At 70.3% G+C, this 57191-nt stretch carries 48 protein-coding genes (1 of these 48 running past the window's edge); 38 read left to right on the top strand and 10 right to left on the bottom strand.

What is annotated here, in order from left to right; all coding sequences use genetic code 11:
- The 3 genes from AC0N04_RS04665 to AC0N04_RS04655 form a co-directional block, all read left to right on the top strand.
- On the top strand, positions 1–213 hold the final stretch of the coding sequence (locus tag AC0N04_RS04665; protein WP_474279158.1) for an ECF-type sigma factor. It extends 417 nt beyond the left edge of the window; 213 of the gene's 630 nt are visible here — the last part of the coding sequence; its start codon lies off the left edge, out of view; its stop codon occupies positions 211–213.
- Positions 210–3272 (top strand): serine/threonine-protein kinase, encoded by a 3063-nt coding sequence (locus AC0N04_RS04660; protein ID WP_474279156.1) that lies wholly within the window; start codon positions 210–212, stop codon positions 3270–3272. Before AC0N04_RS04665 ends, AC0N04_RS04660 begins: the two co-directional genes overlap by 4 nt.
- A 105-nt stretch (positions 3273–3377) precedes the next feature.
- Positions 3378–3671: a hypothetical protein gene (locus AC0N04_RS04655; protein ID WP_474279154.1), complete on the top strand. Its 294-nt coding sequence runs from the start codon at positions 3378–3380 to the stop codon at positions 3669–3671.
- Between the two features lie 4 nt (positions 3672–3675).
- Here AC0N04_RS04655 and purB read toward each other — a convergent pair whose 3' ends face one another.
- The gene (purB, locus tag AC0N04_RS04650) at positions 3676–5046 is read right to left on the bottom strand and encodes an adenylosuccinate lyase (protein ID WP_474279152.1); all 1371 of its coding nucleotides are present in this window, start codon (positions 5044–5046) and stop codon (positions 3676–3678) included.
- Between the two features lie 185 nt (positions 5047–5231).
- Here purB and AC0N04_RS04645 point away from each other — a divergent pair, with 185 nt between their 5' ends.
- Positions 5232–5846 (top strand): glutathione S-transferase family protein, encoded by a 615-nt coding sequence (locus tag AC0N04_RS04645; protein ID WP_474279150.1) that lies wholly within the window; start codon positions 5232–5234, stop codon positions 5844–5846.
- A 175-nt stretch (positions 5847–6021) separates the two neighbouring features.
- Positions 6022–8712, top strand: a complete 2691-nt coding sequence (locus tag AC0N04_RS04640) for a PAS domain S-box protein (protein WP_474279148.1) — start codon at positions 6022–6024, stop codon at positions 8710–8712.
- 6 nt (positions 8713–8718) lie between these two features.
- Here the strand turns inward: AC0N04_RS04640 and AC0N04_RS04635 are convergent, their stop codons facing one another.
- Positions 8719–10383 (bottom strand): FMN-binding glutamate synthase family protein, encoded by a 1665-nt coding sequence (locus tag AC0N04_RS04635; protein ID WP_474279147.1) that lies wholly within the window; start codon positions 10381–10383, stop codon positions 8719–8721.
- A gap of 141 nt (positions 10384–10524) precedes the next feature.
- On the opposite strand from AC0N04_RS04635, the gene AC0N04_RS04630 reads away from it, so the two are divergent.
- The 17 genes from AC0N04_RS04630 (at position 10525) to AC0N04_RS04550 (ending at position 29986) form a co-directional block, all read left to right on the top strand.
- Positions 10525–13059, top strand: a complete 2535-nt coding sequence (locus AC0N04_RS04630) for a penicillin-binding protein 1A (protein ID WP_474279145.1) — start codon at positions 10525–10527, stop codon at positions 13057–13059.
- 40 nt (positions 13060–13099) lie between these two features.
- Positions 13100–13627, top strand: a complete 528-nt coding sequence (locus AC0N04_RS04625) for a gamma carbonic anhydrase family protein (protein WP_474279144.1) — start codon at positions 13100–13102, stop codon at positions 13625–13627.
- A gap of 13 nt (positions 13628–13640) precedes the next feature.
- Positions 13641–14669: an RNA methyltransferase gene (locus AC0N04_RS04620; RefSeq protein ID WP_474279142.1), complete on the top strand. Its 1029-nt coding sequence runs from the start codon at positions 13641–13643 to the stop codon at positions 14667–14669.
- Positions 14670–14831: 162 nt separating this feature from the next.
- Complete coding sequence (locus AC0N04_RS04615) at positions 14832–17804, top strand: type VI secretion system Vgr family protein (protein WP_474279140.1); 2973 nt, start codon at positions 14832–14834, stop codon at positions 17802–17804.
- Between the two features lie 12 nt (positions 17805–17816).
- Positions 17817–20168, top strand: a complete 2352-nt coding sequence (locus AC0N04_RS04610) for a hypothetical protein (RefSeq protein ID WP_474279138.1) — start codon at positions 17817–17819, stop codon at positions 20166–20168.
- The gene (locus tag AC0N04_RS04605) at positions 20165–20884 is read left to right on the top strand and encodes a hypothetical protein (RefSeq protein ID WP_474279136.1); all 720 of its coding nucleotides are present in this window, start codon (positions 20165–20167) and stop codon (positions 20882–20884) included. Before AC0N04_RS04610 ends, AC0N04_RS04605 begins: the two co-directional genes overlap by 4 nt.
- Before the next feature lie 194 nt (positions 20885–21078).
- A complete protein-coding gene (locus AC0N04_RS04600) occupies positions 21079–21213 on the top strand; it encodes a hypothetical protein (RefSeq protein WP_474279134.1) in 135 nt (44 codons plus the stop codon).
- Positions 21214–21244: 31 nt separating this feature from the next.
- The gene (locus AC0N04_RS04595; protein ID WP_474279132.1) at positions 21245–21574 is read left to right on the top strand and encodes an ArsR/SmtB family transcription factor; all 330 of its coding nucleotides are present in this window, start codon (positions 21245–21247) and stop codon (positions 21572–21574) included.
- 14 nt (positions 21575–21588) lie between these two features.
- A complete protein-coding gene (locus AC0N04_RS04590) occupies positions 21589–22122 on the top strand; it encodes an ArsI/CadI family heavy metal resistance metalloenzyme (RefSeq protein WP_474279130.1) in 534 nt (177 codons plus the stop codon).
- A 7-nt stretch (positions 22123–22129) separates the two neighbouring features.
- Complete coding sequence (locus AC0N04_RS04585; RefSeq protein WP_474279128.1) at positions 22130–22645, top strand: arsenate reductase ArsC; 516 nt, start codon at positions 22130–22132, stop codon at positions 22643–22645.
- An 18-nt stretch (positions 22646–22663) separates the two neighbouring features.
- Entirely contained in the window at positions 22664–23767 is a 1104-nt protein-coding gene (gene arsB, locus AC0N04_RS04580; protein ID WP_474279126.1) for an ACR3 family arsenite efflux transporter, read from the top strand.
- Positions 23767–24360 carry a sigma-70 family RNA polymerase sigma factor gene (locus tag AC0N04_RS04575; protein WP_474279124.1) on the top strand — a complete coding sequence of 198 codons (594 nt, stop codon included), beginning with the start codon at positions 23767–23769 and terminating at the stop codon, positions 24358–24360. The genes arsB and AC0N04_RS04575 overlap by 1 nt, the downstream gene beginning before the upstream one ends.
- Before the next feature lie 76 nt (positions 24361–24436).
- Positions 24437–25489, top strand: a complete 1053-nt coding sequence (locus AC0N04_RS04570; protein WP_474279122.1) for a permease — start codon at positions 24437–24439, stop codon at positions 25487–25489.
- 10 nt (positions 25490–25499) lie between these two features.
- Positions 25500–26201 carry a hypothetical protein gene (locus AC0N04_RS04565; RefSeq protein WP_474279120.1) on the top strand — a complete coding sequence of 234 codons (702 nt, stop codon included), beginning with the start codon at positions 25500–25502 and terminating at the stop codon, positions 26199–26201.
- Between the two features lie 13 nt (positions 26202–26214).
- Entirely contained in the window at positions 26215–27861 is a 1647-nt protein-coding gene (locus AC0N04_RS04560) for a hypothetical protein (protein ID WP_474279118.1), read from the top strand.
- Between the two features lie 32 nt (positions 27862–27893).
- Entirely contained in the window at positions 27894–28127 is a 234-nt protein-coding gene (locus AC0N04_RS04555; protein WP_474279116.1) for a thioredoxin family protein, read from the top strand.
- A 65-nt stretch (positions 28128–28192) separates the two neighbouring features.
- Positions 28193–29986: an N-acetylglutaminylglutamine amidotransferase gene (locus tag AC0N04_RS04550; protein ID WP_474279114.1), complete on the top strand. Its 1794-nt coding sequence runs from the start codon at positions 28193–28195 to the stop codon at positions 29984–29986.
- Between the two features lie 25 nt (positions 29987–30011).
- Here the strand turns inward: AC0N04_RS04550 and AC0N04_RS04545 are convergent, their stop codons facing one another.
- Both AC0N04_RS04545 and AC0N04_RS04540 read right to left on the bottom strand, forming a co-directional pair.
- Positions 30012–31445: an ATP-binding protein gene (locus AC0N04_RS04545; protein ID WP_474279112.1), complete on the bottom strand. Its 1434-nt coding sequence runs from the start codon at positions 31443–31445 to the stop codon at positions 30012–30014.
- The gene (locus tag AC0N04_RS04540) at positions 31445–32167 is read right to left on the bottom strand and encodes a response regulator (RefSeq protein WP_474280488.1); all 723 of its coding nucleotides are present in this window, start codon (positions 32165–32167) and stop codon (positions 31445–31447) included. The genes AC0N04_RS04545 and AC0N04_RS04540 overlap by 1 nt, the downstream gene beginning before the upstream one ends.
- A gap of 244 nt (positions 32168–32411) precedes the next feature.
- Between AC0N04_RS04540 and AC0N04_RS04535 the strand changes: the two genes are divergently transcribed.
- The gene (locus AC0N04_RS04535) at positions 32412–32987 is read left to right on the top strand and encodes a Spy/CpxP family protein refolding chaperone (protein ID WP_474279110.1); all 576 of its coding nucleotides are present in this window, start codon (positions 32412–32414) and stop codon (positions 32985–32987) included.
- Positions 32988–33021: 34 nt separating this feature from the next.
- On the opposite strand, the gene AC0N04_RS04530 is transcribed toward AC0N04_RS04535, so the two are convergent.
- Both AC0N04_RS04530 and AC0N04_RS04525 read right to left on the bottom strand, forming a co-directional pair.
- The gene (locus AC0N04_RS04530; protein WP_474279108.1) at positions 33022–34083 is read right to left on the bottom strand and encodes a DMT family transporter; all 1062 of its coding nucleotides are present in this window, start codon (positions 34081–34083) and stop codon (positions 33022–33024) included.
- Between the two features lie 11 nt (positions 34084–34094).
- On the bottom strand, positions 34095–35546 hold the full coding sequence (locus AC0N04_RS04525) for an aminotransferase-like domain-containing protein (protein WP_474279106.1): 1452 nt from the start codon (positions 35544–35546) through the stop codon (positions 34095–34097).
- A gap of 166 nt (positions 35547–35712) precedes the next feature.
- On the opposite strand from AC0N04_RS04525, the gene AC0N04_RS04520 reads away from it, so the two are divergent.
- The 3 genes from AC0N04_RS04520 to AC0N04_RS04510 are packed head-to-tail and all read left to right on the top strand — an operon-like array spanning position 35713 to position 38497.
- Entirely contained in the window at positions 35713–36423 is a 711-nt protein-coding gene (locus AC0N04_RS04520; protein WP_474279104.1) for an aspartate/glutamate racemase family protein, read from the top strand.
- 5 nt (positions 36424–36428) lie between these two features.
- Complete coding sequence (locus AC0N04_RS04515) at positions 36429–37637, top strand: aminotransferase-like domain-containing protein (protein WP_474280486.1); 1209 nt, start codon at positions 36429–36431, stop codon at positions 37635–37637.
- Between the two features lie 20 nt (positions 37638–37657).
- Positions 37658–38497: a PhzF family phenazine biosynthesis protein gene (locus tag AC0N04_RS04510; protein WP_474279102.1), complete on the top strand. Its 840-nt coding sequence runs from the start codon at positions 37658–37660 to the stop codon at positions 38495–38497.
- 26 nt (positions 38498–38523) lie between these two features.
- On the opposite strand, the gene AC0N04_RS04505 is transcribed toward AC0N04_RS04510, so the two are convergent.
- Complete coding sequence (locus AC0N04_RS04505; protein ID WP_474279100.1) at positions 38524–38973, bottom strand: universal stress protein; 450 nt, start codon at positions 38971–38973, stop codon at positions 38524–38526.
- 165 nt (positions 38974–39138) lie between these two features.
- Here AC0N04_RS04505 and AC0N04_RS04500 point away from each other — a divergent pair, with 165 nt between their 5' ends.
- The 3 genes from AC0N04_RS04500 to AC0N04_RS04490 all read left to right on the top strand — a co-directional run bounded on the left by AC0N04_RS04500 (position 39139) and on the right by AC0N04_RS04490 (position 41873).
- Entirely contained in the window at positions 39139–40293 is a 1155-nt protein-coding gene (locus tag AC0N04_RS04500; protein ID WP_474279098.1) for an aminotransferase class V-fold PLP-dependent enzyme, read from the top strand.
- Positions 40290–41291 (top strand): 2-dehydropantoate 2-reductase, encoded by a 1002-nt coding sequence (locus AC0N04_RS04495; protein ID WP_474279097.1) that lies wholly within the window; start codon positions 40290–40292, stop codon positions 41289–41291. The genes AC0N04_RS04500 and AC0N04_RS04495 overlap by 4 nt, the downstream gene beginning before the upstream one ends.
- A 120-nt stretch (positions 41292–41411) precedes the next feature.
- On the top strand, positions 41412–41873 hold the full coding sequence (locus AC0N04_RS04490; RefSeq protein ID WP_474279095.1) for a universal stress protein: 462 nt from the start codon (positions 41412–41414) through the stop codon (positions 41871–41873).
- 72 nt (positions 41874–41945) lie between these two features.
- Here the strand turns inward: AC0N04_RS04490 and AC0N04_RS04485 are convergent, their stop codons facing one another.
- Complete coding sequence (locus AC0N04_RS04485; RefSeq protein ID WP_474279093.1) at positions 41946–42680, bottom strand: TetR/AcrR family transcriptional regulator; 735 nt, start codon at positions 42678–42680, stop codon at positions 41946–41948.
- Between the two features lie 150 nt (positions 42681–42830).
- Between AC0N04_RS04485 and AC0N04_RS04480 the strand changes: the two genes are divergently transcribed.
- The 8 genes from AC0N04_RS04480 (at position 42831) to AC0N04_RS04445 (ending at position 53554) form a co-directional block, all read left to right on the top strand.
- Positions 42831–44003: an isovaleryl-CoA dehydrogenase gene (locus tag AC0N04_RS04480; RefSeq protein ID WP_474279091.1), complete on the top strand. Its 1173-nt coding sequence runs from the start codon at positions 42831–42833 to the stop codon at positions 44001–44003.
- A 33-nt stretch (positions 44004–44036) separates the two neighbouring features.
- On the top strand, positions 44037–45749 hold the full coding sequence (locus tag AC0N04_RS04475) for an AMP-binding protein (protein ID WP_474279089.1): 1713 nt from the start codon (positions 44037–44039) through the stop codon (positions 45747–45749).
- A gap of 46 nt (positions 45750–45795) precedes the next feature.
- Positions 45796–47418 carry a carboxyl transferase domain-containing protein gene (locus AC0N04_RS04470; RefSeq protein WP_474279087.1) on the top strand — a complete coding sequence of 541 codons (1623 nt, stop codon included), beginning with the start codon at positions 45796–45798 and terminating at the stop codon, positions 47416–47418.
- A 58-nt stretch (positions 47419–47476) separates the two neighbouring features.
- On the top strand, positions 47477–48256 hold the full coding sequence (locus AC0N04_RS04465) for an enoyl-CoA hydratase/isomerase family protein (RefSeq protein ID WP_474279085.1): 780 nt from the start codon (positions 47477–47479) through the stop codon (positions 48254–48256).
- Entirely contained in the window at positions 48247–48945 is a 699-nt protein-coding gene (locus AC0N04_RS04460; protein ID WP_474279083.1) for a DUF4126 domain-containing protein, read from the top strand. Before AC0N04_RS04465 ends, AC0N04_RS04460 begins: the two co-directional genes overlap by 10 nt.
- A 185-nt stretch (positions 48946–49130) precedes the next feature.
- A complete protein-coding gene (locus AC0N04_RS04455) occupies positions 49131–51158 on the top strand; it encodes an ATP-binding protein (RefSeq protein WP_474279081.1) in 2028 nt (675 codons plus the stop codon).
- 4 nt (positions 51159–51162) lie between these two features.
- Positions 51163–52080 carry a hydroxymethylglutaryl-CoA lyase gene (locus tag AC0N04_RS04450; RefSeq protein ID WP_474279079.1) on the top strand — a complete coding sequence of 306 codons (918 nt, stop codon included), beginning with the start codon at positions 51163–51165 and terminating at the stop codon, positions 52078–52080.
- 535 nt (positions 52081–52615) lie between these two features.
- Positions 52616–53554: an amino acid ABC transporter substrate-binding protein gene (locus AC0N04_RS04445; protein WP_474279077.1), complete on the top strand. Its 939-nt coding sequence runs from the start codon at positions 52616–52618 to the stop codon at positions 53552–53554.
- Positions 53555–53560: 6 nt separating this feature from the next.
- On the opposite strand, the gene AC0N04_RS04440 is transcribed toward AC0N04_RS04445, so the two are convergent.
- Both AC0N04_RS04440 and AC0N04_RS04435 read right to left on the bottom strand, forming a co-directional pair.
- On the bottom strand, positions 53561–54901 hold the full coding sequence (locus AC0N04_RS04440; RefSeq protein ID WP_474279075.1) for a sigma-54-dependent transcriptional regulator: 1341 nt from the start codon (positions 54899–54901) through the stop codon (positions 53561–53563).
- Positions 54894–56753 (bottom strand): sensor histidine kinase, encoded by a 1860-nt coding sequence (locus tag AC0N04_RS04435; RefSeq protein ID WP_474279073.1) that lies wholly within the window; start codon positions 56751–56753, stop codon positions 54894–54896. Before AC0N04_RS04435 ends, AC0N04_RS04440 begins: the two co-directional genes overlap by 8 nt.
- 314 nt (positions 56754–57067) lie before the next feature.
- On the opposite strand from AC0N04_RS04435, the gene AC0N04_RS04430 reads away from it, so the two are divergent.
- On the top strand, positions 57068–57191 hold a 124-nt coding region (locus AC0N04_RS04430; RefSeq protein WP_474280484.1), incomplete at its 3' end, for an ABC transporter permease subunit.

Raw genomic sequence — 57191 nt, 5'->3', positions numbered from 1 at the left:
GCCGCGTCGGCCGACGAGACCCTGCTGCGCATCCACGACGCGGTGGACGAACTGGCGCTGCGCGACCCGGCGCTGGCCCGGCTGGTGGAGATGCAGTATTTCGCCGGCTACAGCCAGGTCGAGATCGCCGAGCTGACCGCGCAGTCGGAGCGCACCGTGCGCCGGCAATGGGAGAAGGCCCGCGCCTTCCTGCTGACCCGCCTGCGGCCATGACTGCCGCCGCGCCGCCGCCCGACGCGCTGGCGCGCTGGCAGCGTGTGAGCGCCTGGCTGGACCAGGCCCTGGACCGGGATCCCGCGCAACGCCGCGCCTGGCGCGCCGATCTCGCGCGGCAGGATCCGCCGCCGGAGCCCGCCCTGCTGGCCGAGCTGGACGCGTTGCTGGCGGCCCATGCCACGGCGCTCGCCGACGACCCGCTCGCGGCGCCGCCGGTGCTGGGCCCGCGGCCGGCCGTGCCGCAGGACGCGGGCCCGCTGCCCGGCCAGCGGGTCGGCCCCTGGGAGTTGATGGCCTGCCTGGGCCAGGGCGGCATGGCCGCAGTCTGGCGCGCGCGCCGCGTCGACGGCGCCTACCAGCGCATGGTGGCGCTGAAGCTGCCGCACCGCCTGCCCTGGCGTGCCGATCTGGCGGCGCGGCTGGCGCGCGAGCGAGACATCCTGGCGCGCCTGGCCCACCCGCACATCGCGCGCCTGTACGACGCGGGCGTGGCCGCCACCGAGCCCGCGACGCCCTGGCTGGCGATGGAGCTGGTCGACGGCGAGCCGATCACCGACTGGTGCGACGCGCGCCGCCTGCCGCCGGCCAATCGGGTGCGCCTGTTCCTGCAGGTGCTCGACGCGGTCGCACATGCCCACGCCCTGCTGGTGCTGCATCGTGACCTCAAGCCCTCGAACATCCTGGTCAACGCCGAGGGCCAGGTGCGCCTGCTGGACTTCGGCATCGCCAAGCTGCTGGACGAAGAGGGCGACGAGGGGGGCGGCGCCCCGCTGACCCAGTTCGGCAGCCGGGCCCTGACGCCGGAATACGCCAGCCCCGAGCAACTGCGCGGCGACCCGCTGACCACGGCCAGCGACGTCTACTCGCTGGCGGTCGTGCTGTACGAGTTGCTGTGCGGCGCGCCCCCCTACCGCCTGCGCCATCGCAGCGCGGCCCAGCTCGAAACGGCCATTCTCGAAACGCCACCGCCGCGGCCCAGCGCGGACCCGCAGGCCGGTCCCGCCCAGGCGCGCGGCGTCACGCCGCGGCATCTGGCGCGCACGCTGCGCGGCGAACTCGATGCCATCGTGCTGATGGCCTTGCGCAAGTCGCCCGACCAACGCTTCCGCGGGGCCGCGGAATTCCGCGACGACCTTCAGCGCTGGCTGGACGGCCGCCAGGTGCAGGCCCAGCCCGATTCCTGGCACTACCGGCTCGGCGTCTTCGTGCGCCGCCACCGCGCCGGCGTGGCGATGGCCGCCGGCGCGGCGGCGCTGCTGCTGGCCACGACCGCGGTGTCGCTGCGCCAGCGCCAGATCGCCCGGCGCGAGGCCGAGCGCGCCGGTGCCACGCGCGACTTCCTGCTGAGCCTGTACAAGCCGGTGTCCTGGCTGGGCGGCAACCCGGCCCGCGGCGGTCAGGTGACGGCTCGCGAGCTGCTGGATCTGTCGGCCCGGCAATTGCGCGATCACCCCAGCACCGATCCGGACGTGCAGCGCGACCTGCTCAGCACGCTGGGCGACCTGTACGCCGACGCCGGGTCGCGCGACGGCGAACTGGCCGCCTCGCAGTCGCTGGTGGCCTACGTGCGCGAGCAGGTCGGTCCGCGCACGCCGGCGATGTTCGACGCGCTGGTTCGCCTGAGCCTGGCCCAGAACGCCTTCGACAGCACCCGGGCCGAAGCCACGCTGGCGCAGGCCACGCCGCTGCGGCCACCGGCTGGCGGCGAGTTCGACGCCAGCCTGGCGCGCTACTGGCTGTCGCTGGGCAACCTGACCGAGACCCGCGACGCAGCCACCGCCGAGCATGCCTTCGGCGAGGCGATCCGGGTGACCTCCGGGGCACCGGCGCTGCGCCTGCTCGCCAGCCGCGGCCTGATCGGCCTGGCGCGGGTGCGCTGGTTCGGCCAGGGCCGGCTGTCCGACGCTGCCGAGCTGTACCGGCGTGCGTTGGCGCTGTTGCATGCCGACCCGAGCACGCCGCGCTTTGCGTTGACCAAGCCCGAGGTCGAACTGGCCGAGGTCGAGTCCCGGCTGGGCCACTACGAGCGTGCCGGCGCGCTGCTGGACGCCGCCTACCAGCGCAGCCTGGAGGGGCTCGGGCCGACGGCCGTCGACACGGTGCAGGTAGGCCTGCGCAAGGCGGTGTATCTCAGCGCCACCGGCCGGGCGCCGCAGGCGCTGGCGCTGTTGACGCAGCTGCACCGCGCGGTGCTCGCGGTGCCGGGCATGGCGCAGGACGTCGCGACCCTGCCGGCGCTGCGCCAGGCCTTGTCGGACGTCGAGTCCTTGCTCGGGCGCTTCCAGGACGCCCAGCAGCACATCGCGCTGGCGGTCGACGGCTTGTCGCGCCGTGAAGGAGCGCGGCCCAGCACCGTGACCGTGCAATGGCTGGCGCAGTGGGCGCAGACCCTGGCCCAGCTGGGCCGGGCGGCCGAGGCGCGGGCGACGCTGGTGCGCGTGGACAGGATACAGCCGCAGGTGCAGACCACGCCGTGGAGCACGCGGATGCTGGCGATGCGGCGCGCCCGGGTCGAGGTGCTGGCGCAGACGAGCGCCGCCGATGCGCGGGCCGCGCAGGGCGCGTTGGACGCCTGGTCGCGTGCCGAGGAGGCCGTGATCGTCTCCTGGACACCGCAGGCGCAGGCGCGGGCGAGGGCCACAATCGCGATCTGGCGCGCCGAGGCCGGCTTGTTCGGACAACGGCCGGACGTGGCGCTGGCGCAAGCCCAGCAGGCCCTGGACGATCTGGACGACGCGGTGGTCGCCGAGGTCGGGCGCACCGAGCGGGCGCAGGCGTTGAGCTTGCGCGCCGAGGCCTTGTGGCGGATGGGGCAGGCCCCCCAGGCCTGCGCAGCGCAGCCGCAGGCGGCTGCGCTGCTGGCCGAGATCCTGCCCGGATCGGTCGAGCAGGGCCTGATGCAGCATCTGGCCGACCTGTGCCACGCCGGTGCGCGGGGGCGGGCCCGCGGCGCTGCCGTGCTTGCCATCGCGCCGTGGCGGGCGCGGCGCCGGGCGATGGACCCGCCCGTGCAGGTGCTTCGCGTGTCAGGCGCGGGCGGGCGGGCCGGGATGTAACGCCTGGCCGGATTCACCGGCGTTTGACGTATGTCCCCTCAACCAGGACGGCAGGCGGGGCTGATGGACGGCACCGCGTGTCTGGCGTCCGAACGGGGGTGGTGCATGTCAGAGTCGTTCTCGACGCCGGGTCGCCAGCGTCTGTCGTGGCGGGCCGTGGTGGCCTCGCCGCTGCCGGTGCTCGCTGCGTCGGTGGTGTCGGCCGTGGTGCTGATCGAACTGGGTGTGTCGATCGGCGATCGCCCGGGGGGCGAGCGCCAACGCCCACTGCGGCCACGCCAGGTGGCGACGCACTCGGCGGCTGTGCCGTCGCCTCCGATCCCTCGCGCCGCGCCGGACGGCGACGCGCCTGCGGCGGGCCATGGGCCCCACTGGGTGGCGGTGGTCGCCGCCCCTTGAGCGCTCAGCCGATGCGTGCCGCCAGCGTGGCCGCGCGGCCGGTGTAGCCGGCCGGCGTCAGGGCCAGCAGGCGGTCCTTCTCGTCCTGCGGCAGCGCCAGCCCGGCGATGAAGCCCTGCATCAGCTCGCGGGTCATCGGCTTGCCGCGGGTGAAGGCCTTCAGCTGCTCGTAGGGCTGGGGCAGGGCGTGGCGGCGCATCACCGTCTGGATCGCCTCGGCCAGCACTTCCCAGGCCTCGTCGAGGTCGGCCGCCAGCGCTGGTGCGTTCAGTTCGAGCTTGTCCAGGCCGCGGGCCAGCGAGTCGTAGCCCAGCAGCGCGTAGCCCAGCGCCACGCCCATGTTGCGCAGCACGGTCGAGTCGGTCAGGTCGCGCTGCCAGCGGCTGATCGGCAGCTTCTGGCTGAGGTGGGTCAGCAGCGCGTTGGCGAGGCCGAAATTGCCCTCGGCGTTTTCGAAGTCGATCGGGTTGACCTTGTGCGGCATCGCCGACGAGCCGACCTCGCCGTCCTTCAACCGCTGCTTGAAGTAGCCGAGCGAGATGTAGCCCCACACGTCGCGCGCGAAGTCGATCAGGATGGTGTTGGTGCGGGTGACCGCGTCGAACAGCTCGGCCATGTAGTCGTGCGGCTCGATCTGGATCGTGTAGGGATTGAAGCTCAGGCCCAGCCGCTGCTCGATGACGTCGCGCGAGAAGGCTTCCCAGTCGGTGTTCGGGTAGGCCACGCTGTGCGCGTTGTAGTTGCCGACGGCGCCGTTCATCTTGGCCAGCAGCTTCACCTCGGCGACGCGCGCACGCGCCTGCTGCAGGCGTGCGACCACGTTGGCGAGTTCCTTGCCCACGGTGGTGGGGCTGGCGGTCTGGCCATGAGTGCGCGACAGCATCGGCACGCTGGCGAAGCTGTGCGCCATGCCGACGAGCTGGGCGATCAACCGGTCCACCATCGGCAGCAGCACGTCGGCGCGGGCGGCCTTCAGCATCAAGGCATGGCTGGTGTTGTTGATGTCTTCGCTGGTGCAGGCGAAGTGCACGAACTCGCCGGCCGCCTTCAGCTCCGCATGGTGCTCCAGGCGCGACTTGAGCCAATACTCGACCGCCTTGACGTCGTGGTTGGTGACCTTCTCGATGTCCTTGATCGCCCGCGCATCGTGCTCGTTGAAGCGCACCACCAGACTGCGCAGCAGGCCGCGCGCGGCTTCCGACAACGGCGCGAAACCCTCCAGGCCGGCGTCGGACAAGGCGATGAACCACTCGATCTCCACCTGCACGCGGCGGTGCATCAGTCCGAACTCGGACAGCAGCGGCCGCAGCGCGGCGACCTTGGAAGCGTAGCGCCCGTCCAGCGGGGACAGGGCCGTGAGGGTGGAGAGCGTCATCAGCGGGCAGAAGGCAAGAGAAATCGGGGCGCGGCATGCACCATGGAGAGGCGCGCCGCGCAGCGCCGTGGATGGCGCGCGACACCCCGGCATTTTACGGCCGGCCGCCGAGGGCTTGTGACGGCATGTGCGGGGCCGCTTCGATAGAATCGGGGCCTACAGGGATACCTCCCCAAAGCCACTGCATGAAACTGATCGGATCCCTCTCCAGCCCCTATGTCCGCAAGGTCCGCGTCGTGCTGGCCGAAAAGAAGCTGGATTACCAGTTCGTGCTCGAGGACGTCTGGGGCAACGACGCCATCCTGGCGGCCAATCCTTTGGGCAAGGTGCCTTGCCTGGTGATGGAAGGCGCCGAAGCGGTGTTCGACTCGCGCGTGATCGTCGAGTACGTCGATACGCTGTCGCCGGTCGGCAAGCTGATTCCGGCCAGCGGCCGCGAGCGCGTCGAGGTGCGCACCTGGGAAGCGTTGGCCGATGGCCTGCTCGATGCCAGCATCAGCGCGCGGCTGGAAAAGGTCTGGGCCGGCCGCAGCGAGGCGCAGCGCTCGCAAGCCTGGATCGACCGCCAGATGTCACGGGTGCAGTCCGCGCTGCAGGCCATGAGCCTGGGCCTGGGCGACAAGCCCTTTTGCGTCGGCATCTACATGAGCCTGGCGGACATCGCCACCGTGGTCGCGCTGTCCTATCTCGATTTCCGTTTCCCCGAACTGGACTGGCGCAGCCCCCATCCGAACCTGCAGCGCCTGCACGACAAGCTGGCGGCGCGCCAGAGCTTCATCGACACCGCCCCGCAGGGGTGACGTGCGTTCGCCGACCGGCGTTGTGCCGGTCGTCACGATGGGAACCACAGGGCGCGTGCGTTCTTGCCGAAATTGGGGGCGCTGCCGGCGCAGGCCGGCCCCCGTCGGTTAGGATCGTCAGCAAGACCAGGGAGCGGTTGAGGGTCGCGCTGAGACAGCGCGGCAAGGATTGCAGTTGACCTCGGCTCCCCGGACCCGCCAGCGCCAGATGCTCGCCGCGTTACGTCGGCCCAGCGTGCTGACCGTCGCCATGGGAGGCGTGTGGGTGGTGGCGATCCTCGTGGCGGCCAGCCTGGCGGTGCTTGCGCTGCGCGAGCGCGAGATCGCCACCTGGAAGCGGCAACTCGAGACGGTGACGCTGATCCTTGCCGAGCAAGCCTCGCAGGCGATGGCCACCGGCGACGATGTGCTCGACGACGTGGCCGAGAGAGTGCAGAGGCTGGGCGTCCGCGATGCCGCCGACCTGCGTCGCCAGCTGGCCGGCGTCCAGACCTTTCGCATGCTGCGCGAGAAGATTCGCGGGCACGGCCAGATCGACGTGGCGAGCATCGTCGCCGCCAATGGCGACGTGATCAACTTCAGCCGCTCGTATCCGGCGCCGCCGATCAATCTGTCCGATCGCGATTACTTCAAGGCCAGCCAGCAAGGCGACGGTGTGGCCCGCAAGGTCAGCCTGCCGGTGCGCAACAAGGGCAACGGCAAGTGGACCTTCTACCTCAGCCGCCGGCTCGACGACGCCGACGGGCACATGATCGGCCTGCTGTTGCTGGGCATCTCGATCGATGCGTTCTCCGACTTTTATGCGCCGATCGGCAAGAACCTCGGCGAAGGCGCGGCGATCAACCTGCTGCGCAGCGACTTCGTCTATCTGACCCGCTGGCCCCGCTCGGACAGCCTGATCGGGCGGGCCAATCGCACCGGGGTCAGCTTCGATCTGGTGCAGCGCCGCGGGCTCGACCACGGCGCCGAATACGCGCGCACCTATCGCCTGGCGGACGACGCGGATGTGGAGCGCATCGTGGCCACCCGCGTGGTCAACGGCTATCCGCTGATCGTCAGCGTCGCGGCCACCGGCGATCTGTTTCTTGCCGGCTGGCACCGGGCGGCCTGGGGCATCGCGGCCATTTCGGGCGCCTGCGTGGCGGTGCTGGTCGGGCTGCTGGCGGTGGTGGTCCGGCTGCAGCGGCAGCATGAATCCGAGTTGCGCCAGAACCGCGCGCTGAACGACGCGCTGCGCGAGAGTGAATCGCGCGCCAACCTGATCATCGAGCGCGCCCCGGACGCGATGGTGCTGGTCGACGCGCAGGGCCGCATCCAGCGCGTGAACGCCCGAGCCGAAGTGCTGTTCGGCTACGCGCGCGAGGACTTGGTCGGGCAGGCGATCGAGGTGCTGGTGCCCGAGGCGCTGCGGGCGCGCCATCGCCAGGATCTCGACGGCTATCTGCGCCATGCCGAGCCGCGCGCGATGGCCAACAGCCGCGACCTGTCGGCCCGCCACCGCGACGGCCGGCTGATCCCGGTCGAGATCAGCCTGGCGCCGATGGCGCGCGGCGACGAGTTGCAGGTCCTGGCGTCGGTGGTCGATGTCGGCGAGCGCAAGGCCTTCGAACAGGCGTTGCGCAGCCACCGCGACCGGCTCGAAGAACAGGTCGCCCAACGCACCGCCGAGCTGCTGGCGTCGCGCAACGAGGCCCAGCACCTGGCCCAGGTCAAGAGCCAGTTCCTGGCCAACATGAGCCACGAGATCCGTACGCCGCTGAACGCAATCACCGGCATGGCCTACCTGATCCGCCGCGGTGGCATGTCGGCCGAGCAGACGGCGCAGCTGGACAAGCTCGAAGACGCCAGCGACCATTTGCTGGGCGTGATCAACGCCATCCTCGAACTCTCCAAGATCGAGGCGGGCCACGTTCCGCTCGCGGAGGTGCCGGTGCATGTCGAGAGCCTGCTCGAGAGCGTCGTCGCGCTGCTGCACGACCGGGCGAGCGCCAAGCACCTGACGCTGTGCACCGAGGTGGTCGGCGTGCCGGACCTGCTGCTGGGCGACCCCACCCGCCTGCGCCAGGCACTGCTGAATTTCGCGGCCAATGCGGTCAAGTTCACCGAGACCGGCCGGATCACGCTGCGGGTCGGCGTGATAGAGCGGGACGCCGCCGGCGTGCTGCTGCGATTCGAGGTGGACGACCAGGGCATCGGCATCGCGCCCGATGCGCTCGCGCGCCTGTTCACCGCCTTCGAGCAGGCCGACAACTCGCTCAGCCGCAGCCATGGCGGCACCGGCCTGGGCTTGTCGATCACCCGCAAGCTGGCGCAGCTGATGGGTGGCGACGCGGGGGCCACCAGCACCCCGGACCGGGGCAGCACCTTCTGGTTCACCGCCCGGCTCGGCCTCTGCAGCCAAGGGCGCCCGGCCGAGCCGCGGGTCGATCCGAAAACCGCGGCCGCGCTGCTGGCGCGCGATCTTCCGGGCTACCGCATCCTGCTGGTCGAGGACGATCCGGTCAACCGCGAGATCGCCATCGCGATGCTGGAGCACGCGGGACAGGTCGTCGACGTCGCCGTGGACGGCAGCCAGGCCGTCAGCATGGCCCACCGCCAGCGCTATGCGCTGATCCTGATGGACATGCAGATGCCGGTGATGGACGGGCTGGAGGCCACCCGGCGCATCCGCGCCCTGCCCGGCGGCGATGCCGTGCCTATCGTTGCGATCACGGCCAATGCGTTCGCGGAGGATTCGGTCCGCTGCCTGGACGCCGGCATGGACGACTTCGTCGCCAAGCCGCTGGTGGCCGAACACTTCTATGCGGTGCTGCGGACCTGGTTGGGTTCGAATCCCAACGGAGCGGAACCCGAGCGCGGCACCTGAGCCGCGTCAGGTCATCAAGGCCGCCCGGTCGCTGCGCGTGGGCGAGAAGCTCCCGGCCTGGGCCAGCGGCCAGTAGACCTCGTAGACCTTGTGGGGCCAGGCGGCTTCCCCGCGCGAGGCGGCCAGCAGTTCGCCAGGCTGCAGGAAGCGGAGCTGGTTGACCAGCAGCCTGACTTGGTCGCCGTCGACCCGGCGCACGATGTGGCCCGGCGTGATCTCGCCGGGATGCGCCAGGCCGGCGGCCTGGATCAACTCCTTGAGCGCATGCAAGGTGCTGCGGTGGTACTGGGCCACGCGCTCGGCCTTGTCCGGCACCACCAGCGCGCGCTGGCGCAGCGGATCCTGGGTGGTCACGCCGGTCGGGCAACTGCCGGTGTGGCAGCTCTGGGCCTGGATGCAGCCCAGCGCGAACATGAAGCCGCGCGCCGAATTGCACCAGTCGGCGCCCAGGGCCATCGCGCGCGCGATGTCGAAGGCGCTGATGATCTTGCCCGACGCGCCCAGCTTGATGCGCTCGCGCAGGTTCAGTCCGACCAGGGTGTTGTGGACCAGCAGCAGCCCCTCCTGCAGCGGCGTGCCGACATGGTCGACGAATTCCAGCGGCGCGGCGCCGGTGCCGCCCTCGGCACCGTCGACGACGATGAAATCCGGCGTGATGCCGGACTCCAGTATCGCCTTGCAGATCGCGAACCACTCCCACGGGTGGCCGACGCAGAACTTGAAGCCGGTCGGCTTGCCGCCCGACAGCTTGCGCAGGCGGTCGATGAACTGCAGCATCTCCAACGGCGTGCCGAACGCGCTGTGCGAGGCCGGCGACACGCAATCGACGCCCACCGGCACGCCGCGCGCCGCGGCGATCTCCGGCGTCACCTTGGGCCCGGGCAGCACGCCGCCGTGGCCCGGCTTGGCGCCCTGCGAGAGCTTGATCTCGATGAGCTTGACCTGCGGGTCGGTGGCGTTGCGGACGAACCGTTCCTCGTCGAAACGGCCGTCGTCGTGGCGGCAGCCGAAGTAGCCTGAGCCGATCTCCCACACCAGGTCGCCGCCGTGCACGCGGTGGTGCCGGCTGATCGAGCCCTCGCCGGTGTCGTGCATGAAGCCGCCCAGCCGGGCGCCGCGGTTGAGCGCCAGCACGGCGTTGGCGCTGAGCGCACCGAAGCTCATCGCCGAGATGTTGAACACGCTGGCGCTGTAGGGCTGGCCGCGCCCGGCACCGATCGTGATGCGGAAATCCTGCGTCGCCAGCGAGCTCGGCAGCAGAGAATGGTTGATCCATTCGTAGCCCGCGTGATGCACGTCGAGCTGGGTGCCGAAGGGACGCTTGTCGGGCTCGCCCTTGGCGCGCTGGTAGACCAGCGAGCGCTGCTGGCGGGAGAACGGTGCCGCCTCGTTGTCGCTCTCGATGAAGTACTGGCGCATCTCCGGCCGGATGAATTCGAGCAGGAAGCGCAGGTGGCCGATCACCGGGTAGTTGCGCAGCACGGCATGGCGCCGCTGGCGCAGGTCGCGCAGGCCCAGCGCCACGCCGCCGAATCCCAGCACGGTGGCCGCCGCGCCACTGCCGGTGCTGACCCACACGAAGGCGCCGAGCAGCGCGAGCACCGCGCAACCCAGCAGCGTCAGGTAACGGATCGGAACTTGGCGATCGAGCGCCAGCAACCAGGTGGGCATGTCGAGTTTCCGGTGCGAGGCGGCAAAGCGGCCATGCTACTGTGGCCGGGGTCGGGCGGCCTGCTCGTTTTCGCTCGGACCGCCACGGTCGCGCCGTATGTTGATAATCGGGGCCCCGACGCCCTGATGACGAGACCTTCCTTGGCTGTTCAAACTCGCCGCCCGCCGCGGCCCCGCTCACGCGGACTGGTGTTGACCTCGGTGCTGCTCGTGGTGGTGGTGGTGTCGGTGCTGGCCGCGCTGGTGCTGGCCGTCGCGGTGGCGATCATCTACCCGCAACTGCCGCCGCTCGATGCGGTGACCGACTATCGCCCGCGCCAGCCGCTGGAGGTCTTCACGCGGGACAACGTCGAGATCGCCCAGTTCGGTTCCGAGAAGCGGGTGTTCCTGCCGATCGCGCAAATCCCCAAGCGCATGCAGGATGCGCTGCTGGCGGTGGAGGACGCGCGTTTCCGAGAGCATGGCGGGATCGATTTCCACGGCGTGGCGCGGGCCGTGGTGGCCAACCTGATGGGCCACCGCGAGGGCGCGTCGACCATCACGCAGCAGGTGGCCCGCAACTTCTTCCTGACCTCGCGGCGCACGCTGGAGCGCAAGCTCAAGGAAGCGGCGCTGGCGATGAAGATCGAGCATGCGCTGAGCAAGGACCAGATCCTCGAGCTCTACATGAACCAGATCTACCTGGGGCACCACGCCTATGGCTTCGGCGCCGCGTCGCAGGTCTACTTCGGCAAGCCGCTGGCCGAGCTGTCGATCGCCGAGTGCGCGATGCTGGCGGGCCTGCCGCAGAACCCGGCCTTCGCCAACCCGATCACCAACCTCGGGCGCGCCACCACGCGCCAGCACGTGGTGCTGGCGCGCATGCTGGAAACCGGGGCCATCACCCAGGCCGAGCACGATGCGGCGCTGGCGGAAAAGCTGGTGATCCGCTCGCGCCTGCAGGTCGACGTGCACGCCGACTTCGTCGCCGAGATGGCGCGCAAGGCGGTGGTCGACCAGTTCGGCGACAAGGCCTACACGCAGGGCTTCAAGGTCTACACCTCGCTGCTGGCCAAGGACCAGGAGGCGGCCTGGCACGCGGTGCGCCGCGGTCTGCTGGATCAGGATCGGCGCACCGCCTGGCGCGGCCCCGAGGATGCCGAAGACCTGCCTGCGACGGATGACGACGCGGCCATCGCCGAGGCGCTGAAGGACCATCCCGACGACGAGGACCTGCGCGTGGCGATCGTGCTGCAGGCCAGCCCGCGCGAGGTGGTGGCGCGGCTGGCCACCGGCGAGACCGTGCGGCTCAGCGGCGAAGGCCTGCGCTGGGCTCAGCCGGGGCTGTCCAGCCGGGCCTCGGACGACCTGCGCATCGAGCGCGGCTCGATCATCCGCGTGGTCCAGAACGGCAAGCAGGGCTGGTCGATCAGCCAGTTCCCCGAGGCCCAGGCGGCCTTCGTCGCGCTGGACCCGGCGACCGGCCGCGTGCGGGCGATGGTCGGCGGTTTCGACTTCACGCGCCAGCCCTTCAACCACGCCACCCAGGCCTGGCGCCAGCCCGGCTCCAGCTTCAAGCCTTTCCTGTATTCCGCCGCGCTGGAACACGGCGTGATGCCGGCGACGATGATCAGCGATGCGCCGCTGACCATCGGCGACTGGAGCCCGCAGGACGCCGAGACCGACGACGGTGCACCGCTGTCGATGCGCGAGGCGCTGGCCAAATCGAAGAACCTGGTCAGCGTCCGGCTGGTGCAGATGATGGGGCTGCCGGATGCGCGGAACTGGGCGGCGCGCTTCGGCTTCGACATGACCAAGCAGCCCGACAACCTGACGCTGGCGCTGGGCGCCGGCAGCACCACGCCGTTGCAGCTGGCCTCGGCCTATGCGGTGTTTGCCAACGGCGGCTACAAGGTCACGCCGCTGGTGATCGAGCGCATCGTCGACGCGCAGGGCGCGGTGCTGTTCCAGGCCCCGCCGCCGCCGACCCTGCATGACGCGGTCGTCGCACCGGCCGCCGACGCGGCATCGGCGCCGGCCATGCCGGCATCCGGGGCCGCTTCGGGCGCGCTGGCGCTGTCGTCCGGTGGACCGCCGTTCTCGGCGGCCGCCGCCGCCGACGGCGACCGCGTGGTCTCGCCACGCAACGTGTTCATCATCCGCTCGCTGCTGCAGGAAGTGACCCGCAGCGGCACCGGCGCGCGCGCCCAGGCCCAGTTGCACCGCACCGATCTGTACGGCAAGACCGGCACCACCAACGACGTCGTGGATGCGTGGTTCGCCGGCTTCCAGCCCAGCGTGGTGGCGGTGGCCTGGATGGGCTATGACCAGCCGCGCAGCCTGGGCAGCCGCGAGAGCGGCGCCGGCCTGTCGCTGCCGATCTGGATCAACTACATGGGCCAGGTGCTCAAGGGCGTGCCGGTCCAGGCCGATGTGCCGCCCGAGGGCGTCCAGCAGGTCGACGGCGACTGGCGCTACAGCGAATACGCCCAGGGCGGCTTCGTCGGCCAGATCGGGATCGCGGCGCCGGATGCCGCGGCGTCGGCGGCATCTGCGCCGGCATCTACGCCGACGTCGGATGCCGCGCTGGCGGCACCGGCCGCGCCGGTGGCGTCCGCCCCCAACGCCGCGGCGGCGACGACGCAGGCCTCGCCCGTGCGCAGCCCGACCTTGCCGGCGATGACCCGGATTCCCTGACCCGCGCGTTTCTCCACCCCTGACCTCACGACGAGCAACCATGGCCTTGTATGAATTCGATGGTGTGGCCCCCGAGGTGCCGGATTCGGCCTGGGTGGCGGATTCGGCCGAGGTGATCGGCCGGGTGGAACTGGGCGAGGACGTCAGCATCTGGCCCACCACGGTGATCCGGGGCGACCAGCGCGAGCCGGTGCGCATCGGCCGCGGCAGCAACGTGCAGGACGGCTGCGTGCTGCATTCCGACGCCGGCCAGCCGCTGACCCTCGGCGAGCACGTCACCGTCGGCCACAAGGTGGTGCTGCACGGCTGCACCATCGGCGACGGCTCGCTGGTGGGCATCGGCGCGGTGGTGCTCAACGGCGCGGTGATCGGGCCGGACTGCCTGGTCGGTGCCGGCGCGTTGGTGACCGAGGGCAAGCAGTTTCCGGCCGGTTCGCTGATCGTCGGCAGCCCGGCCACGGTCAAGCGCGCGCTGACGCCCGAGCAGATCGCCGGCCTGCGTGCCAGCGCGGCGCATTACGTCGCCAACGCCCGGCGCTTCAAGACCGCGCTGCACCGCGTCGGCTGAGCCGCGAGCGCCGATGCGCCTCGATGAGATCCGCCAGCGCCTGCGCGCCTTGGGGGCCCTGCCCAGGCACGAGGCCCGCGTGCTGCGCCTGTGGGCCCAGGCGCAGCCGCAGGACAGCGGCCGGCGCCGGCTGGAAGACTTCATGCCCAAGCCGCTGCGCGAGGCCTTGCCGGCGTTGTCGGCCGAGCTGGCCGCGCTGGCGCGGCTGCGCTCGCAGCATCCCGGCGAGGACGGCTCGTCACGGCTGCTGGTGGACTTGCTGGACGGCCAGGCCGTCGAAGCCGTGCTGCTGCCGCGCGACGGCCTGTGCGTGTCGACCCAGGTCGGCTGCGCCGTCGGCTGCCAGTTCTGCATGACCGGCACCGGCGGCTTGATCCGCCAGGTGACGAGCGGCGAGATCGTGGCCCAGGTGGTGTTGGCGCGCGCGCTGCGGCCGGTGAAGAAGGTGGTGTTCATGGGCATGGGCGAGCCCGCCCACAACCTGGACAACGTGCTCGACGCGATCGACCTGCTGGGCACCGAGGGCAACATCGGCCACAAGAACCTGGTGTTCTCGACCGTCGGCGACCGGCGCGTGTTCGAGCAATTGCCGCTGCAGCGCGTCAAGCCTGCGCTGGCGCTGTCGCTCCACACGACCCAGGCCGAGTTGCGCGAGCGCCTGCTGCCGCGCGCGCCGCGCATCGCGCCCGACGAACTGGTGGCGCTCGGCGAGCAGTACGCCCGCCGCACCGGCTATCCGGTGCAACTGCAGTGGACGCTGATGGCCGGCGTGAACGACGGCGCCGACGAGCTCGACGCGCTGGCGCGGCTGCTCGTCGGCAAGTACCTGGTGCTCAACCTGATCCCCTACAACAGCGTGCCCGAGCTGCCGTTCCGTCGCCCGAGCTGGGAGCGCGCCGCGGAGATCGCCCGCCAGCTTCACCGCCAGGGCATCCTGACCAAGCTGCGCCACTCGGCCGGCCAGGACGTGGAGGCCGGTTGCGGCCAGCTGCGCGCACGCGAACGGCCGATCGCGCTGGTGCGACCCCGCGCGACGATCTGACGGACGCCGGCGCGCATCGTCGGCGAACCCGATGCGTCCGGCGCGCGACTGCGTCTAAACTAGGCAATACGGGCCCTGCGCGGGCCCGCGGACCGGGACACCAGGCTGCGATAGACAGCCCCCCGGTCTGGCGACTGCGAGCACGATTCAGGGGGGCCAGACATGGCTACAAACGCGATGCCGGCGGCTGCCGGCGATCTGTCGGCACGCCTTGTCGACGGGATCCTCGACGCCTTGGCCGGTGAGTTCACGCAACGGCACCGGCTGCTGCGCCTGCACACGCCGCTGGGCCCGGACGTGCTGCTGGCCGAGCGGGCCCACCTCGCCGAAGCGATCGGCCCCGATGCGCCCGAGGGCTGCGGGACGGAGGCCGGCGTGGCGGGCAGCCGCTTCGTCATCGAGTGCCTGGCCACCGACACCGCGCTTGAACTCAAGCGCCTGATGGGCCAGCCGGTGCTGCTGGAATTGCTGACCCAGCACAGCCGCAGCGAGCTGCGCCCGTTCCACGGCCACGTCACGGCGGCCGAGCTGCTGGGCAGCGACGGCGGCCTGGCGCGCTACCGGCTCACCGTCGAGCCCTGGCTGGCCTTGCTCGATCGTCGCCAGGACAGCTTCGTGTTCCAGGGCCGTACGGTGATCCAGATCATCGAATCGGTCTTCTCCGACTACGCCGGCCAGGCCCGGCTCGCGCCCGACTGGCGCTGGGACCTGGCCGACGCCAGCGTCTATCCGCAGCGCAGCCTGTGCATCCAGTACCAGGAGAGCGATCTGGCCTTCGTCCAGCGCCTGCTGCGCGAGGAAGGCCTGTTCTGCTGGTGGGAGCACACGGGCGATGCCGCCTCGCCCACGCGGGGCCGCCACACCCTGGTGATCGCCGATCACAACGGCGCCTTCGGTGTCAATCGGCAAGACCGTGTGCGCTACACGCAGAGCGGCACCGTGCTGCCCGAGGACAGCCTGACGCGCTGGCGCGAAGGGCACCGCGTGCACACCGCCGCGCTGGAACTGGCCAGCCGGGACCACCGCACGCTGAGCCTGCGTCCGGCCACGCAAGGCGCCACCGAGGGCGCCCCCGGCGTCCTGCCCGCCCTGCGCCTGGCCGATGTGCCGGGTGCCTACGCCTATGAAGATCGCAGCCAGGGCGAACGCCTGGCGCTGCGCCAGATGCAGGCGCTGGACGCCGCGCGCCACCAGGCCCAGGGCGTGGCGACGCTGCGCCAGGCCGCCCCCGGCAGTCACTGGTGCCTGACGGACCATCCCCGCCACGACGGTCGGGATGACGCGCGCGACCGCTTCGTCACGCTGGCCGTGCGGCACCAAGCGCGCAACAACCTGCGCGCCGACCTCAAGGCCCGGCTCGACGCGCTGCTGCCCCGCGTGGCGCGCGACGCGGCGCACGCCGCCGCCCGTGAGATCGCCGCCAGCCAGGGCCACGCCGCCGTGGCTGCGCTGGCGCAGCTGCGGCTGCGCGAGCAGGGCGACGAGGTGCCGTACCAATGCCGCATCGACGCCCAGCCGCTGGCCGTGCCGGTGCGCCCCGCAGCTCGGGATGCCGATGGCCTGCCCGATCCGCGCCTGAACCGGCGCCCCACGATCCACGGCGTGCAGACCGCGATCGTGGTCGGGGCACCCGGCGCCGACCTGCACACCGACCGCGACCACCGCATCAAGATCCAGTTTCACTGGCAGCGGGGCGACGCCGGCAGCCACCGACTGGCGCCTCCCCGCCAGAGCAATGCGCCGGGCAATGACGGCGCCGGTACCTGGGTGCGGGTGGCCGAGCGGGTGGCCGGAGCCAACTGGGGCAGCCACTTCGTGCCGCGGGTCGGCCAGGAAGTGTTGGTCGCCTTCGTGGCCGGCGACATCGACCGCCCGGTGGTGATCGGCAGCCTGTACAACGGCCAGGGCGCGCCCGATGCGCAGGGCAACCAGCGGGCGAGCGGTGCCGCCGGGGCCAGCGGCAACGCCAACGCCTGGTTCCCCGGCACCCGGGCTCAGGGCGCGCTGCAGGCGCACGCCCACGCGCAGGTGCATGCCGGCTTCAAGACCCAGGAACTGGGCCACAGCCAGAGCGGTGGCGGGGGGCACAACCGACTCGTGTTCGACGATTCGCCGGGAGCCAACCGCATCGAGCTGGCCAGCACGAGCGCCGCCACCCGCCTGCAACTGGGCCACCTGCTCGACCAGGCGGACAACCAGCGACTGCAAGCCCGCGGTCATGGGCTGGACCTGACCAGCAGCGCCTGGGGCGCCGTGCGTGCCGGCTCAGGCTTGCTGCTCAGCGCGCACGCCCAGCCTCCCAGCGCGGCCGGCGGCCAGCAACTGACGAGCCGCGAGCCGCAAAGCCGGCTGCAGCAAGGCCAGGAGATCGTCCACGCGCTGGCCCAGGCGGCGCAGGCGCACAACGCCCAGCTGCCCCACGAGCCGGCCGTCGCCGGTGCCACCCCGGCCGACCGCGGCAGGCAACTGCCCGTGGAGCAAGGCCTGTGGGCCACGCAGGCCAGCTTGAAAGCCACCGCCCGCAGCGGCGGGGACGACGACACCGGCAACGCCAGCGCCGACATCGGCGGCGGCCACGGCGTGGTCGCCGCCTGGAGCCGGCCCGACCTGCTGATCGCCGCACCCGACGGCATCGCCAGCGCCACCCCGGCCCACCATATCGTGAGTGCAGGCGCCACCTGCAGCGCCGTGGCCGGCCAGGACATCCAGCGCTTGGCCCAGGGCCACCACGCCAGCGCCGCCACCTGCGGCATCAGCTTGTTCACCGAGGGTCAGGCCATCGACCCGAACAAGCCCAACGCGGAGACCGGCATCCGGCTGCACGCCGCCAGCGGCAGCGTGAGCAGTCAGAGCCAGAGCGCAGGCACCACGCTGATCGCCGACGAGAACATCGACATGGCCAGCACCACCGCCTCGGTCCGCATCGCCGCACCGGGCGGCGTGCGGCTGACGGCGGGTGGGGCGGGGATCGAGATCCAGGGCGGCAGCATCACGCTGACGGCGCCGGGGACGGTGAGCTTCAAGGCGGGGATGAAGGTGCTGGCGGGCCCGGGGTGGGCGCACCTTGCCAGCCCCAACTTGCCAAGGTTGGATTTGAATGTCAAGGAAGTGGGGAACTATCCCGTGTCGATCTGAGGGAGCGAGACCATGATCATCAGCCCGCCCTTCCTGCCCGACCGCGAGGCGACGGCCGACGAGGTCCGCTGGCTTGACACTGCTATGTCGGCGCCGGCATCTCGATTGAGGGACACGCAGGCGCCCGAGGGTTCGTTCCCCTTGAGTCACACCCTGTCGTGGCATAACGGCATGCACCTGCAGGCACCGCAGGCCGATGGAGCGTACTTGCGGGTACGCGCCATTGCCGACGGCAAAGTGGTGTTCGTTAGCAAGCCTGCGATCCGCAACAGCGACGTCGACGACCCGCAAAACTACAACCCGTTCGACCGGTTCGGCGCGAAGACGGCCGCTTGGACCGACAACGGCTGCGTGATCGTCGAACATAGAACAACCATCGGCGTCAACGGCGACACCGAGACCGGAGTGGTTTTCTACACCGTGTACATGCATTTGAGCGCGTTGGGTATGACCTCGGCCGCCGGTCAACCGGGAGCCAGGCCGTGGCGGGCCGGAGATGCCATCTGGCGCAAGGACGACGTGGGTGCGCCAGGAAAGATCTATGGCCACGATGGGCAGATTCATTTCGAAGTCTGCCTAGATGCCACTCAGATTCAACACCTGATCGGCCGAAGGACCGACTGGGTAGATCCCACCACCTTGCTTGTGCCTACGGCCGATGGACGCACGGACAGTGTCTTCGGCAGCGTCTACATATACCTGCCTGCCAGCACTCCCACGTTGGCCGGAACGCAATGCCCTGCGAACCACCTGCGTGGCACGCAGGGCACAACCCCGCTTGGAACGGCCCAATGGATCAAGCTTCGTTATGACACGGGCCGTTGCCAGATAGAAAGCTTTGATGGGCACGGCAAGCTCATCGCGCGCTTGCCGGCTGGGCCGGACGATGAATACAGACTCTACGAAGAGGCCACCGCAAGACACGCTGCGCTGCCTGGCGCACAACAGGCCAATAGCAGTCCGAGCGGCTGGTATGAATTGCTTCGTTTTGGACGCAACCTGGGCCGCGGGCCGGCGGCAGCAGACAAGGACCCCTTGCCTACCAATGTGGCGCATTGGCGGCGCATTCCGGTGGCCGAAGGCACGGCTGTGTGGGCGGACTTGAATGCCGAAGGCAGCTACAAATTCAGCGATGCGGATTTTTTACCCGTGATGGGCTGGAATTGCATTGACGACGATGGCAATCCGAACGACCAGCGCTGCGATTCAAATCACATCAAAGCACTGATCTGCGACCCCGACGCCGACGACGCCCAACGAATGGAAGGCAGCGAACTCACGCGGCGACTGGGGAATGTCGTCGTGCGAATGAAACTGCGCCGAATGATATGCAAGTTCCCGAGCGAGTGGGACCAGGCAACGATCACTCAGCGATACGGCTTCGCGAAGGATCTCGAAGGTCTCAAGAACAACCCTGGCGCCTGGCCAAAATTGGAGGCACACCTGAAGGCGATCAGTTTCGTCGGGATGCCGGCGAGCTACCTTGCAGCGGACTGGCGGATGCATCCGAGAGAGTTCGTGGGGATGATGCGGGCATGCAAGTGGTTGAGCGCCAACGAGTTCAGCCAATTGATGCCATTGCAGGTGGTGCGCAAGACGGGGCAAGCATTGGTTTGGGAGCCAACACTGCCAAGGTCGATCACCGGTGACATCGCGAGAACTCAGCGCATCCCGCTGAACGTGATGATGCGCAAGTACGCGATCAATGTCAGCGCCGAGCGCATGGCCAGCTTCTTCGGCAATGCGTTGCAGGAAACGCAGTGGCTGACGAAGTTGCATGAGGGCAATGATCATGAGCGCTATGCCCCCTGGGATGGGCGCGGGTTCCTGCAGTTGACATGGCCGTCGAACTATTTGGCCTATTGGGACTATCGAGGCAGGGTCTTGCAGATATCGCCGGCAAGTCGCAAAGCGTTGCTCAATGCTGAACATCAGGCGCATCAGAGCCGATCGAATGCTAGCTTGATGCACGTAACCGATTTGCTATCTCGGGAGCTAATTCAGCAGCGCAATTCGATTGGAGACATTCAGTTTTCCACGGATGATCCCGTCGAGAGCGCCGGCTACTACTGGTCGCATCTGAACATGGCAAGGCACGCGGACGCGCCGCATGAGCTTGAGCGTGTTTCGACCGGACGTGCCGACCCGCCGTACTACCGCAGCCCCAGCTTCTGGCGAGCGTCGGCATGTGTGAATTTGCCCGGTGCCGTTGAGCGCTTGTACAGCGCCTCACTGCAAGGGTTTGAATCACGCTGTGTTCCTTATGCGCAGGCGCTGGCCGTTCTCGGTGAGCCGAAGTTCGTCGCAGCAGACAGGACGACGCGATGTTTTCCGGAAGCACAGCACCCCAGGAGAGATTCATGACTGAAGGCCATCATCCACGATGGCTCGTGGCCATTGGCTTGTCGGCAATCTTGGCGGTGGCTCAATCAGCCCCGTCGAGTCAAACACGAACAAGTGTGATCGTGTCGGGCGACGATCCGAAAGTCACCTGTCCCATTTCGGTGATCGATGACTTCGCTGCTGAGGTGCTCCCCACTCGCTACGTAGTTGGTTCCTATCTTCCGCCGCTGACTCAGCGAAGCTTGAAACTTGACTGGCGTCCGGAGGTAGCGCCATTGCGATGGAGGCATGAGTTGTTCATCAACTGGCATTGCACATCTTCCACCGAGAAGGGCGCGGATGCTCCATCCTTCCCGGGCAAGATGGACGCTGCCACAGGCCGGTGGAGTTTGGATTTCTCCGGGTGGGGCACGGCTTTGGCTCACTACACGCCAGGAATGCTGGAGCGAGTGAAAGGCGCATACAACCTGATTGAGTTGCAGGCCATGAATAGCGCAGGAGCGATCATTACCGATGACGATTTGATCGGTGATCTGGAGCGCCGATCTCGCCATCTCTCATTCTGCTTACGCAAACCTCCGGTAGCACTTTGCGGCTGGAGCGAGCAAGTCAAACGGCTGAACGACCCCAAGAGCGACCTGTTGCCCTATGCCTTGTTGGTCCTGCGTTCGATCCGGTTCGAAGATGCCAAGCAAAGTGGCAGCGATGCATCGGGCGTGCCGTCAGAAGGGCAATGAACGCAAGCCCGGGAGATTGTCCACGCGAGGGCCCGGCCAGAGCCAGAGCGCAGGCACCACGCTGATCGCCGACAAGAACGTCGACATGGCCAGCACCACGGCCTCGGTCCGCATCGCCGCACCGGGGGGGGGCGTGCGGTTGACGGCGGGTGGGGCGTGGAAGACGTGTGAGGCGTCGAGTCTGAAAGACTCTCATGGAGCGCATGTGCGCCAGCGAGAAGATGCAGCTCGATTTGCTGGCGGGCTCCATCCGCAAGAAGACCGGAGGCAACCCACTGCGCGACATCGCCATGGCGCGCAAGGCGCTGGAGCGGTGCTGTCGGCCTTGACTTGATTCAATGTTTCCATAAGAATGGAAACATGAATGAAAAAGCCGCCGTCCTTGCCCTTGCCGCGATCGCCCAGGAGGCGCGCCTGCGGGTGTTTCGCGCCCTCGTCGGCGCGGCACCCGAGGGGATGACGCCGGGCGCGCTGTCGGCCCTGCTGGATGTGCCGGCGTCCACCTTGTCCTTCCATCTGAAGGAGCTGGTTCATGCCGGACTGGTGAGCGCCGAGCGCGATGGCCGCCACCTGATCTACCGGCCGGCCATCGAGCAGATGAATGCCTTGCTGGCCTATCTCACGGCCCACTGCTGCCAGGGGCAGGGTTGTGAGGCGGCCGCGCCGGCCCGCTGTTCCACCGTTTGCTGACCCAGGAGTTCCTCATGAAACGCTTCCACGTTCACCTGCACGTCGACGATCTTGCCCAGAGCATGGCCTTCTATGCCAAGCTTTTCGCGACCGCACCGGCGCGCGTCGAGTCGGATTACGCCAAGTGGATGCTGGAGGATCCGCCCGTCAATTTCGCCATCTCGACGCGCGGTACCCGCCCGGGCATCGACCATCTGGGGATCCAGACCGACGACGCGGCCGAGCTGGCCGAGATGAAGGCGCGTGCCCAGGCGGCCGACATGGCCTTGCTGGACGAAGGTGCGACCACCTGCTGCTACGCGCGCAGCGAGAAGCACTGGATCACCGACCCCCAGGGCATCGCGTGGGAGCATTTCCACACCTTGGGCAACATTCCGGTCTTCAGCGAGGCCGCGGCGGGCGCCGCGGCGGGCGCCGCGGCGGTGGCGGGCTGCTGCGCGCCCGCCACCGAGGCCGGCTCGGAACCGGCGGCGGCCGCCGCGTGCTGCGGGCCCGCCACGCGCGGCAAACCGGTCGGCGTCGCCGTCACCTCGTCGTCCTGCTGCTGACCTGCCCATGGCCACCGACCTCTGTCACGTCCTGATCCTGTGCACCCACAATTCGGCGCGCAGCGTGCTGGGCGAGGGCATGCTGAACCACCTCGCGGCCCGACTCGGCAAGGCGGTGCGGGCCCACAGCGCCGGCAGCGAGCCCAGCGGACGCGTCAATCCGTTCGCCATCGAAGCGCTTCGCGACGCGGGCATCGACACCGCGGACTACCGCAGCAAGAGCTGGGACGAGTTCAGCCAGGACGGTGCGCCGCCGCTGTCCATCGTCATCACGGTGTGCGACAGCGCCGCCGCAGAGACCTGCCCGGTCTTCTGGGGCGGCCCGGGCGCCCAGCCCGTCAAGGTCCATTGGGGCTACCCCGACCCGTCCCGCGCCGAAGGCGGCGATGACGGCAAGCGGCGCGCCTTCGAGCTGACGCGCCAGGCGATCGGCTACCGCATGCTGCAACTGCTGGCCTTGCCGCTGGCCACGATGGATCGGGGAACGCTGCAGGCGGCCCTGGTCGATATCGGGCGAAGCTGATTCGAGGTGGCTGCGACCATGACGTCCTCCGTCTCTCCGGCCCGCGCGGCCGCCATCGCGCCGATGAGCGTTTTCGAGCGCTTTCTCACCCTCTGGGTGTTTCTCTGCATCGTGGCGGGCATCGTGCTCGGCCAGCTCCTGCCCGGGCCGGTGCAGGCGCTGGGCCGCCTGCAGATCGCCCAGGTCAACCTGCCGGTGGGCTTGCTGATCTGGGTGATGATCATCCCGATGCTGCTGAAGGTGGACTTCGGTGCGCTGCACCAGGTGGGTCAGCACTGGCGCGGCATCGGCGTGACGCTGTTCGTCAACTGGGCGGTCAAGCCGTTCTCGATGGCGCTGCTGGGCTGGATCTTCATCCGCCATGTCTTCGCGCCCTACCTGCCGGCCGGCCAGGCCGACAGCTACATCGCCGGCCTGATCCTGCTCGCTGCCGCGCCCTGCACCGCGATGGTGTTCGTGTGGAGCCGGCTTACCGGCGGGCACGCGCTGTTCACGCTGAGCCAGGTCGCGCTCAACGACACCATCATGGTGTTCGCGTTCGCGCCCATCGTCGCGCTGCTGCTCGGCCTGTCGTCGATCAGCGTGCCGTGGAACACCTTGCTGACCTCGGTGCTGCTGTACATCGTGATCCCGGTGGTGATCGCCCAGGCCTGGCGGCGCTCGCTGCTGCGGCGCGGACCGCGGGCGCTGGAGGCGATGCTGGCCAGGATCGGCCCCTGGTCCATCACCGCGCTGCTGGCCACGCTGGTGCTGCTGTTCGGCTTCCAGGGCCAGGCCCTCATCGAGCAGCCGCTGGTGATCGCGATGCTGGCCGTGCCGATCCTGATCCAGGTGCTGTTCAATTCGGCGCTCGCCTACGGGCTCAATCGGCACCTGGGCGAGTCGCACAGCGTCGCCTGTCCTTCGGCCCTGATCGGCGCGAGCAACTTCTTCGAACTGGCGGTGGCCGCAGCCATCAGCCTGTTCGGCTTCCAATCCGGTGCCGCGCTGGCCACCGTGGTGGGGGTGCTGATCGAAGTCCCGGTGATGCTGCTCGTGGTGCGGTGGGTGAACCGGAGCAAGGCCTGGTACGACGCCGGCCCGTGCGTCGTGGCGCGATCGAGCCGCCGGGACGCCCGCTGATGACGATCGCCGGGAGGGCCGCGCAGGACCGGCCCGCGGCCTCGCCGTTCGCCTGCGTCGCGGCGGCCTGGGCGGCCCACGAGGCGGAGCTGCGCGGCTACCTGCGCCGCCGGCTGCCGCAGGTCGACGCGGTGGACGACGTGCTGCAGGACGTGTTCGTCAAGGCCCTGCGGCAGGGCGCCGGATTCTGCTCGCTCGATCAACCGCGCGCCTGGCTGTTCCAGGTCGCGCGCAACACCCTGATCGACCGGGCCCGCACGATGCGACCGACCGAGCCGCTGGCCGACGACCTCGCCGACACGCTGCCCGCGCCTTCCGAGGTCCCGCCACCCGTCGACGCGCTGGCCGACTGCCTGACCCGGACCCTGGCCGAGCTGTCGCCCGACGATGCCGAGGTGCTGCGCGCCTGCGATCTGCAGGGCCAGACGGTGCGCGGCTTCGCGCAAGACCGTGGCCTCGGCCTTGCAGCGGCCAAGTCGCGCCTGCTGCGGGCCCGCCAGCGCCTGCGCGAGCGCATCACGCAGGCCTGCCAAGTGCGGTTCGAGACCGACGGCAGCGTCGCCGGGCATGTGCCGCGGCCCTCGCCTGATTGACGTGCGTCAAGTGCGGCGCCCCGGATCGCTGCATCCTTTTCCGACCTGCTTCGTCTTCCAGACAAGAGGTGAAAAAATGACCGAACTGACCCTGTCCCGTCGCACGCAGCGCTGGCCCCAGCTGCATCCGCGTGCCTTCCTGCTGCTCGCGGCGATCGCGTGGTGGGCGCTCTACCAGGCCTTGATGCCTGCGGCGCAGGCCTTGGTGGCCGCGTTGCCGGTGGATCACGCCAGCCGCCTGGGCGGCGCGCTCGAGTTCTTCTTCTACGACACCCCCAAGGTGTTGCTGCTGCTGACCGGCATCGTCTTCGTGATGGGCATGGTGAACTCCTACTTCACGCCGGAGCGCACCCGCGCGCTGCTGGCCGGGCGGACCGAGGGCGTGGCCAACGTGATGGCGGCCAGCCTGGGCATCGTCACCCCGTTCTGCTCGTGCTCGGCGGTGCCGCTGTTCATCGGCTTCGTCCAGGCCGGCGTGCCGCTGGGCGTGACCTTCTCCTTCCTGATCTCGGCGCCGATGGTCAACGAGGTCGCGCTGACGCTGCTGTTCGGCATGTTCGGCTGGAAGACCGCGCTGCTGTACCTGGGCCTGGGGCTGTCGGTGGCGATCGTCGCCGGCTTCGTCATCGGGCGGTTGAAGATGGAGGCCTACCTTGAAGACTGGGTGCGCGACATGCCGCGGGTGCAGGCCACGGCCGAGCATCCGTCGCTGAGCCTGGCCGAGCGCATCGACGCCGGCTTTGCCAGCGTGCGCGAGATCGTCGGCAAGGTCTGGCCCTACATCCTGGGCGGCATCGCCATCGGCGCAGGCATCCACGGCTACGTGCCGGAAGACTTCATGGCCGGCATCATGGGCCGGAGCGCGTGGTGGTCGGTGCCGCTGGCGGTGCTGATCGGCGTGCCGATGTACACCAACGCGGCCGGCGTGATCCCGATCGTGCAGGCGCTGCTGGCCAAGGGGGCGGCGCTGGGCACGGTGCTGGCGTTCATGATGAGCGTGATCGCGCTGTCCTTTCCCGAGATGGTGATCCTGCGCAAGGTGCTCAAGATCCGCCTGATCGCCACGTTCGCCGGCGTCGTCGCCGTCGGCATCCTGCTGGTGGGCTATGTGTTCAACGCGGTGCTGTAAGGTGCCGCCCATGGACGCCGTGTCGACCCGCCTTGCCCTGGCGCTGGCCCTGTGCCTGGCGTCGCCGGCCTGGGCGGTCTCCTTTCAGTGCGACGCGCCGGTGACGGTATGGGCCAACCCGCGGCTGGCCCTGGGCGACTTGGCGGCCGCCGTGCCGTTGCAAGACCTGTCGCTGTCCCCGACGACGCTGGGCTACGGGGCCACGACCGGCCTGGGCGACGAGATCACCGTCGTCGACGGCCGGGTCCTGCTGGATCGCAACGCAGGCGGCTCGGCGAAGCCGCGTGCCGTCGCGGCCGGCGACGGCGCGGTCAAGCTGGTGTTGTCATCGCCCGCCGCCTGGACGGTTCAGTCCCGCCCGCTGGACGGCATCAGCTCCTTCGACAGCCTGAATTTCGCGCTCGACGACGCGGTCGAGGCGATGCCGTGCGACGCCGAAGCCATCGTGCCGTTCAAGATCACCGGCCACGCGAGGTCGGTGACCTGGAGCGTGGCGAACCGGCAGCCGGGCCGGGATCTGCTCACCACCACCCGCGACGTCGAGGTGGTGCTGGTCGGCCTGCACGCGACGGCCGACCGGGACCGCCTGGGCCTGGCCAAGGGCTACAACCTGCACGTCCATGTGTGGATGCCGCGACCGGCGCTGGCCGGCCACCTGGTCGATCTGCACCTGGACGATGGCGCCCTGCTGTCCTTGCCCACGCGGCGCTGAGACCGCCGACCCCATGCCATCCACCGCAACGTCCGCTGTGTCCGCCCACCCGATCGAGCAACTCAATCGCGACTGCGTCTGCCTCAGCCTGGACCGCGACGCGCTGGCCCGCGCCCTCGACGGCGAGCTGGGTCAACCGGGCCTGGCCCAGCTGATGCGCGAGCGCTGCCCGTCGGTGTTCGCCGCGCAGCCGGTGTTCGTGGCGGCCGAGCCGCTGCAGCGCATCGCCCAGCTGGTGCGGGCGGTCGAGACGGTGGTGGGCCTGCCGTCCTACCGCGACCAGGCGCTGGCCGCAGCCCCGCCGATCGCACGCATCGGCGACAGCGGCCCGCTGGGCGTGTTCTTCGGCTACGACTTCCATCTCGATCAGGGCCGCTTGCAGCTCATCGAGATCAATACCAATGCCGGTGGCGCGATGCTCAACGCGGTGCTGGCGCGCGCCCAGCGGGCCTGCTGCGCGGCAATGGACGCGATGGTGCCGGAGCTGGCCAGCGTGGCGGCGTTCGAGCAGCAGCTGGTGGCGATGTTCCGCCAGGAATGGCAGCGGGCCGGCGGGCCCCGGCGGCCGCTGGCCAGCATCGCCATCGTCGACGACGCTCCCGAGCAGCAGTACCTGTATCCCGAATTCCTGCTGTTCCAGAAGCTGTTCGAACGCCACGGCCTGCAGGCGGTGATCGCGGACCCGTCTGCGCTGCAGTGGCGCGATGGCCGGCTGTGGCACGGTGACCTGGCCATCGACCTGGTCTACAACCGGCTGACCGATTTCTACCTCGAACAGCCGGCCCACGCGACGCTGCGCCAGGCCTACGAGCAGCAGGGCGTGGTGCTGACGCCGCATCCGCAAGCCCACGCGCTGTATGCCGACAAGCGCCGCCTGGCGCTGTTCAGCGACGACGCGCGCTTGCAGGCGCTGGGCGTGCCCGAGGCCACCCGACAGGTGCTGCTGGCCTGCGTGCCGCGCACCGAGCCGGTGACGGCCGCCCAGGGCGAGCGCCTGTGGGCGGCGCGCCGGGGCCTGTTCTTCAAGCCGGTGGCCGGCTATGGCAGCCGCGCCGCCTACCGAGGCGACAAGCTCACACGCCGTGTCTGGCAGGAGATCCTGGCCGGCGACTACGTGGCCCAGGCGCTGGTGCCGCCGGGCGAGCGGCGGATCGACGGCGAGCCCGAGGCCAAGGCGATGAAGTTCGACCTGCGCGCCTACGCCTATGCCGGCGACGTGCAATGGGTGGCGGCCCGCCTGTACCAGGGCCAGACCACCAACTTCCGCACGCCGGGCGGCGGCTTTGCGCCGGTCTACAGCACGCCCGATGCATCGGGCCGGACCGTCCACGCCGGCGCCGCCACGGCCAGCTACGCCTTCCTGCTCGCGGCCGACGGCACGGTGCACCCGGTGCCGCATGCGCTGTCGCTGGCGTTGGCGCGCCACGAGGCCTCCGCGTGCTCGCTGGCCGGCCGGACGCTGCGCCTGGCGGACTGGCGCGTGCGGCTGCACGACGGCGAGCCCGAAGCCGTGCTCGATGAGCGCTACGCCGTCATCCGCATCGACGCGCAGGGCCGCGTCGCGTCGACCGCCGCGGCCGACGCCGCGAGCGGGCCGACGGCGGCCGAACGCGCGCGCATGCAGGCCTTGTTGTTCGGCCCGGCATCGACCCCCGAGTGATCCCTCATTCCCCCCTGACTCAGGAGCTTCCCATGGACATCAAGGTTCTCGGCACCGGCTGTGCCAACTGCAAGACCACCCTCGCCCTCATCGAACAGGTCGCCCAGGCCAAGGGCGTTCCGGTGACGCTGCAAAAGGTCGAGGAGTTGCGCGACATCATGGGCTACGGCGTGATGAGCACGCCCGGTGTCGTGATCGACGGCAAGGTGGTGCACGCTGGCGGCGTGCCCAGCCGCGACAAGGTCGAGCAGTGGCTGACGGTGTGAGCGGTCGCCGATGAACGGACCGCGTCGCGGCGCCACCTGCCGGACGACGAACCAGGAGCCGGCGCATGTGCGGCCTGTGCGGTGAATTGCGGTTCGACGCCCGCCCGCCGGACCTGGCGGCGCTGGCGCGCATGTCGGCCGCGCTCGCCCGGCGCGGCCCCGACCATGCCGGCAGCTACAGCGACGGGCCGCTGGCCTTCGGCCACCGGCGGCTGGCGATCATCGACCTGTCGCCGAGCGCTCACCAGCCGATGGTCGATGCCGCGCTGCAGCTGGCGCTGGTGTTCAACGGCACGATCTACAACTACCGCGAGCTGCGCACCGAGCTCGCCGCGGCGGGCTACACCTTCTTCTCGGACGGCGACAGCGAAGTCATCCTGAAGGCCTACCACGCCTGGGGCGAGCGCTGCGTCGAGCGTTTCCACGGCATGTTCGCCTTCGCGGTCTGGGACGCGCGGCGGCGCCAGCTGTTCCTGGCCCGCGATCGCTTCGGCATCAAGCCGCTGTACCTGTCGCAGGACGAGCAGCGCCTGCGCTTCGCCTCCAGCCTGCCGGCGCTGCTGGCCGGAGGCGGCGTCGACCGCCGGCTCGATCCGGTCGCGCTGCACCACCATTTCACGCTGCACACGGTGGTGCCGGCGCCGCGCACCGTGCTGGCCGGCGTGCGCAAGCTGCCGCCGGCCACGACGATGACGCTGACGGCCGATGGACAGCGCACGCAGCGGGTCTACTGGACGCTGGACGCCACTCGGCCCCCGCAGCCGATCAGCGAAGCCGACTGGCTGGCGGCGACGCGCGAGCGGCTGCTGCGCTCGCTGGAGCGCCGCCGACTGGCCGCCGACGTGCCGGTCGGCGTGCTGCTGTCCGGCGGTCTCGATTCGAGCCTGCTGGTCGGCCTGCTGGCCGACCACGTGCCGGACCTGCAGACGTTCTCGATCGGTTTCGAAGGCGTGGGCGCTGGCAGCGAAAGGGCCGACGAGTTCGAGTACTCCGACCTGATCGCGCAGCGCTTCAAGACCCGCCACCACAAGCACCTGATTCCGAACAGCGAGGTGCTCGCACGCCTGCCCGAAGCGGTGGCGGCGATGTCCGAGCCGTCGATGAGCCACGACGTGATCGCGTTCTACCTGCTCGCCGAGCGCGTGTCCAAGAGCGTCAAGGTGGTGCTGGCCGGGCAGGGGGCCGACGAGGTGTTCGGCGGCTACTTCTGGTATCCGCGCATGGAGGCCGAGACCGGCCCGGCCGTCGAACGCTTCCGGCGCCACTACTTCGACCGCGACCACGCCGACTACCTGGCGATGGTTGCGCCCGAGTTTCAGGTGCCCGACGTCACCGCCGAGCTGGTCGCGCGGGAATTGTCCAAGCCGCAGGCCGACACCTTCCTGGACCAGGTCTGGCGCTTCGATGTCACGACGCTGATCGTCGACGATCCGGTCAAGCGGGTGGACAACATGCCGATGGCCTGGGGCTTGGAGGTGCGCGTGCCCTTCCTCGACCACGAGCTGGTGGAACTGGCCGCGCGCATGCCGCCCGAGCTCAAGCTGAGGGACGGCGGCAAATACCCGCTCAAGGCGATCGCCCGCGGCCTGATCCCCGACGCCGTGATCGACCGGCCCAAGGGCTACTTCCCGGTGCCGGCGCTGAAGCATGTGCGCGGGCCGTTCCTGGAGCTGATGCGCGGCATCCTGCGATCGGACGCCTGCCTGCGGCGCGGGCTCTACCAGCGCGACCATGTCGAGCGCCTGCTGGCCGAGCCCGAGGCGCATTTCACCCGCATCCAGGGCAGCAAGCTCTGGCACCTCGCGGTGCTGGAATGGTGGCTGCAGGTGCATGTGGACGGGGTCGGCGACACCGTCTGACGGCCCTCCGGACCGGCCGCGCGGGTCAGCCCTGAGCCTGCCGGGGCAGGCTCAACACCGCGTCCAGCCCGCCTTGCGGCCGGTTCTCCAGCCGCACGTCGCCGCCATGCAGCCGCGCGATGCTGCGCGCGATGCCCAGGCCCAGGCCGGTGCCGCCGGTCGCGCGGTTGCGCGATGCCTCGAGCCGGTGGAAGGGCTCGAACACACGTTCGAGCTCGGCTGCCGCGATGCCGGGCCCCGGGTCCAGCACGTGCAGCAGCAGGAGCCCGGGTCGGTCGTCGATGCGCACCGTCGCGCTGCCGCCGTACAGCACGGCGTTGTCGATCAGGTTGCCCAGCGCGCGCCGGAGCAGCGAGGGGACGCCCAGGTAGGGTGCGTCGGCATGGCCCTCGATCGTCACCGTGCGGCCCATCGCCTCGTGGTCGGACTGCAGCGAGGCCAGCAGCGCGTCCACGTCCACCGCCGCGCGCGGCTCGTGGCCGCCCAGGCCGCGCATGAAAACGAGGGTCTGGGTCACCATCGTCTCCATCTCCTGCAGGTCGGCGGTGAACCGGGTACGCGCGTCGTCATCGTCGAGCAACTCGGTGCGCAGGCGCAGGCGGGTCAGCGGCGTCTTCAGGTCGTGCGACAGGGCGGCCAGCATGCGGGTGCGTTCGTCGACGAAGCGTGCCAGGCGCTGCTGCATGGTGTTGAACGCGCGCGCCGCCTGGCGCACCTCGCGCGGCCCGTCCTCGGGCAGGGGCGGGCGGGCGAGATCCTCGCCCAGCGACCGGGCGGCCTTTTCGAGCACGTGCAGCGGCCGCACCACCCAGCGCACGGCGACCCAGGACAGCGCCAGCATCGTGCCCAGCAGCACGGCCAGCGTCGCCACCAGACGCCACGGCAGCGCGTCGGGGACGGGGGGCAGGTGGGTGTCGAAGCGGGCCCAGCGGCCGTCGCGCAGCTGCACCTCGGCGCGCAGCAAGGCCGCGCCGGGCCCGATGCGGCCGTGCATCATCGGCGCCATCGCGCCCATGCCCGGCATGCCTTGGTGGCGCCAGCCGGCGCCCGCGGCCGGGTCGGGCAGCGCGCCGGGACGGGTTTCGACCCGGGTCGCGCGAGCCTCGCCCAGCGCGGCCTGCAACTGAGCCACGAACAGCGCGCCGCGCGGGCCCGCGGCCGCGCTGCGGTCGGCCGCGTCGGTGAGGGTCGGGCCGTCGTGCAGCGACAGCACCATCGGCGGCACGCTGAACACGGCCACCACGCGCTCGCGCTCGGCCGGGCCGAGGCCGTCGAGCAACTTCACCACGTCGGCCATGCGCTGTGCCGGCTGCAGGCCGAAGCTGCGGGCCAGCAGCCGGTCGCGCTCGGCGACGTTGATGGCCGCGCTGAGCAACTGGGCCAGCATCAGTCCACCAGCCAGCACCAGCATCAGGCGCCCGAACAAGGAGCCCGGCAGCCAGCGCGCTGCGGTCGGCATCAGAGTGCCTTCTCGACCGGCACCGACAGCACGTAGCCCTCGCCGCGCAAGGTCTTGATCAGGGCGGGGCTGCGCGGGTCATCGCCCAGGCGCTGGCGCAGCCGGCTGACCTGGACGTCGATGCTGCGGTCGAGCGGGTCGGCCTCACGGCCCTGGCTGAGGTCGAGCAGCTGTTCGCGACTGAGCACGCGGTTCGGGTGCTCGACGAACACGCGCAGCAGTTTGTACTCGGCACCGCCGATCGGCGTCACCACGCCGGCCGGCGAGATCAACTGGCGGCGCGCGGTGTCGAGCTGCCAGCCGGCGAAGCGCAACACGGTCTCATCCTGCGGCCGCAGATTGGGCGGCAGGCTGCGGGTGCGGCGCAGGATGACCTTGATGCGCGCCAGCAATTCACGCGGATTGAAGGGCTTGGGCAGGTAGTCGTCGGCCCCCATTTCCAGGCCGACGATGCGGTCGGTGTCGTCGCCGCGGGCGGTCAGCATCAGCACCGGGATGTCCGAACTGGCGCGCAGCGTGCGGCACAGCGTCAATCCGTCGTCGCCGGGCAGCATCAGATCGAGCACGATCAGGTCAAAGGCACCGCTGTCCAGCGCGCGCCACATCGCGCGGCCATCGGCCACGGCACTGGCGCGCAGCCCGTTCTTTTCGAGATAGCGCGTGAGCAGGCTGCGGATCTCGGCATCGTCGTCGACGATCAGGATGTGGTCGCTGCGTTCCATCGTCTGGGCCATGGCGCGATTGCACCGTACTTTTCGTCCGGAGGGGAGCGGGCAAACGTATCACAGCATGTCAGCTCGCCGAGTCGACGCATGGCGCGACAAAACAGGCGGTGCTTGACACAGCGGCCTTACACGATCGGGCTTGAATGGAACCCGTTGCGAAGGGATCTTCGGCAACCTGCCGATCCCGGGTCCGGTGGCCCGCCGCGGCAGCATTCACGACCCTTTGAAGGAACGACGCATCATGAAGACATCGACCAAGATCATCGCCGTGGCGACCGCCACGCTGTCGCTCGCCGCAGCCGGCCTCGTCTTCGCCAGTCCGGCCGGACCGGGCGCGGGCGAATGCCCCGGCGGGGGCGCCGCGATGGGGATGGGTCCCGGCATGGGCATGGGCATGGGCATGGGCCCCGGCGGCATGCAGCACGGCATGCCGGGGGCGCAGAGGATGGGCGGTGCCGACATGCCTGCCCGCGCTTCGGCGCATCTGGCCGCCCTGAAGGCCGAGCTCAAGATCACCGAGACGCAGGAAGTCGCGTGGCAGCGGTACGAGACGGTCGTGCGCCAGCAGGCCGAAAGCATGCAGGCCTTCCGCACAGCCATGCAGGCCCGCATGACCGACCCCAAGGCGTCCGCCGAGGTCGACCCTCAAGCCCAGCACGACGCGATGCTGAAGCTGCATGAGAGCAACCTGGCCGCGCGCGAGACCGCCCGCCAGGCGCTGTATGCCGTGCTCACTCCCGAGCAGAAGACGGTGGCCGACCAATGGATGGGCGTGGGACACGGTCATCGCCCATGGCAGCGGCACCACGCGGGCTGAGCCCAGGGGCGCGGGCAGCGCCCCGGACGGCTAACTAGCGGTGATCGTGCCGGTGATGCACGTCCGGCGCATGCGCATGGCGGTGCGTCAGCACGGCGTGCCGATGCGCATGGTGATGGGGCTCCGTCCCGTCCCAGCCGGGATCGTGCGCATGCTGGTGATGCGCGTCATGCCGGTGGGCGTGCGCGTGGTGCAGGGGGTCATGGGTGTGCTCATGCGCATGCTGCTCGCGCACGTGCAGCCACACGCCCGCCGCCATCAACGCGACGGCGGCCCAGAACGTTCCGCTCGGGTTGACCGGCCACAGCGTCCAAGAAATCATCACGCCGAACAGCGGCGCGACCGAAAAATACGCCGCTGCACGGGCCGTGCCGAGCCCGCGCAAGGCCAGCACGAACAGCGCCAGGCTCAGGCCGTAGCCGGCGAAGCCGACCGCGAGGATGCCCAGCATCGGCAGCAGACCCGGCAGCGACGCGCCGGCGGCCAGCGCCAGGCCGGTGTTCGTCACGCCGGCGCCCAGCCCCTTGAGGCCGGCCAGCAGCAGCGCGTCGTGGATCGACACCTTGCGCGTCAGGTTGTTGTCGATCGCCCAGCACAGGCAGGCGGCGAAGATCAGCAATGCACCGGGCGACAGTCGGGCGGCCCCCGGCTGGTACGACAGCAGCGCCCCGCCGGCCACGATGGCCAGCATGCCGAGCACGACGGCGCGGTCGGCGTTTTCCTTGAAGACCCACCAGGCGATGACGGCGGTCAGCACGCCTTCGACGTTGAGCAGCAGCGACGCCGCCGCGGCCTCGGTGGTGGCCAGTCCCGACATCAGCAGCACCGGCGCCAGCACGCCGCCGGCGAGGATCGCGCCGACCAGCCAGGGGCGGTCTTCCGGCGGAATCCGCAGCGAGGTCGCCGGGGCGTCCGCCGTCGCCTGCGCGAGGCGCCGTATCACCATCAACCCGGCCAGCCCGACGCCGCTGCCCAGGTACAACAGCCCCGCCAGCAGCTGCGGCGCCATCTGCACGCCCAGCCACTTGGCCAGCGGCGTGCTGGCGCCGAAGAGCAGTGCGGCGGCCAGCGCGGGGAGGGCGGTGCGGAGGTTCATGTCGAGCGCCATCACAGTCCCCTCCGCGCCTTGTCCAGCGCGCGCCAGAAGCGCGCGTCCTGCGCGGTGGCGAAGTTGATGCGCATCAGCGTGCCGGGACGGCGGGTGGCCTGGAAGAGGTGGCCGGGGGCGAGCAGCCAGCCGTCGTCGTGCATCGCGAGCGCCAGCTGCTCGGTGTCGGCGCCGGTGTCGAGCCAGCCGAACAGGCCTTGCGGTGGGGTCACGAAGCGGCAGCCATGCGCTTGTGCGAGCTGCACCGTGCGGTGGCGCGCGGCGGCGAGCCGGGTCACGACGCGCTCGGCGTGGCGGCGCAGGCTGCCCTGCTCCAGGCACAGCGCCACGGCCTGCTCCAGCACGGCGGGCGTGCCCAGCGTGGCCAGCAGCTTGGTGTCCACCAGCCGTTCCACCAGCGCCGGCGGCACCGCCATGTAGCCCACGCGCCAGCTCGGCGTGAGGATCTTCGAGAAGCCCGAGACATAGAGCGTGCGCTGCAGGCCGTCGAGCGCCGCCATGCGCGGCAGGTGCGCCGGGGCGAGGTGGGCGTAGGTGTCGTCCTCCACCAGCCAGAAGTCGTGGGCCTCGGCCAGCTTCAGCACCTGATGCGCGCTGGCCAGGCTCAGCGAGGCACCGGTCGGGTTGTGCAGCACCGGCACGGTCACGTACATGCGCGGGTGGTGCTCGCGTGCGAGTGTCGCCATCAACCCCAGGTCGGGCCCGTCGGCGCCGCGCGGTACCGGCAGCAGGCGCACGCCGAGCCGGGTCAGCCGGGCGTACTCGACGGCCCAGGCAGGCTCGTCGACCAGCACCGCGTCGCCCGGTGCCAGCAGGGTGCGCGAGATCAGGTCGAGCGCATGGGTCGCGCCGGTGGCGGTGATGATCTGCCCGCTGTTGGCGCGCACGCCGAAATCGGCCAGCTTGACGGCCAGCGCCTCGCGCAGCCGCAGGTCGCCGGCCGGGTGGCCGTATTGCAGCGCCGTCATCGGCTCGCCCTGGGCCAGCACGCGGCGCAGCGCGCTCGCCAGCAGGGGCAGGTCCAGCCAATCGGCGGGCAGCGTGCCCAGGCCGGGGGCGGGCTTGTCCGACTCGTTGTGGAACATGCCGCGGATCAGCGCGGTGGCGTCCACCGGCGGCACCCGCGCGCCGCTGTGTGCCGCGGCGGCGCGCGGCGCCACCGGGGCCGCCGCGCGGGACTCGCGCACGAAGTAGCCGCGCTGGCGTCGGGCGAGGACCAGGCCCTGGGCCTGCAGCTGGTCGTAGGCGGCGACGACCGTGTGCGGGCTGATGCCGTGGCGCTGCGCGCAGTCGCGCACCGAAGGCAGGCGAGCCCCCGGCGCCAGCAGGCGCTGGCGGATGCGTTCGGCGAAATGGCCGGCGAGCTGCTCGGTCAGCGTCATGCCGGTGTCGCGCGCCAGCACCGAGGCGGGCGCGCCGGCGTGGAGGGGGGAGGGATCGCGTGCCGGCATGGTCGGTGGGAGGCTGTGTCAGCGATGGGACCGGTACAGGCGATTGCATTGCACCGCCGATCTGTATCGCAACTGTACTGGTTGTCTGGCTAGACTGTCCAGCATGCCGGGGCGGGTGCCGTCAGGCGCGTGCCGGTGCGAACCCGGTGTTGAGGTGGGAGCGATGATGAGAACCCTTGGCCTTCTGGGCGGCATGAGCTGGGAGTCGACGCTGGTCTACTACCGGCGGATCAATCAGGGCGTGGCCGCGCGGCGCGGCGGCCTGCACAGCGCGCCGTTGCGCCTGGCCAGCCTGGATTTCGCCGAAGTCGCGGCCCTGCAGGCAGCCGATGATTGGGACGCCGCCGCGGCCCTGCTGGGGCGCACCGGGGCCGGCTTGCGGGAAGGTGGCGCCCAGGCCTTGCTGATCGCCACCAACACCATGCACAAGGTGGCGGCGCTGGTGACCGAGATCAGCGGCCTGCCGCTGCTGCACATCGGCGATGCCACCGGCCGCGCGCTGCAGGCTGCCGGTGGCCGCCGCGCCGGGCTGCTGGGCACCCGCTTCACGATGGAAGACCGCTTTCTGGCCGACCATCTGGAGCGGCACTTCGGCATCGCCACCCGCGTTCCCGACGCGGCCGACCGGGCCGAACTGCACCGCGTGATCTTCGACGAGCTGTGCCGCGGCCGCCTCGTCGACGCGTCGGCCGAGCGGCTGCGGCAGATGATCCACCGCCTGGCCGAGCAGGGATGCGACAGCATCGTCCTGGGCTGCACTGAGCTGTCGCTGCTGCTCGACCCGGCCGCGCCGGGCTGGCCGCTGCCGCTGATTGACACCACCGCCGTCCACGCGCAGGCTGCGGTGGACTGGATCCTGAAGGAGACCCCCGCATGACCCCGATGCCGCCCTTCGTGCTCGCCCAGCGCGCCGCACGCATGAACCCGTCCATCATCCGCGAGATCCTCAAGCTGACCGAACAGCCGGGCGTGCTGTCGCTCGCCGGCGGCCTGCCGTCGCCCGACAGCTTTCCGGTCGAGGCGATGCGCGAAGCCAGCGCCAAGGTGCTGACGGACACGCCGCGCGAGGCCTTGCAGTACGCGGCCAGCGAGGGCTTCGGGCCCTTGCGCGAATGGGTCGCGGCGACGCTGAACGCCCAGGGCCAGCAGGTCAGCGCCGCCCAGGTGCTGATCACCACCGGCTCGCAGCAAGGCCTGGATCTGGTCGGCAAGGTGTTGATCGACCCGACCGCGCCGGTGGCCGTCGAGACGCCCACCTACCTCGGTGCGCTGCAGGCGTTCTCGCCTTACGAGCCGGTCTTCGTGGGGGTGGACGGCGATGGCGACGGCCCGCGACCGGACGGCCTGACGCGGCTGACCCACGACGCGCCGGGCACCCGCTTTTTCTACGTGCTGCCCAATTTCCAGAACCCGACCGGCCGGGTGATGCCCGAGGCGCGCCGCCAGGCACTGGTGGCAGCGGCCCAGGCGGCGCGGCTGCCGCTGGTCGAGGACAACCCCTACGGCGATCTGTGGTTCGACCAGGCGCCGCCGGCCTCGCTGGCCTCGCGCTGGCCCGCCGGCACGGTCTACCTCGGATCGTTCTCCAAGGTCCTGGCGCCGGGCCTGCGCCTGGGGTACGTGGTGGCGCCGGAGGCGCTCTATCCCAAGCTGCTGCAGGCCAAGCAGGCGGCCGACCTGCACTCGCCGGGCTTCAACCAGCGGCTGGTCTACGAGGTCATCCGCAACGGTTTCCTCGACCGCCACGTGCCCACCATCCGCGCCCGCTACCGTGCCCAGCGCGACGCGATGGCCCAGGCGCTGACCGAGCACCTGCCGGCCGGCAGCGAATGGCAGGCGCCGCAGGGCGGCATGTTCTTCTGGGTCCGCCTGCCCGAGGGCTGCCACGCGCTGGCGCTGCTGCCGCAGGCGGTGGCCGCCGGCGTGGCTTATGTGCCCGGCGAAGCCTTCTACGCCCACGCCCCGGACGTGCGCACGATGCGCCTGTCCTTCGTGACGCTGTCGCCCGACGAGATCCGCAGCGCCGTGGCCGCGCTGGGCGCGGTGCTGCGCCAGCACCTGAACGAAGGCCTGGTCGAACCGGCCCCCTGAACCTTTCTTCGCACAAGCCGATGAGCCACCTCCGCCGCTTCACCCAGCTCGACGTCTTCACCGCCACGCCGCTCAAGGGCAATCCCCTGGCCGTCGTGCACGATGCCGATGGCCTCTGCGACGCAGAGATGGCCGCGTTCGCCCGCTGGACCAACCTGAGCGAGACCACGTTCTTGCTGCGGCCCGCGTCGGCCGAGGCCGACTACCGGGTGCGGATCTTCACGCCCGGCGGCGAGCTGCCCTTTGCGGGCCACCCCACGCTGGGCAGTTGCCACGCCTGGCTGGCGGCCGGTGGCCTGCCGCACGTCCCGGGGCGGGTGGTGCAGGAATGCGGCGTGGGCCTGGTGCGCGTCAGGCGCGACGGTACCCGGCTGGCCTTCGCCGCCCCGCCGCTGCGTCGCAGCGGCCCGGCCGACGAGGCGCTGCGCCAGCGCGTGTCCGGCGCGCTGGGCCTGGCCGCCGGGCAGTTGCGGGCGCTGGAGTGGGTGGACAACGGGCCCGGCTGGCTGGCCGCGCTGCTGGCCGACGCCGCCACGGTGCTGGCGCTGCGGCCGGACTTCAGCCAGATGCGCGATCTCAAGCTGGGCGTGGTGGGGTCGCATCCGGCCGGCGCCGAGTGCCGGTTCGAGGTGCGGGCCTTCGTGCCCGGCCTGGGCGTGCCCGAAGATCCGGTCACCGGCAGCCTCAACGCCGGCCTGGCGCAGTGGCTGATCGGCAGCGGCCAGGCGCCCGACGCGTACGTGGCGGCCCAGGGCGCGGCGCTGGGCCGGGCGGGCCGGGTGCACGTGCAGCGCGAGGGCGACGCGATCTGGATCGGCGGCGACGTGTCGCCGTGCATCAGCGGCACGGTGACGCTGTAGCGCCGCCGTGCGGGCGGTGCCCGGCCTCAGTCGTCCGCAACCTCGGGTTCGGGGTGGCGCACGATCGTCACCGGCACCGCGGCATGGTGCAGCACCGCCAGCGCGACCGACCCCAGCCGGCCCGGGCTGACCACGCCGGCATGGCCGGAGCCCAGGATGATGGCGTCGCAGCCCTGGCGCTCGGCGATGTCGACCAGCACCCGGGCCGGGTCGCCGTGGCCGATCTCGGTGGTGCAGGTCTGGTGGGCGCGGTGCAGCATCGCCACCGCCGACTGCATCGCGTGATGGCCTGCGCTTTCGGCGGCGCCTTCGAGCGTCTCGGGATCGTGGGCCAGCACCACTTCGTACAGGTGCGGCGCCTCCTGCACGTTGGCCACGACGAACGAGGCCTGCAGGCCTTGCTCGACCAGGTGCAGCGCATGGCGCACCGCGTCCAGGGCCAGATCGGAGCCATCGACAGGCAGCAGGATGAGCATGGCAGGTTCCTTCTTTCAGCAATGTCCTCGAACCCACTTTACTCCGTGGCCGACCGGGGCCGCAGGCCGCCGCGGCGCGGCGACGGTGCTAAGCTGAACGCCCGCTTTTGCGACCGGCCACGACAGGCCGGCGCTGCCGATGTCCCCCTTGCTGTGGAGTTGACGATGCCTGGTTTGCTTGCCGAGATCGATCCCGACGGACTGCTCGAATACTCGGTGGTCTACACCGACCGCGCGCTGAACCACATGTCGAAGAAGTTCCAGGGCGTGATGCGCGACATCTCGGCCACGCTCAAGGAGGTCTACGGCGCCCAGGCGGCGATCGTGGTGCCGGGCAGCGGCAGCTTCGGGATGGAAGCGGTGGCGCGCCAGTTCGCCACCGGCAAGCGCTGCCTGGTGCTGCGCAACGGCTGGTTCAGCTACCGCTGGACGCAGATCTTCGACATGGGCGGCATTCCGGCCGAGCAGCAGGTGCTCAAGGCCCGTCCGGTGTCACCCGGCGCGCAGGCCGCCTGGGTGCCGGCACCGATCGCCGAGGTGCGCGCCGCGATCGCGGCGTTCAAGCCGGACCTGGTCTTCGCGCCGCACGTCGAGACGGCCAGCGGCATGATCCTGCCCGACGACTACCTCCGGGCCGTGGCCGATGCGGTGCATGCGGTCGGCGGGCTGTTCGTGCTCGACTGCATCGCCTCGGGCACGGTCTGGGTCGACATGGCGGCCACCGGCGTGGACGTGCTGGTCAGCGCGCCGCAAAAAGGTTGGAGCGCCGAACCCGGCTGCGCGCTGGTGATGCTGGGCGCACAGGCCCTGGCCCGCCTGGCCGACACCACCAGCACCAGCTTCGCCTGCGACCTGAAGAAATGGCTGCAGATCATGCAGGCCTTCGAAGGCGGCGGCCACGCCTATCACACCACGATGCCCACCGGCGCCTTGACGCGGCTGCGCGACGTGATGGCCGAGATGCGCGCCTACGGCTTCGCCCGGCTGAAGGACGAGCAGTGGGCACTGGGCCGCGCGGTGCGCGCGATGCTGGAGCGGCGCGGCATCGCCAGCGTTGCCGCGCCGGGATTCCAGGCGCCCGGCGTGGTGGTGAGCCATACCGACGACGTCGGCATCCACAACGGCAGCAAGTTCCTCGGCGAGGGCCTGCAGACCGCTGCCGGCGTGCCGCTGCAGTGCGACGAGCCGGCCGATTTCCGGACCTTCCGGCTCGGCCTGTTCGGCCTCGACAAGCTGCATCACCCCGAGCGCACGGTGGCGAGCCTGGAAGGTGCGCTGGCGCGCCTGGGCTGCGGCCAGGCCGCTGCGCTCAGCGCATGACCGGCGCGCCGCCGCTGCGGGTGGCGGTGGTCGGGCTGGGCGCGATCGGCAGTGTCTTCGCCGCGGCCCTGGGCTCGCGTTTGCCAGCGGGGCGGCTCGCGCTGTCGGCATTGGCACGGGGCGAGACGCTGGCGGCGCTGCGCGAACGCGGCCTGGTCCACGGCGACGCCGTGGTGCGCCCGAACGTCAGCGACGACCCGGCCGAGCTGGGGCCGCAGGATCTGATCGTCGTCGCCGTCAAGGGCCCGGCGATGGCGGCGGCCGCGCCCGCGGTGCGGGCGATGCTGGGGCCGGCCACCCAGGTGCTGGTGGCGATGAACGGCGTGCCCTGGTGGTTCTTCGACGGCCTGCCCGGCGCCTGCGAGGGCCTGACCCTCGAGGCGGTCGACCCGGGCGGCGTGATCGGTTCGGTCATTCCCGGCCGCCACGTGCTGGGCTGCGTCGTGCACGTCAGCGCCAGCATGGCCGCGCCGGGGCGGCTCGGGCCGGTCAAGGGGCAGGGCCTGATCATCGGCGAGCCGTCGGGCGGGCGCACGGCACGCACGCAGGCCCTGGCGGCGCTGCTCACCGAGGCCGGCTTCGCGGTCACCGTGTCCGAGCGCATCCAGCACGACATCTGGTTCAAGCTGTGGGGCAACATGACGATGAACCCGGTCTCGGCGCTGACGCTGGCGCCGTGCGACCGCATCCTCGACGACCCGCTGGTGCGCGGCTTCTGCTCGGCCGTGATGCGCGAGGCCCAGGGGATCGGCGCGCGCATCGGCTGCGACATCGCCCAGCAACCCGAAGACCGCCATGCGATCACCCGCGGCCTGGGCAGCTTCAAGACCTCGATGCTGCAGGACGTGGAAGCCGGCCGTGCGCTCGAGATCGACGCCCTGGTGGGGGCGGTCCGCGAGATCGGCCAGCACCTGGGCCTGGCCACACCCAACATCGACGCCTTGCTCGGCCTGGTGCGGCTGATGGGGCAGAGCCGCGGGCTGTACCCGCGCGCTTGAGCGTCGGCCGCGCGCGTTTTGCCGCACCTTGCGCGCGACGCTGGACGGAACCGGCGGCGCGGCGCAAGATCATTCCATCGGCGCGGGCCTTTTCCGTGCCTCCAACTTTCGGGGTCTTCCATGTACGACAAAATTCTGGTGCCGGTCGACGGCAGTGCCACCTCCAATCAAGGCCTGCGCGAGGCCATCAAGCTGGCCAAGCTGTGCGGCGCGCAGTTGCGCTTGATCCACGTGGTGGACCTGCTGTCGTACAACCTGGCGACGGCCTCCGACGCGAGCCTGTCGGCCGAGGTCTGGAAGGCGCTGAAGGACGGCGGCGCGCAGGTGCTGGCGCAGGCGCTGGCCACGGTCACCGCCGAGGGCCTGAAGGCCGACACCAAGATGTTCGAGAACCTGGCCAGCCGGGTCTCGGAACTGGTGATCGACGAGGCCCGGGACTGGGGGGCCGGTCTGATCGTGCTGGGCACCCATGGCCGCCGGGGCGTGGGCCGCATGGTGCTGGGCAGCGATGCCGAGCAGATCGTGCGCCATGCCAGCGTGCCGGTGCTGCTGGTGCGCGCGACCGGGGCGCCGGCGTCCTGACCACGCCCTCCCCCGAAAGCGCCATGGCCCGGCGACCGCGACGGGCAGGCCCGGGCCTCGGCGGGGCCTGGCTCACCGGGGCGGGGCCGCACCGCCCGCGCGGGACAGGGCCTCGGCCACATCGCCGCGCAACCGGCGCAGCGAGGCCAGTTCGGCGCCGGGGGCCGCCAGCGTGGCCCACAGCATGCCGCTCAGGACGGTGGCGGTGGCGGCGATGTCGATCGGCTTGTCGGCCTGGGCCACGGCCTCCCACAGGATGTGCTCCATCGGCCCCAGCACCATCGGCCGCAACAGGCGCAGCGGCACGTCGCCGCGCAACTCGCCCTGGGCCTGGCCGCGCGCCAGCAAGTCCATCAGCGGCGCGGTGTAGCGGCGCTGGAACGGCAGGAAGCTTTCGCCCAGTTCCTGGCCCTTGCTGCGGCCTTCCGACAGCACCAGCGCGCACAGGCCGGTGCCCTGGATCAGGAACAGCCGCAAGTGGGTGTGGACGAAGAAGTCGAGCTGTGCCCGCACGGACGACTGGCGCGGCAGGCCGGCTTCCATCGTGGCGATGATCTCGTCGTACCAGTCGCCGATCACCCGCACGCACAGCTCGCGCTTGCCGCGGAAGTAGGTGAACACCGTCGCCTCGGAGATGCCCAGGCGCTGCGCGATCTCGGTCGTGGTGGCGCGCTCGTAGCCCAGTTCGGCGAACACCTCGCGGCCGACGCGCAGGATGTCGCGGATGCGCTGCTCGCTCTTGGCGCTGGCCGCCAGGCGGCGGGCCGGCGGCGCCTTGGGCGATGCGGAAGGCTTGGGGGTACTCATAAATTGAGTATGACTCAAAAAATACTTGCCGGACAAGGGTACTGCTGCTAGATTTCGACCACGCGCCCGAATGGCCCTTCGCATGGGAAGGACTCAGGGTTTGTATTGAGTTTTGCTCAATCCTGCCGGCAGGCGGCACAAGGAGACACGGTGTTCGAATCCAGCTTCCACTTTCCCCTGGGCGAAGACATCGCCGCGCTGCGCGACGCGGTGCGCGACTTCGCCCAGAACGAGATCGCGCCGCGCGCGGCCGACATCGACCGCGCCAACCACTTCCCGGCCGACCTGTGGCGCAAGCTCGGCGAGATGGGGGTGATGGGGCTGACGGTGGCGGAAGACTTCGGCGGCACGCAGATGGGCTACCTGGCCCACATGGTGGCGATGGAGGAGATCAGCCGCGCCAGCGCCTCGGTGGGGCTGTCCTACGGCGCCCACAGCAACCTGTGCGTCAACCAGATCAACCGCAACGGCAGCGAGGCGCAGAAGCGCCGGTACCTGCCCAAGCTGATCAGCGGCGAGCACGTGGGCGCGCTGGCGATGAGCGAGCCGGGCGCCGGCTCCGACGTGGTCAGCATGACGCTCAAGGCCGAGAAGCAGGGCGACCGCTACGTGCTCAACGGCAGCAAGATGTGGATCACCAACGGCGGCGACGCCGACACCCTGGTGGTCTACGCCAAGACCGAGCCGGCGATGGGGGCGCGCGGCATGACCGCCTTCATCGTCGAGAAGGGCTTCAAGGGCTTCAGCCACGGCCAGCACCTGGACAAGCTGGGCATGCGCGGCTCCAACACCTTCCCGCTGTTCTTCGACCACTGCGAGGTGCCTGAAGAGAATGTGCTGGGCGGCGAGGGCAATGGCGCCCGCGTGCTGATGAGCGGGCTCGATTACGAGCGCGTCGTGCTGTCGGGGGGGCCGCTGGGGATCATGGCGGCGTGCATGGACGTGGTCGTGCCCTTCGTGCACGAGCGCAAGCAGTTCGGCCAGAGCATCGGCGAGTTCCAGCTGATGCAGGGCAAGCTGGCCGACATGTATTCCACCTTCCAGGCCTGCCGCGCCTATGCCTACGCCGTGGCCCAGGCCTGCGACCGCGGCGACCACAGCCGGCATCTGCGCAAGGACGCCGCCGGCGTGATCCTCTACACCGCCGAGAAGGCCACCTGGATGGCCGGCGAGGCGATCCAGGCGCTGGGGGGCGTCGGCTACACCAACGAGTACCCCACCGGCCGCCTCTGGCGCGACGCCAAGCTGTACGAGATCGGGGCCGGCACGTCGGAAATCCGGCGCATGCTGATCGGCCGCGAGCTGTTCTCTGAAACCATGTGACATCAGGGCCGCGAGCGCCCGGGAGACAAGACCATGAGCACTGCACGACTGAGCCTGAGCCAGGACAGCGGCCCCACCGACGTGCCGCTGATCACCCAGACCCTGGGTGCCTTCTTCGACGAGATGGCGGCGCGCCAGCCCGACCGCGAGGCGCTGGTCAGCGTGCACCAGGGGCTGCGCTACACCTATGCCCAGTTGCGCGACGCGGCCCGGCAGCTCGCCAGCGCGTTGCTGGGACAGGGCCTGGTGCCGGGGGACCGCATCGGCATCTGGTCGCACAACAACGCCGAATGGGTGCTGATGCAGCTGGCCACCGCGCAGGTCGGCCTGGTGCTGGTCAACATCAACCCGGCCTACCGCGTCTCGGAGCTGGAGTACGCGCTCAACAAGGTCGGCTGCAAGGCGCTGGTGACGATGTCGCGCTTCAAGACCAGCGACTACCTGGCGATGTTGCGCGAGGTGGCGCCCGAGCTGGCCACGGCCGCGCCGGGCGCGCTGCAGGCCAGGCGCGTGCCGCAGTTGCGCACGGTGGCCTGGATCGACGTGGCCGGCCAGGGCGACGAGGAGCCGGGCCTGATGCGCTTCTCGGCGCTGATGGCCCAGGGCCGCAGCGACGATGCGCGCATCGTCGCGGTGGCGAGCGGCCTCCAGGCCAGCGATCCGATCAACATCCAGTTCACCAGCGGCACGACCGGCTTTCCCAAGGGCGCGACGCTGACCCACAGCAACATCCTGAACAACGGCTTCTTCATCGGCGAGTGCATGAAGCTGACGCCGGCCGACCGGCTGTGCATCCCGGTGCCGCTGTACCACTGCTTCGGCATGGTGCTGGGCAACCTGGCCGCGTTCACCCACGGTTCGACCATCGTCTACCCGAACGACGGCTTCGACCCGCTGTCCGTGCTGCAGGCCGTGCAGGCCGAGCGCTGCACCGGTCTGCACGGCGTGCCGACCATGTTCATCGCCGAGCTGGACCACCCGCGCTTCAAGGAGTTCGACCTGTCCACGCTGCGCACCGGCATCATGGCCGGCTCGCCCTGCCCGATCGAGGTGATGAAGCGCGTGGTCAGCGAGATGCACATGGCCGAGGTGACGATTGCGTACGGCATGACCGAGACCAGTCCGGTCAGCTGCCAGAGCTCGACCGACACGCCGCTGGACAAGCGGGTCGCGTCGGTGGGCACGGTGCAGCCGCACCTGGAGGTCAAGATCATCGACCCCGAGACCCGCGCCGTCGTGCCGCCCGGCCGGCCTGGCGAGCTCTGCACCCGCGGCTATTCGGTGATGCACGGCTACTGGGGCGACCCCGACAAGACCGCAGAGGCGATCGACACCGAGGGCTGGATGCACACCGGCGACATGGCGACCATGGATGACCAGGGCTACGTCAACATCGTCGGTCGGATCAAGGACATGGTGATCCGCGGCGGCGAGAACGTCTACCCGCGCGAGGTCGAGGAATTCCTCTACCGCCACCCCAAGGTGCAGGACGTGCAGGTGGTGGGCGTGCCCGACAAGAAGTACGGCGAAGAGCTCTGCGCCTGGGTCGTCGTGCGGCCGGGGCAGACGCTGACCGAGGACGAACTGCGCGCCTTCTGCCAGGGTCAGATCGCGCACTACAAGGTGCCGCGCTACATCCGCTTCGTGCCCGAGTTCCCGATGACGGTGACCGGCAAGATCCAGAAATACAAGATCCGCGACGCCATGAAGCAGCAGCTCGGCCTGGACGAGGAGAAGACCGCGTGACCGCTCTGACCGCTGTGATCCACCCCCACGCCAACGAGGCTGTCCGATGACCGTGATCCGCAGCCAGCTCAACCCGCGCAGCGCCGAGGCCCAGGCCAGCGCCGCCGCGATGGGTGCCTTGGTCGATGATCTCAACGCCAGGCTCGCCAAGATCGCCGAGGGCGGCGGCGAGGCGGCCCGCGCCAAGCACCTGGCGCGCGGCAAGCTGCTGCCGCGCGAGCGCGTGGAGATGCTGCTCGATCCGGACACGCCGTTCCTGGAGATCGCCCCGCTGGCGGCGCTGGGCGTCTATGCCGACAAGGACGGCAGCGATGCCGCGCCCTGCGCCGGTCTGGTCGCCGGCATCGGCCGGGTCAGCGGCGTCGAGTGCGTGATCGTCTGCAACGATGCCACGGTCAAGGGCGGCACCTATTACCCGCTGACCGTGAAGAAGCACTTGCGCGCCCAGGAGATCGCGCGCGAGAACCGCCTGCCCTGCATCTACCTGGTCGACTCGGGCGGCGCCAACCTGCCGAACCAGGACGAGGTCTTTCCGGACCGCGATCACTTCGGTCGCATCTTCTACAACCAGGCGCAGATGAGCGCGGCCGGCATTCCGCAGCTGGCGGTGGTGATGGGTTCGTGCACCGCCGGCGGGGCCTACGTGCCGGCGATGAGCGACGAGACCATCATCGTCAAGAACCAGGGCACGATCTTCCTCGGCGGCCCGCCGCTGGTGAAGGCCGCCACCGGCGAGGTGGTCAGCGCCGAGGATCTGGGCGGCGGCGACGTGCACACCCGCCTGTCCGGCGTGGCCGATCACCTGGCCGAGAACGACCTGCACGCGCTGGCGCTGGCCCGCCAGGCCGTCGGTCACCTGAACTGGCGCAAGAGCGTGGCGCTGGCGCTGCGCGAACCGCTGCCGCCCAAGTACGACCCGGCCGAGCTGCACGCGGTGATCCCCACCGACACGCGCAAGCCCTTCGACGTGCGCGAGATCATCGCCCGCATCGTCGACGGCTCCGAGTTCGACGAATTCAAGGCCCGCTACGGCCAGACCCTGGTCTGCGGCTTCGCCCACCTCGAAGGCATGCCGGTCGGCATCGTCGCCAACAACGGCATCCTGTTCTCCGAGAGCGCGAACAAGGGCGCGCACTTCATCGAGCTGTGCTGCCAGCGCAAGATCCCGCTGGTGTTCCTGCAGAACATCACCGGCTTCATGGTCGGGCGCAAGGTCGAGAACGAAGGCATCGCCCGCGCCGGCGCCAAGATGGTCACCGCCGTGGCCTGTGCCAACGTGCCCAAGTTCACCGTCATCATCGGCGGCAGCTTCGGCGCCGGCAACTACGGCATGTGCGGGCGGGCGTATTCGCCGCGCATGCTGTGGATGTGGCCGAACGCGCGCATCTCGGTGATGGGCGGCGAGCAGGCCGCCAGCGTGCTGGCCACGGTGCGGCGCGACGGCATCGAGGCCAAGGGCGGCTCGTGGTCCGCACAGGAGGAGGACGCCTTCAAGGCGCCGATCCGCCAGCAGTACGAGGTGCAAGGCCACCCGTACTACGCCAGCGCCCGCCTGTGGGACGACGGCGTGATCGACCCGGTCGACACCCGCCGCGTGCTCGCGCTGGGCCTGTCCGCCAGCCTGAACGCTCCCATCCCTGACGCCCAGTTCGGCGTCTTCCGGATGTGAACAGGGTGCCTCCCCGCTCCTTCCTCCGTCACGTCCTGACCTTGGTCACTGCACGCCCATGAACACACTGGACATCCGTCGTCCGTCGGCCCAGGTGGCCGAAGTCTGGCTGAACCGGCCCGAGGTGCGCAATGCCTTCAACGCCGGCGTCATCGCCGAATTGAAGGCGGCGTTCGATGGTCTGGCCCTGGACCCGGCGCTGCGCGTGGTGCTGCTGGCCGGGCACGGCAAGGCCTTTTGCGCTGGCGCAGACCTGAACTGGATGCGCGCGATGGCCGACTACGACTGGGAGCAGAACCGCCAGGACGCGCAGGGCCTGGCCGACATGCTGTGGGCGATCGAATCGTGCCCGGTGCCGGTGGTGGGTCGGCTCCAGGGCGACTGCTATGCGGGCGGGGTCGGGCTGGCGGCGGTGTGCGACATCGTCGTGGCCGCCGACACCGTCCACTTCTGCCTCAGCGAGGCCCGGCTCGGCCTGCTGCCCGCGACCATCAGCCCCTATGTGCTGCGTGCGTTGGGCGAGCGCGCCTCGCAGCGCTACTTCGTCACCGCCGAGCGCTTCAGCGCGGCCGAGGCGCACCGGCTGGGCCTGGTGCATGAGCTGTGCACGCCCGAGCAACTGGACGAACGCGTGCAGGCCCTGCTGGGGGCGATCGCGGCCAATGGTCCGCAGGCCGTGCGCGCCAGCAAGCGCCTGGTCAAGGACTATGGCGGTCAACCGATCGCGGCCGCGCTGCGTGAAGACTCGGCGCGCCGGATTGCCGACGTCCGCAGCAGCGCGGAGGGCAAGGAAGGCGTCTCGTCCTTCCTCCAGAAAAGGCCCGCCTCATGGATCTGAACCTGCCCGCCGGGTGGCCCGGCGCGAGCCATGCGGTGGGCCAGGCGGTCGGCCAGACGCTGGGCGCGGCCACCGCCCAGCTCACCACCACGCAGTTGTTCGCGCTGGCCGCGGCGCTGGGGTGGGCCAGCGGGCTGCGGCTGTATGCGGTCGTCTTTCTGACCGGGCTGGCCGGCCATCTGGGCTGGCTGCCCCTGCCGCCGGGCCTGCAGGTGCTGCAGCAGCCGGTGGTGATGGGCGTGGCGGCCGTCATGCTGGTGCTGGAATTCCTGGCCGACAAGATCCCCTGGGTCGATTCGGTCTGGGACACGCTGCACACCCTCATTCGCATTCCCGCCGGTGCCGCGCTGGCCGCTGGCGCACTGGGCGCCGATGGCAGCTCCTGGCCCTTGGTCGCCGCGCTGATGGGCGGCACGTTGGCCGCCACCTCGCACATCGCCAAGACCACCACGCGCGCCGCGCTGAACACTTCGCCCGAGCCGTTCTCCAACATCGCGCTGTCGCTCGCCGGCGACGCCGCGGTGCCGGCGATGCTGTGGCTGTCGGTCCATCACCCGCTGGCGTTCTTTGCGGTGCTGGCGGGCGTGGTGGTCGCGATGCTGGGGGTCACCTGGCTGTTGTTCCGATTCCTGCGCGGCCTGCTGCGCAGCCTGCGTCGCCATTTCGGCCTGGCCCCGGCGGCCGGTTGAGGCGGCATGTCGCACGATTCCCATTTCACGACGATGCACGCGCAGCGTGCGGCGATCGAGCCGAGGAACCCATGTTCAAGAAAATCCTGATCGCCAATCGAGGCGGTCGCGCCAGGGGCGCGGGGGCGCGAAGCACACCAAAGGGCCGTGCACGCGCAGCGTGCGGCGGTTGAGCCGAGGAACCCATGTTCAAGAAAATCCTGATCGCCAATCGAGGCGAAATCGCCGTCCGTGTCGCCACCACCGCGCGCCGCCTGGGCGTGCGCACGGTGGCCGTTTATTCGGAGGCCGACGCCACCGCGCAGCATGTGCTGGCCTGTGACGAGGCGGTGCCGCTGGGCGGCAACGCCGCCAAGGACAGCTATCTGCAGTGGCAGCGGGTGCTGGCTGCCGCGAAGGCCACCGGTGCCGAGGCGATCCACCCCGGCTACGGCTTCCTGAGCGAAAACGAAGACTTCGCCCGCGCCTGTGCCGCCGCCGGCCTGGTCTTCATCGGGCCGCCGGCCGAGGCGATCGCGGCGATGGGCAGCAAGTCCGCCGCCAAGACCTTGATGGAGAAGGCCGGCGTGCCGCTGGTGCCGGGCTATCACGGCCGCGACAACGATCCGGCGCTGCTGCAGGCCGAGGCCGACCGCATGGGCTACCCGGTGCTGATCAAAGCCAGCGCCGGCGGCGGTGGGCGCGGCATGCGGCGGGTCGAGCGCAGCGAGGACTTCGCGGCAGCGCTGGCGTCGTGCCAGCGCGAGGCCGAGGCCAGTTTCGGCGATGCGCATGTGCTGGTCGAGCGCTACGTCACGCGGCCGCGGCACATCGAGATCCAGGTCTTCGCCGACGCGCAAGGCCAGGCGGTCTACCTGTTTGAGCGCGACTGCTCGGTGCAGCGCCGCCACCAGAAGGTGCTCGAAGAAGCGCCCGCGCCGGGCCTGAGCCCAGCGCGCCGCGCCGAGATGGGCGCCGCCGCGGTGGCCGCCGCGCGCGCGGTGGGCTATGTGGGCGCGGGCACGGTCGAGTTCATCGCCGAGCCGAACGGCGACGGCGATCTGCGCTTTTATTTCATGGAGATGAACACCCGGCTTCAGGTCGAGCACCCGGTGACCGAGGCGATCACGGGGCATGATCTGGTCGAGTGGCAATTGCGCGTGGCCAGCGGCGAAGCCTTGCCGGTGCAGCAGCAGGACCTGAAGATCCACGGCCACGCGATCGAGGCCCGCATCTGCGCCGAGAACCCCGATGCCGGCTTCCTGCCCGCCACCGGGCGGCTGGGCGTGCTGCGCTGGCCGGAGCACGTGCGCTTCCAGCGCAACGCCGATGCCGAGGGGCTGCACGATCCGGCCCCCGTGCGGGTGGACGCGGGCGTGCGCGAGGGCGACGCGATCAGCCCGTACTACGACTCGATGATCGCCAAGCTGATCGTCTGGGGCGAAGACCGGGCGCAGGCCCTGGCCCGCATGGACGCGGCGCTGCAGGGCACCCACATCGTCGGCCTGGCCACCAATGTCGCCTTCCTGCGCCACGTGGTCGGCAGCCCGTCGTTCGCCGGGGCCGACCTGGACACCGCGCTGATCGAACGCGAGCGCGCCACGGTGCTCGATCAACCCGGCCTGCCGCTGGCGCTGGCCGCGGCCGGCGTGGTCGCGCAGGCGCTGGCCGCCGAGGACGGTGCAGGCGGCGCCGACCCCTGGTCGCGCCGGGATGGCTGGCGTCTGCACGGCGGCGCGCGCCGGCGCTTCGAGCTGGAGGTCGGCAAGACCCACCACACCGCGACGCTGGAGCGGCTGCACGACGGTGCGATGCGTCTGGGCGTGGACGGCGAGCAGCACGCCTTCGCCGCCCGGCCGCTCGGTCCGGACCGCTTCGAGATCATGCTGGGTGGCGAACGCCAGGTGCTGAGCGTCTACGTGCAGGGCGAGCGCGCCGCGGTGTTCGGCGAGGCCGGCACGCTGGAGTTGCAGGAGTTCGACCCGGTGGCGCATGCCGGCCCGGCGGCGGGTGAAGGCGGTCGCCTGACCGCGCCGATGCCCGGCAAGGTGATCGCGATCCTGGCGGCCCTTGGCGACGCGGTGAAAGCCGGCCAGCCGCTGGCGGTGATGGAAGCGATGAAGATGGAGCACACGCTGGCCGCTCCGCGCGACGGCGTGGTGGCAGAACTGTTGTACGCCGTGGGCGATCAGGTGTCCGAGGGGGCGGAGTTGCTGAGACTGGGCGAGGCCTGACATCATGAGTTCATCTCTTCCTTCCCGGGTCACCCTGGTCGAGGTCGGCCCGCGCGACGGTCTGCAGAACGAGAAGCAGGCGGTGCCGGCCGCCGCCAAGATCGAACTCGTGCACCGCCTGCAGGCGGCGGGCCTGACCGAAATCGAGGTCACCAGCTTCGTCAGCCCCAAGTGGGTGCCGCAGATGGCCGACAACGCAGAGGTCATGGCCGGCATCGCCCGTCAGCCCGGCGTGCGCTATTCGGTGCTGACGCCCAACCTCAAGGGCTACGAGGCCGCGGTGCTGACGAAGCCCGACGAGATCGTGGTGTTCGGCGCCGCCAGCGAGGCCTTCAGCCAGAAGAACATCAACTGCTCGATCGCCGAATCGATCGCGCGCTTCGCGCCGGTGGTGAGCGCTGCTCGCGCGGCCGGCATCAAGGTGCGAGGCGCGATTTCCTGTGCCGTGGGTTGCCCCTACGAGGGTGAGATCGCGCCCGAGCGGGTGGCCTTGGTGGCGCGGCTGATGGCCGAGATCGGCGTGCAGCATGTGGGCGTGGCCGACACCATCGGCGTGGGCACGCCGCGGCGCGTGCAGGCGGCGCTGGAAGCGGCGCTGAAGCACTTTCCACTGGCCGAGGTCAGCGGGCATTTCCACGACACCTATGGCATGGCGCTGGCCAATGTCTACGCCAGCCTGGAAGTGGGCGTGCACCGCTTCGACGCCAGCGTCTCCGGTCTGGGCGGCTGCCCCTACGCCAAAGGCGCGACCGGCAACGTCGCGACCGAAGACGTGGTCTACCTGCTGCACGGCCTGGGTATTGCCACCGGCATCGATCTCGACGCTCTGATCGACGCGGGCGCCTTTATCCGACAGGCCTTGGGCCAGGCCAACGGATCGCGGGTCGCGCGAGCGGTTGCGGCCAAGCGCCAAGCGGCCTGAGGCGATCAGGAATTCATTCTTTTCGCCAAGAAGCCGGCAGCACAGTGCAAGTCAAAGACTCATCACTGCCCGTCGCGGACGATCAGGCATCGAGCGGGGCAGCGGCCGTTGCGCGAGTGACTCCGCTCGTGTCCCCCGCCAGCATCCCTGGCGGGCTGCCGGCTCCTCCTTGACCTCGCTGCGCCACTCACCCAACGCCCTCTGCCGTTCACCAGCGAGCTTTTCGTCGAGAGCCGCAAACGCTGAAGGATCAGGATGGCGGGGCGCTCTGCGCAGCGAAGTCAAGGAGGAGGCATCGGCCCGCAGGGGCGATGGCGGGGGACATGAGCGGAGAAGAGCGCGCCGGCGTCCTGATCGCGCTCCGACACTGTGAGTCGCCAGAAACTGAACGGCTGCAACGGGCCGAATCGAGCCCTCGACCTTCACCTCGCAATTCTTCGTTGCTGATGGCGTTCCTGGCGGCGGATGGGGCGGCCAACGTCTCTGTGCTTTGCCACAATGGGCCGGTGGCCTCCTGTTTGGCGTCACCCCATCCATGCGAACCTGTTTGCTGCTGATCTTGCGTGCCGTGATCCTCGGCTGGGCCCTGGCGCTCGCCGCGCCGGCGTGGGCTGCGCCGCATGCGATGGCCGCGGATTCGCCGACGCTGCGCAAGATCCGCGATGCCGGCGTGATCACCTTGGGCTACCGGGTCGAGTCGGCGCCGTTCTCGTACCTGGACGGCAAGCGCCGGCCGATCGGCTATTCGATCGAGATCTGCGACCGGGTGGTCGATGCGGTGCGCCAGCGCCTGGACCAGCCCGACCTCGAAGTGCGCCTGATGCCCGTGACCTCGGCCACCCGCCTGCCGCTGGTGGCCAACGGCACGGTCGACCTGGAGTGCGGCGTCACCACCAACACCGCCGAGCGCGCCAAGAGCGTGGCGTTCTCGGTCACCACCTTCGTGGCGGCCAGCCGCCTGCTGTCCAAGCGCTCGGCCAACATCCGCAACCTGGATGACCTGAAGGGCCAGACCGTCGCCACCACGCTGGCGACGACCAGCATCCAGTTCCTGCACGCGGTCAACGAGTCCCGCCACCTGGACATGAACATCGTCGCCGGCCTGGACGACGCCGAAGCCTTCGGCATGGTCGGCACCGGCCGGGCGGTGGCCTTCGCGATGGACGACGTGCTGCTCAGGAGCCTGGTCGCCGCCACGCCGCATGGCGACACGCTCTACCGCATCGCCAACGAGGCGCTGACGCTGGAGCCCTACGCGATCGTGCTTCAGCGCGACGATCCGGTGTTCAAGCAACTCGTCGACGACGTGATCGTCGGCCTGTACCGCAGCGGCGAGATCGCCACGATCTACCGCCGCTGGTTCCAGGCGCCGATCCCGCCCCGGGGGATGAACCTGGCGCTGCCGATGAGCGAATCGCTCAAGCGCGTGATCGCCCACCCGACCGACGCGAGCGATCCGCGCCTGTACCGCTGAACTGCGTCAGCGGAATTGCTCCGGGTCGATGGCGTGGCGGTGCAGCTTGTCGTAGAGCGTCTTCTTGGCGATGCCCAGGTTCTGCATCACGTCCTGGATGCGGCCCTGGCAACGCCGCAGTGACTGCTCGATCAGCGCCTTCTCCACCAGCTCCATCTGCTGCGCCAGCGAAATCGTGGCATTCGCCTGCGGACCGGCCACCAGCGGCGTGGCACCGGCTTCGAGCACGAAGCGGTCGGCGGCGTTGCGGATCTCGCGCACGTTGCCCGGCCAGTCGTGCGCCAGCAGCTCGCGCAGGTGTTCCGGGTTGCGCTCGGGGGCGGGCAGGCCGTAGCGCACCACCGCCTGGGCCATGAAGTGCTCGAACAGCAGCGGCACGTCCTCGCGCCGCTCGCGCAGCGGCGGCAGCCTCAGCACCGCCACGTTGAGGCGGTAATACAGGTCGCTGCGGAATTTCTGCTGTTCGCTGAGTTCGAGCAGGTCGAACTTGGTGGCGGCCACCACCCGCAGGTTCACCGGTACTTCCTCGTTCGAGCCCAGGCGCTCGATCTTGCGCTCCTGCAGGATGCGCAGCAGCTTGATCTGCATCGCCATCGGCATCGACTCGATCTCGTCGAGCAGCAGCGTGCCGCCGTTGGCGTGCTCGATCTTGCCGATGCGCCGCTTGGCCGCCGAGGTGAAGGCGCCGGGCTCGTGGCCGAACAGCTCGCTCTCGAACAAGGTCTCGGGCAGGCCGCCGCAGTTGATCGCGACGAAATGGCGGTCGCGCCGGTCGCTCTGGTCGTGCAGGCAGCGCGCCACCAGTTCCTTGCCGGTGCCGGTCTCGCCGAAGATCATCACGTCGGCCGAGGTCCGCGCCAGACGCAGGATCATCCGCCGCACGTCCTGCATCGCCGCCGAGTTGCCCAGCAGCACCGCCTCGATGCCGTTGCGCTGGGCCAGTTGCTCGCGCAGCTCGTCGATCGCGACGCGCATCACGCGTTTGTCGAGCGCACGCATCGCGGTCTCGACGAAGCGCTCGGGCGCGAACGGCTTTTCGATGAAGTCGTAGGCGCCGGCGCGCATCGCCCGAACGGCCATCGAGATGTCGCCATGCGCCGTCACCACCACCACCGGGATCTCGGCATCGAGGGCGTGGATCTGCTCCAGCAGCGTCAGCCCGTCCATGCCGGGCAGGCGCACGTCGGTGATCACGATCACCGGCGCGCCGGCCGTGATGTACGGCAGCGCCTGCTCGGCCGAGCCGAAGGCCTGCACCTCCAGGCCGGAGAGCTCCAGCGTCTGCACCAGGCTGACCCGAACCGGCGGGTCGTCCTCGATGAACAGCACCTTGAATCCGTCAAACATCGGGGACCTCGACTGCTTCCAGATCGAATTCGAAGATCATGCCGACGCGCCCACGCCGGGCGCGCAGCGCGCCGCCGAATTCGCGCACGATTTTCGATGAAATCACCAGCCCCAGCCCCAGGCCTTCGCCGGCCGGCTTGGTGGTGAAGAAAGGCTCGAACAGCCGCGCCAGCTGCGCCTCGCCGAGGCCCGGTCCGCTGTCCTCGACCTGCACCCAGACCCGGCCTTCGCGCTGCTCGGCGTGCAGCCGCAGCCGGCGCTCCGGCACGCCCTGCATCGCGTCGATGGCGTTGCCGGCCAGGTTCAGCAGCACCTGCTCCAGGCGGTTCGCGTCGCCGCGCACCTGCAGGTCTTCCGGCACCTCGACGATCACGTCCAGCGGCCGCTCGCGCAGCCGGTGCTCCAGCATCAGCATCACGTTGCGCACCACGGTGGCCAGCAGCGCAGGGTGCAGGCTGGGGCCCTCCTTGCGCGCGAAGGACTTGAGCTGATTGACGATGCGGCCCATGCGTTCGGCCATCTCGTCGATTGAGCGCAGGTTGCTCGCCACGTCGGCCGAGCGGCCGCCTTCGAGCAGGCGGATCGAGTTGCGCGAGAGTGCGCGCAGTGCAGTCAGCGGCTGGTTGATCTCGTGCGAGATGCCGGCCGACATCTGGCCCAGCACGGCCAGCTTGCCGGCCTGCATCAACTCGTCCTCGGCCTGCACGCGCTGGCTGATCTGCTCCTTCAGGTCGGCGTTGGCGGATTGCAGCTCGCGGGTGCGCTGGTCCACCTGGCGCTCCAGCTGGTCGTGGGCCTGCTGCAGCGCGTTGCGCGCGACGAAGAGCTGGCGCAGCGCGCGGCGCCGGTGCATCAGGTAGAGCGCCAGCAGGCCGATCAGCGCCCCGCCCGCCGCACCACCCCAGGCCGCGGTGCGGGCCTGGCGCCGCACGTCCGACGGATCGGACAGCGCGATCAGCCGTGCGGCCAGCGGCACCACCGCGCGCTCCTGGGCCAGCAGCACGCTGGCCGGGGCATCGTCGATGGCCGGCGTGCGCACCAGGTTGACGCCCGGCTCGACCTGCCGCACCACCGGCAAGGCCAGGCCGGTCAGCGAGGCCGCGGCATAGCGGCCGTTGCCCTGCAGGGAGCGGGGGGCGGCGCCGACGGTGCGGTACTTCCATTCCGGCACCGACGACATCACGACGACGCCGTTCTCGTCGACCACCAGCAGCCGCTCGCTCTGCGATCGCAAACCCAGGTCGATCCAGGTCGCCTCGAGCGGCGCCAGGCTCACCTTCACGACCACCTGGCCGATCACCTGGCCGCCATGGCGGACGGGATGGGTGAAGTAGTACTCGGTGCTGCCGTCCGAGCCGTTGGCGGCGAAGAAATCGGCCGTGCCGTCCTGCAGCACCTTGGTGATCTCGCTGCCCTGCGCGTCCGCGGCGGGGCCGGCAGAGGGCTCGTGCTGGCGGTCGCTGGAGGCCAGCAGGCGGTCGTCGGCCGAGGTCACCACCACCTGGCTGACGCCCGCGCGCACGCCCACGCGCGCCAGCGTGCGGCTGGCGCGTTCGCGCAGCGCCGGGTTGTCGGGGTCGCGCAGCAGCGCCTGCACGTCGTCCTCGGCGGCGATCAGGCTGGGCACGTAATCGAAGCGGGCCAGCTCGGCCTCCAGCGTCGCGGCATAGAGCTCCAGTCGCTCGTTGGCCACCGCCGCCAGGTTGGACATGCCGCTGCGCTCGCTCCAGCCGTAACCGAGCAGCGCCCCGATGCCGACGGGGCACAGCACCAGCAGGCCGACCAGGCCCGAGCGCCAGAGTCGGGTCCGGAGCGCGGGCGGCGTGGCGGAGTCGGGGGTCGAAGAACGCATGTGGGTGCGTAGTGTGCCCAAAGCGCGCCCCGGCGAGCGGGGTTCACCGCACGAAAAAATGGCCGCAGTCCCTGCGCAGCCCGCCGGTGGGCGGAAACCCGCACTGGGCTGAAAATGACAGTGCGAAGTTCCGCCCTGACGCCGCACTGCCGGCGTGCGCGAGGGCCCGCGGACGGGGCGGCACGGCGGCCCCGGCCTCTGAACCGTCGGTGCTTTCCCTGAACTGTTGTGGTGCGCGTGCAGGCTGGCACAACGCGTGCAATCAGTCACACGGCGCGTCGAGTCGGCGCGGCGTCAAGCAACAGGGTCAATCCATGGACACATTCGTACAGCAGATCGTGAACGGTCTGGTGCTGGGGAGCATGTATGCGCTGGTGGCGCTGGGGTACACGATGGTGTACGGGATCATCAGTCTGATCAATTTTGCGCACGGCGAGA

It is taken from the genome of Ideonella sp. sgz306126, assembly GCF_056032705.1.
This window is presented reverse-complemented; position numbering and strand designations above follow the sequence as displayed.

Bases quoted from the DNA above. Each gene is read 5' to 3' on its own strand.
- AC0N04_RS04660 (WP_474279156.1), top strand. From the start codon at position 210: ATGACTGCCGCCGCGCCGCCGCCCGACGCGCTGGCGCGCTGGCAGCGT.
- AC0N04_RS04655 (WP_474279154.1), top strand. From the start codon at position 3,378: ATGTCAGAGTCGTTCTCGACGCCGGGTCGCCAGCGTCTGTCGTGGCGG.
- purB (WP_474279152.1), bottom strand. From the start codon at position 5,046: ATGACGCTCTCCACCCTCACGGCCCTGTCCCCGCTGGACGGGCGCTAC.
- AC0N04_RS04645 (WP_474279150.1), top strand. From the start codon at position 5,232: ATGAAACTGATCGGATCCCTCTCCAGCCCCTATGTCCGCAAGGTCCGC.
- AC0N04_RS04635 (WP_474279147.1), bottom strand. From the start codon at position 10,383: ATGCCCACCTGGTTGCTGGCGCTCGATCGCCAAGTTCCGATCCGTTAC.
- AC0N04_RS04625 (WP_474279144.1), top strand. From the start codon at position 13,100: ATGGCCTTGTATGAATTCGATGGTGTGGCCCCCGAGGTGCCGGATTCG.
- AC0N04_RS04620 (WP_474279142.1), top strand. From the start codon at position 13,641: ATGCGCCTCGATGAGATCCGCCAGCGCCTGCGCGCCTTGGGGGCCCTG.
- AC0N04_RS04615 (WP_474279140.1), top strand. From the start codon at position 14,832: ATGGCTACAAACGCGATGCCGGCGGCTGCCGGCGATCTGTCGGCACGC.
- AC0N04_RS04610 (WP_474279138.1), top strand. From the start codon at position 17,817: ATGATCATCAGCCCGCCCTTCCTGCCCGACCGCGAGGCGACGGCCGAC.
- AC0N04_RS04605 (WP_474279136.1), top strand. From the start codon at position 20,165: ATGACTGAAGGCCATCATCCACGATGGCTCGTGGCCATTGGCTTGTCG.
- AC0N04_RS04600 (WP_474279134.1), top strand. From the start codon at position 21,079: ATGGAGCGCATGTGCGCCAGCGAGAAGATGCAGCTCGATTTGCTGGCG.
- AC0N04_RS04595 (WP_474279132.1), top strand. From the start codon at position 21,245: ATGAATGAAAAAGCCGCCGTCCTTGCCCTTGCCGCGATCGCCCAGGAG.
- AC0N04_RS04590 (WP_474279130.1), top strand. From the start codon at position 21,589: ATGAAACGCTTCCACGTTCACCTGCACGTCGACGATCTTGCCCAGAGC.
- AC0N04_RS04585 (WP_474279128.1), top strand. From the start codon at position 22,130: ATGGCCACCGACCTCTGTCACGTCCTGATCCTGTGCACCCACAATTCG.
- arsB (WP_474279126.1), top strand. From the start codon at position 22,664: ATGACGTCCTCCGTCTCTCCGGCCCGCGCGGCCGCCATCGCGCCGATG.
- AC0N04_RS04575 (WP_474279124.1), top strand. From the start codon at position 23,767: ATGACGATCGCCGGGAGGGCCGCGCAGGACCGGCCCGCGGCCTCGCCG.
- AC0N04_RS04570 (WP_474279122.1), top strand. From the start codon at position 24,437: ATGACCGAACTGACCCTGTCCCGTCGCACGCAGCGCTGGCCCCAGCTG.
- AC0N04_RS04565 (WP_474279120.1), top strand. From the start codon at position 25,500: ATGGACGCCGTGTCGACCCGCCTTGCCCTGGCGCTGGCCCTGTGCCTG.
- AC0N04_RS04560 (WP_474279118.1), top strand. From the start codon at position 26,215: ATGCCATCCACCGCAACGTCCGCTGTGTCCGCCCACCCGATCGAGCAA.
- AC0N04_RS04555 (WP_474279116.1), top strand. From the start codon at position 27,894: ATGGACATCAAGGTTCTCGGCACCGGCTGTGCCAACTGCAAGACCACC.
- AC0N04_RS04550 (WP_474279114.1), top strand. From the start codon at position 28,193: ATGTGCGGCCTGTGCGGTGAATTGCGGTTCGACGCCCGCCCGCCGGAC.
- AC0N04_RS04545 (WP_474279112.1), bottom strand. From the start codon at position 31,445: ATGCCGACCGCAGCGCGCTGGCTGCCGGGCTCCTTGTTCGGGCGCCTG.
- AC0N04_RS04540 (WP_474280488.1), bottom strand. From the start codon at position 32,167: ATGGAACGCAGCGACCACATCCTGATCGTCGACGACGATGCCGAGATC.
- AC0N04_RS04535 (WP_474279110.1), top strand. From the start codon at position 32,412: ATGAAGACATCGACCAAGATCATCGCCGTGGCGACCGCCACGCTGTCG.
- AC0N04_RS04530 (WP_474279108.1), bottom strand. From the start codon at position 34,083: ATGAACCTCCGCACCGCCCTCCCCGCGCTGGCCGCCGCACTGCTCTTC.
- AC0N04_RS04525 (WP_474279106.1), bottom strand. From the start codon at position 35,546: ATGCCGGCACGCGATCCCTCCCCCCTCCACGCCGGCGCGCCCGCCTCG.
- AC0N04_RS04520 (WP_474279104.1), top strand. From the start codon at position 35,713: ATGAGAACCCTTGGCCTTCTGGGCGGCATGAGCTGGGAGTCGACGCTG.
- AC0N04_RS04515 (WP_474280486.1), top strand. From the start codon at position 36,429: ATGCCGCCCTTCGTGCTCGCCCAGCGCGCCGCACGCATGAACCCGTCC.
- AC0N04_RS04510 (WP_474279102.1), top strand. From the start codon at position 37,658: ATGAGCCACCTCCGCCGCTTCACCCAGCTCGACGTCTTCACCGCCACG.
- AC0N04_RS04505 (WP_474279100.1), bottom strand. From the start codon at position 38,973: ATGCTCATCCTGCTGCCTGTCGATGGCTCCGATCTGGCCCTGGACGCG.
- AC0N04_RS04500 (WP_474279098.1), top strand. From the start codon at position 39,139: ATGCCTGGTTTGCTTGCCGAGATCGATCCCGACGGACTGCTCGAATAC.
- AC0N04_RS04495 (WP_474279097.1), top strand. From the start codon at position 40,290: ATGACCGGCGCGCCGCCGCTGCGGGTGGCGGTGGTCGGGCTGGGCGCG.
- AC0N04_RS04490 (WP_474279095.1), top strand. From the start codon at position 41,412: ATGTACGACAAAATTCTGGTGCCGGTCGACGGCAGTGCCACCTCCAAT.
- AC0N04_RS04485 (WP_474279093.1), bottom strand. From the start codon at position 42,680: ATGAGTACCCCCAAGCCTTCCGCATCGCCCAAGGCGCCGCCGGCCCGC.
- AC0N04_RS04475 (WP_474279089.1), top strand. From the start codon at position 44,037: ATGAGCACTGCACGACTGAGCCTGAGCCAGGACAGCGGCCCCACCGAC.
- AC0N04_RS04470 (WP_474279087.1), top strand. From the start codon at position 45,796: ATGACCGTGATCCGCAGCCAGCTCAACCCGCGCAGCGCCGAGGCCCAG.
- AC0N04_RS04465 (WP_474279085.1), top strand. From the start codon at position 47,477: ATGAACACACTGGACATCCGTCGTCCGTCGGCCCAGGTGGCCGAAGTC.
- AC0N04_RS04460 (WP_474279083.1), top strand. From the start codon at position 48,247: ATGGATCTGAACCTGCCCGCCGGGTGGCCCGGCGCGAGCCATGCGGTG.
- AC0N04_RS04455 (WP_474279081.1), top strand. From the start codon at position 49,131: ATGTTCAAGAAAATCCTGATCGCCAATCGAGGCGAAATCGCCGTCCGT.
- AC0N04_RS04450 (WP_474279079.1), top strand. From the start codon at position 51,163: ATGAGTTCATCTCTTCCTTCCCGGGTCACCCTGGTCGAGGTCGGCCCG.
- AC0N04_RS04445 (WP_474279077.1), top strand. From the start codon at position 52,616: ATGCGAACCTGTTTGCTGCTGATCTTGCGTGCCGTGATCCTCGGCTGG.
- AC0N04_RS04440 (WP_474279075.1), bottom strand. From the start codon at position 54,901: ATGTTTGACGGATTCAAGGTGCTGTTCATCGAGGACGACCCGCCGGTT.
- AC0N04_RS04435 (WP_474279073.1), bottom strand. From the start codon at position 56,753: ATGCGTTCTTCGACCCCCGACTCCGCCACGCCGCCCGCGCTCCGGACC.